This window comes from Bradyrhizobium sp. (assembly GCF_035484855.1).
In the GTDB taxonomy this organism is placed as follows: Bacteria; Pseudomonadota; Alphaproteobacteria; order Rhizobiales; family Xanthobacteraceae; genus Bradyrhizobium.
Genome location: NZ_DATHOP010000086.1, coordinates 1 through 57,393, shown reverse-complemented (window position 1 = coordinate 57,393; position 57,393 = coordinate 1). Strand labels below are relative to the sequence as shown.

The 57,393-nt window shown below is 64.0% G+C and carries 51 protein-coding genes and 1 pseudogene (1 of these 52 only partly in view); 35 read left to right on the top strand and 17 right to left on the bottom strand.

What is annotated here, in order from left to right:
- Together VK804_RS09950 and VK804_RS09945 are read right to left on the bottom strand one after the other, a co-directional pair.
- Positions 1-1,181 carry the 5' portion of a xanthine dehydrogenase family protein molybdopterin-binding subunit gene (locus tag VK804_RS09950; RefSeq protein WP_325370456.1) on the bottom strand. Its footprint begins 1,111 nt before the window's first position, so the window shows 1,181 of its 2,292 coding nt (coding positions 1-1,181); the start codon lies at positions 1,179-1,181; its stop codon lies beyond the left edge, outside the window.
- Positions 1,178-1,666, bottom strand: coding sequence for a (2Fe-2S)-binding protein (locus tag VK804_RS09945; RefSeq protein ID WP_325370515.1), 489 nt, complete (start codon positions 1,664-1,666; stop codon positions 1,178-1,180). Before VK804_RS09945 ends, VK804_RS09950 begins: the two co-directional genes overlap by 4 nt.
- 303 nt (positions 1,667-1,969) lie before the next feature.
- Between VK804_RS09945 and VK804_RS09940 the strand changes: the two genes are divergently transcribed.
- A complete protein-coding gene (locus VK804_RS09940; protein WP_325370452.1) occupies positions 1,970-2,764 on the top strand; it encodes an alpha/beta fold hydrolase in 795 nt (264 codons plus the stop codon).
- Entirely contained in the window at positions 2,761-3,108 is a 348-nt protein-coding gene (locus VK804_RS09935) for a hypothetical protein (RefSeq protein WP_325370449.1), read from the top strand. The genes VK804_RS09940 and VK804_RS09935 overlap by 4 nt, the downstream gene beginning before the upstream one ends.
- A gap of 158 nt (positions 3,109-3,266) precedes the next feature.
- Here the strand turns inward: VK804_RS09935 and VK804_RS09930 are convergent, their stop codons facing one another.
- From VK804_RS09930 to VK804_RS09920, 3 genes are all read right to left on the bottom strand, one after another.
- The gene (locus VK804_RS09930; protein WP_325370447.1) at positions 3,267-3,998 is read right to left on the bottom strand and encodes a polysaccharide biosynthesis/export family protein; all 732 of its coding nucleotides are present in this window, start codon (positions 3,996-3,998) and stop codon (positions 3,267-3,269) included.
- A 283-nt stretch (positions 3,999-4,281) separates the two neighbouring features.
- On the bottom strand, positions 4,282-4,938 hold the full coding sequence (msrA, locus tag VK804_RS09925) for a peptide-methionine (S)-S-oxide reductase MsrA (RefSeq protein ID WP_325370445.1): 657 nt from the start codon (positions 4,936-4,938) through the stop codon (positions 4,282-4,284).
- Positions 4,939-5,065: 127 nt separating this feature from the next.
- Positions 5,066-5,383 carry a hypothetical protein gene (locus VK804_RS09920; RefSeq protein ID WP_325370443.1) on the bottom strand — a complete coding sequence of 106 codons (318 nt, stop codon included), beginning with the start codon at positions 5,381-5,383 and terminating at the stop codon, positions 5,066-5,068.
- Between the two features lie 360 nt (positions 5,384-5,743).
- Here VK804_RS09920 and rpsT point away from each other — a divergent pair, with 360 nt between their 5' ends.
- The 6 genes from rpsT to gyrB all read left to right on the top strand — a co-directional run bounded on the left by rpsT (position 5,744) and on the right by gyrB (position 14,235).
- A complete protein-coding gene (rpsT, locus tag VK804_RS09915; RefSeq protein WP_325370441.1) occupies positions 5,744-6,010 on the top strand; it encodes a 30S ribosomal protein S20 in 267 nt (88 codons plus the stop codon).
- A gap of 1,230 nt (positions 6,011-7,240) precedes the next feature.
- The gene (gene dnaA, locus VK804_RS09910; RefSeq protein WP_325370439.1) at positions 7,241-8,671 is read left to right on the top strand and encodes a chromosomal replication initiator protein DnaA; all 1,431 of its coding nucleotides are present in this window, start codon (positions 7,241-7,243) and stop codon (positions 8,669-8,671) included.
- A gap of 205 nt (positions 8,672-8,876) precedes the next feature.
- On the top strand, positions 8,877-9,995 hold the full coding sequence (dnaN, locus tag VK804_RS09905) for a DNA polymerase III subunit beta (protein WP_325370437.1): 1,119 nt from the start codon (positions 8,877-8,879) through the stop codon (positions 9,993-9,995).
- A 51-nt stretch (positions 9,996-10,046) separates the two neighbouring features.
- Entirely contained in the window at positions 10,047-10,334 is a 288-nt protein-coding gene (locus tag VK804_RS09900) for a GIY-YIG nuclease family protein (RefSeq protein ID WP_325370435.1), read from the top strand.
- Positions 10,335-10,380: 46 nt separating this feature from the next.
- Positions 10,381-11,520: a DNA replication/repair protein RecF gene (gene recF, locus VK804_RS09895; protein WP_325370433.1), complete on the top strand. Its 1,140-nt coding sequence runs from the start codon at positions 10,381-10,383 to the stop codon at positions 11,518-11,520.
- A 273-nt stretch (positions 11,521-11,793) separates the two neighbouring features.
- Positions 11,794-14,235 carry a DNA topoisomerase (ATP-hydrolyzing) subunit B gene (gene gyrB, locus VK804_RS09890; RefSeq protein ID WP_325370431.1) on the top strand — a complete coding sequence of 814 codons (2,442 nt, stop codon included), beginning with the start codon at positions 11,794-11,796 and terminating at the stop codon, positions 14,233-14,235.
- Between the two features lie 136 nt (positions 14,236-14,371).
- Here the strand turns inward: gyrB and VK804_RS09885 are convergent, their stop codons facing one another.
- The 3 genes from VK804_RS09885 to VK804_RS09875 are packed head-to-tail and all read right to left on the bottom strand — an operon-like array spanning position 14,372 to position 16,652.
- Positions 14,372-15,247, bottom strand: coding sequence for an amidohydrolase family protein (locus tag VK804_RS09885; RefSeq protein ID WP_325370429.1), 876 nt, complete (start codon positions 15,245-15,247; stop codon positions 14,372-14,374).
- A 29-nt stretch (positions 15,248-15,276) separates the two neighbouring features.
- Positions 15,277-15,657: a RidA family protein gene (locus VK804_RS09880; RefSeq protein WP_325370427.1), complete on the bottom strand. Its 381-nt coding sequence runs from the start codon at positions 15,655-15,657 to the stop codon at positions 15,277-15,279.
- 17 nt (positions 15,658-15,674) lie between these two features.
- Positions 15,675-16,652, bottom strand: coding sequence for a tripartite tricarboxylate transporter substrate binding protein (locus VK804_RS09875; RefSeq protein WP_325370425.1), 978 nt, complete (start codon positions 16,650-16,652; stop codon positions 15,675-15,677).
- 189 nt (positions 16,653-16,841) lie between these two features.
- Here VK804_RS09875 and VK804_RS09870 point away from each other — a divergent pair, with 189 nt between their 5' ends.
- Together VK804_RS09870 and murA are read left to right on the top strand one after the other, a co-directional pair.
- Positions 16,842-17,663 carry an IclR family transcriptional regulator gene (locus VK804_RS09870; RefSeq protein ID WP_325370423.1) on the top strand — a complete coding sequence of 274 codons (822 nt, stop codon included), beginning with the start codon at positions 16,842-16,844 and terminating at the stop codon, positions 17,661-17,663.
- Positions 17,664-17,764: 101 nt separating this feature from the next.
- Positions 17,765-19,066, top strand: a complete 1,302-nt coding sequence (gene murA, locus VK804_RS09865; RefSeq protein ID WP_325370421.1) for a UDP-N-acetylglucosamine 1-carboxyvinyltransferase — start codon at positions 17,765-17,767, stop codon at positions 19,064-19,066.
- Between the two features lie 32 nt (positions 19,067-19,098).
- Here murA and VK804_RS09860 read toward each other — a convergent pair whose 3' ends face one another.
- Entirely contained in the window at positions 19,099-19,929 is an 831-nt protein-coding gene (locus VK804_RS09860) for a hypothetical protein (protein ID WP_325370419.1), read from the bottom strand.
- Between the two features lie 167 nt (positions 19,930-20,096).
- Here VK804_RS09860 and VK804_RS09855 point away from each other — a divergent pair, with 167 nt between their 5' ends.
- Positions 20,097-20,750 carry a 2-hydroxychromene-2-carboxylate isomerase gene (locus tag VK804_RS09855; protein WP_325370417.1) on the top strand — a complete coding sequence of 218 codons (654 nt, stop codon included), beginning with the start codon at positions 20,097-20,099 and terminating at the stop codon, positions 20,748-20,750.
- On the opposite strand, the gene VK804_RS09850 is transcribed toward VK804_RS09855, so the two are convergent.
- The gene (locus tag VK804_RS09850; protein WP_325370415.1) at positions 20,747-21,841 is read right to left on the bottom strand and encodes an FUSC family protein; all 1,095 of its coding nucleotides are present in this window, start codon (positions 21,839-21,841) and stop codon (positions 20,747-20,749) included. The genes VK804_RS09855 and VK804_RS09850 overlap by 4 nt on opposite strands.
- A 133-nt stretch (positions 21,842-21,974) precedes the next feature.
- On the opposite strand from VK804_RS09850, the gene VK804_RS09845 reads away from it, so the two are divergent.
- A complete protein-coding gene (locus tag VK804_RS09845) occupies positions 21,975-23,345 on the top strand; it encodes an MmgE/PrpD family protein (protein ID WP_325370413.1) in 1,371 nt (456 codons plus the stop codon).
- A 189-nt stretch (positions 23,346-23,534) separates the two neighbouring features.
- Here VK804_RS09845 and VK804_RS09840 read toward each other — a convergent pair whose 3' ends face one another.
- The 3 genes from VK804_RS09840 to VK804_RS09830 form a co-directional block, all read right to left on the bottom strand.
- Positions 23,535-24,974, bottom strand: coding sequence for a serine hydrolase (locus VK804_RS09840; RefSeq protein ID WP_325370411.1), 1,440 nt, complete (start codon positions 24,972-24,974; stop codon positions 23,535-23,537).
- Between the two features lie 152 nt (positions 24,975-25,126).
- Positions 25,127-26,185 (bottom strand): AraC family transcriptional regulator, encoded by a 1,059-nt coding sequence (locus VK804_RS09835; RefSeq protein ID WP_414642749.1) that lies wholly within the window; start codon positions 26,183-26,185, stop codon positions 25,127-25,129.
- Positions 26,186-26,246: 61 nt separating this feature from the next.
- Positions 26,247-26,825: a GNAT family N-acetyltransferase gene (locus tag VK804_RS09830; protein ID WP_325370409.1), complete on the bottom strand. Its 579-nt coding sequence runs from the start codon at positions 26,823-26,825 to the stop codon at positions 26,247-26,249.
- Between the two features lie 196 nt (positions 26,826-27,021).
- On the opposite strand from VK804_RS09830, the pseudogene VK804_RS09825 reads away from it, so the two are divergent.
- The 6 genes and pseudogenes from VK804_RS09825 to VK804_RS09800 all read left to right on the top strand — a co-directional run.
- Positions 27,022-27,903, top strand: a pseudogene (locus tag VK804_RS09825) (pirin family protein); the annotation flags it as partial.
- Between the two features lie 88 nt (positions 27,904-27,991).
- On the top strand, positions 27,992-28,906 hold the full coding sequence (locus VK804_RS09820; RefSeq protein ID WP_325370407.1) for a phosphoribosylaminoimidazolesuccinocarboxamide synthase: 915 nt from the start codon (positions 27,992-27,994) through the stop codon (positions 28,904-28,906).
- Between the two features lie 132 nt (positions 28,907-29,038).
- Entirely contained in the window at positions 29,039-29,554 is a 516-nt protein-coding gene (locus VK804_RS09815) for a GNAT family N-acetyltransferase (RefSeq protein WP_325370405.1), read from the top strand.
- A gap of 130 nt (positions 29,555-29,684) precedes the next feature.
- Positions 29,685-30,488, top strand: a complete 804-nt coding sequence (locus VK804_RS09810; RefSeq protein WP_325370403.1) for a crotonase/enoyl-CoA hydratase family protein — start codon at positions 29,685-29,687, stop codon at positions 30,486-30,488.
- Between the two features lie 130 nt (positions 30,489-30,618).
- Positions 30,619-32,823, top strand: a complete 2,205-nt coding sequence (locus tag VK804_RS09805) for an SLC26A/SulP transporter family protein (RefSeq protein ID WP_325370401.1) — start codon at positions 30,619-30,621, stop codon at positions 32,821-32,823.
- 30 nt (positions 32,824-32,853) lie between these two features.
- Positions 32,854-33,888, top strand: coding sequence for an alpha/beta fold hydrolase (locus VK804_RS09800; RefSeq protein WP_325370399.1), 1,035 nt, complete (start codon positions 32,854-32,856; stop codon positions 33,886-33,888).
- Here the strand turns inward: VK804_RS09800 and VK804_RS09795 are convergent.
- Positions 33,885-35,381 carry an NAD-dependent succinate-semialdehyde dehydrogenase gene (locus VK804_RS09795; protein WP_325370397.1) on the bottom strand — a complete coding sequence of 499 codons (1,497 nt, stop codon included), beginning with the start codon at positions 35,379-35,381 and terminating at the stop codon, positions 33,885-33,887. The genes VK804_RS09800 and VK804_RS09795 overlap by 4 nt on opposite strands.
- A 166-nt stretch (positions 35,382-35,547) precedes the next feature.
- The gene (locus VK804_RS09790) at positions 35,548-35,868 is read right to left on the bottom strand and encodes a hypothetical protein (RefSeq protein ID WP_325370395.1); all 321 of its coding nucleotides are present in this window, start codon (positions 35,866-35,868) and stop codon (positions 35,548-35,550) included.
- Positions 35,869-36,196: 328 nt separating this feature from the next.
- On the opposite strand from VK804_RS09790, the gene VK804_RS09785 reads away from it, so the two are divergent.
- Positions 36,197-37,390, top strand: a complete 1,194-nt coding sequence (locus tag VK804_RS09785; RefSeq protein ID WP_325370394.1) for a serine hydrolase domain-containing protein — start codon at positions 36,197-36,199, stop codon at positions 37,388-37,390.
- A gap of 177 nt (positions 37,391-37,567) precedes the next feature.
- Positions 37,568-39,262: an AMP-binding protein gene (locus VK804_RS09780; RefSeq protein ID WP_325370392.1), complete on the top strand. Its 1,695-nt coding sequence runs from the start codon at positions 37,568-37,570 to the stop codon at positions 39,260-39,262.
- Positions 39,263-39,420: 158 nt separating this feature from the next.
- Here the strand turns inward: VK804_RS09780 and VK804_RS09775 are convergent, their stop codons facing one another.
- The gene (locus VK804_RS09775; protein ID WP_325370390.1) at positions 39,421-42,117 is read right to left on the bottom strand and encodes a tetratricopeptide repeat protein; all 2,697 of its coding nucleotides are present in this window, start codon (positions 42,115-42,117) and stop codon (positions 39,421-39,423) included.
- An 834-nt stretch (positions 42,118-42,951) separates the two neighbouring features.
- Here VK804_RS09775 and VK804_RS09770 point away from each other — a divergent pair.
- Positions 42,952-43,182, top strand: coding sequence for a type II toxin-antitoxin system RelE/ParE family toxin (locus tag VK804_RS09770; protein ID WP_414642748.1), 231 nt, complete (start codon positions 42,952-42,954; stop codon positions 43,180-43,182).
- The gene (locus VK804_RS09765; protein ID WP_325370388.1) at positions 43,179-43,460 is read left to right on the top strand and encodes a helix-turn-helix domain-containing protein; all 282 of its coding nucleotides are present in this window, start codon (positions 43,179-43,181) and stop codon (positions 43,458-43,460) included. The genes VK804_RS09770 and VK804_RS09765 overlap by 4 nt, the downstream gene beginning before the upstream one ends.
- Before the next feature lie 7 nt (positions 43,461-43,467).
- Here VK804_RS09765 and VK804_RS09760 read toward each other — a convergent pair whose 3' ends face one another.
- Positions 43,468-44,469, bottom strand: coding sequence for an adenosine kinase (locus tag VK804_RS09760; protein ID WP_325370386.1), 1,002 nt, complete (start codon positions 44,467-44,469; stop codon positions 43,468-43,470).
- 307 nt (positions 44,470-44,776) lie between these two features.
- Between VK804_RS09760 and murJ the strand changes: the two genes are divergently transcribed.
- The 13 genes from murJ to VK804_RS09695 all read left to right on the top strand — a co-directional run bounded on the left by murJ (position 44,777) and on the right by VK804_RS09695 (position 57,207).
- Positions 44,777-46,333, top strand: a complete 1,557-nt coding sequence (gene murJ, locus VK804_RS09755; protein ID WP_325370384.1) for a murein biosynthesis integral membrane protein MurJ — start codon at positions 44,777-44,779, stop codon at positions 46,331-46,333.
- Positions 46,334-46,375: 42 nt separating this feature from the next.
- The gene (gene trpS, locus VK804_RS09750) at positions 46,376-47,428 is read left to right on the top strand and encodes a tryptophan--tRNA ligase (protein ID WP_325370382.1); all 1,053 of its coding nucleotides are present in this window, start codon (positions 46,376-46,378) and stop codon (positions 47,426-47,428) included.
- Positions 47,429-47,552: 124 nt separating this feature from the next.
- Positions 47,553-48,047: a universal stress protein gene (locus tag VK804_RS09745; RefSeq protein ID WP_325370380.1), complete on the top strand. Its 495-nt coding sequence runs from the start codon at positions 47,553-47,555 to the stop codon at positions 48,045-48,047.
- Between the two features lie 132 nt (positions 48,048-48,179).
- Positions 48,180-48,749, top strand: coding sequence for a NifU family protein (locus VK804_RS09740; RefSeq protein ID WP_325370378.1), 570 nt, complete (start codon positions 48,180-48,182; stop codon positions 48,747-48,749).
- Positions 48,750-48,841: 92 nt separating this feature from the next.
- Complete coding sequence (tsaB, locus tag VK804_RS09735) at positions 48,842-49,540, top strand: tRNA (adenosine(37)-N6)-threonylcarbamoyltransferase complex dimerization subunit type 1 TsaB (protein ID WP_325370376.1); 699 nt, start codon at positions 48,842-48,844, stop codon at positions 49,538-49,540.
- The gene (rimI, locus tag VK804_RS09730; RefSeq protein WP_325370374.1) at positions 49,537-50,022 is read left to right on the top strand and encodes a ribosomal protein S18-alanine N-acetyltransferase; all 486 of its coding nucleotides are present in this window, start codon (positions 49,537-49,539) and stop codon (positions 50,020-50,022) included. Before tsaB ends, rimI begins: the two co-directional genes overlap by 4 nt.
- A gap of 70 nt (positions 50,023-50,092) precedes the next feature.
- On the top strand, positions 50,093-50,542 hold the full coding sequence (locus tag VK804_RS09725) for a Fur family transcriptional regulator (RefSeq protein WP_325370372.1): 450 nt from the start codon (positions 50,093-50,095) through the stop codon (positions 50,540-50,542).
- Between the two features lie 196 nt (positions 50,543-50,738).
- Positions 50,739-52,178 (top strand): tRNA (N6-isopentenyl adenosine(37)-C2)-methylthiotransferase MiaB, encoded by a 1,440-nt coding sequence (miaB, locus tag VK804_RS09720; protein ID WP_325370370.1) that lies wholly within the window; start codon positions 50,739-50,741, stop codon positions 52,176-52,178.
- A 4-nt stretch (positions 52,179-52,182) separates the two neighbouring features.
- Entirely contained in the window at positions 52,183-53,238 is a 1,056-nt protein-coding gene (locus tag VK804_RS09715) for a PhoH family protein (protein WP_325370368.1), read from the top strand.
- Between the two features lie 86 nt (positions 53,239-53,324).
- Positions 53,325-53,813, top strand: coding sequence for an rRNA maturation RNase YbeY (ybeY, locus tag VK804_RS09710; RefSeq protein ID WP_414642747.1), 489 nt, complete (start codon positions 53,325-53,327; stop codon positions 53,811-53,813).
- Entirely contained in the window at positions 53,788-54,939 is a 1,152-nt protein-coding gene (locus VK804_RS09705; RefSeq protein ID WP_414642746.1) for a hemolysin family protein, read from the top strand. Before ybeY ends, VK804_RS09705 begins: the two co-directional genes overlap by 26 nt.
- Complete coding sequence (gene lnt / locus VK804_RS09700; RefSeq protein WP_325370360.1) at positions 54,936-56,549, top strand: apolipoprotein N-acyltransferase; 1,614 nt, start codon at positions 54,936-54,938, stop codon at positions 56,547-56,549. Before VK804_RS09705 ends, lnt begins: the two co-directional genes overlap by 4 nt.
- 241 nt (positions 56,550-56,790) lie before the next feature.
- On the top strand, positions 56,791-57,207 hold the full coding sequence (locus VK804_RS09695; RefSeq protein WP_325370357.1) for a helix-turn-helix transcriptional regulator: 417 nt from the start codon (positions 56,791-56,793) through the stop codon (positions 57,205-57,207).
- The last annotated feature ends 186 nt before the right edge of the window (positions 57,208-57,393 follow it).

Here is a 57,393-nt window from a genome sequence, read left to right as displayed (position 1 = left end):
ATCGCGCCGGAGCGCGTCGCGAACTGGTTGCCGGAATAGAGATGCCAGATATCGCCCTTCAGTTCCGCGGTGGCGTTCATCGGCTCCATCGGGCAGTGGATGTTGATGTTGGTGGTGTATTCCGCCTCCATCAGCTTCGCCGCGGTGCCAAAGGCCGCCGCGGTGTCGCCGTCCTTGACAAAGAACTCCCCGGAATCATTCAGCGCCTGCAGCCGCTTGGCTTCGTCAAGCAACGACTGGCTCGACAGTTTCGCGTTGGGTCCGCCGTCATATGCGATTTTCAGCGCATCCGCCGCCTTGCGGGCGTTGGCGTAGGTATTGGCGACCGCCACCACCCAGCCCGTCGTGGTACCGGTCTTGTCGTCGAGCGTGACGGCCTTGATGAAGCCCGGCACTTTCTTCGCCGCGCTGTCGTCGACCGATTTCACCGTGGCGCCGAAGCGCACCGGCGGGGTCACGATCTTGCCGTACACCATGCCCGGCAGCATCACGTCGATGCCGTATTTCGCCGTCCCGTTGGTCTTGGAGGGGATGTCGAGCTGCGGCACCGACACGCCGATCAGGGTGTATTGATCGGCTGTCTTCAGCTCGATCGCCTTGAGTTCGTCCGGCGTGAAGGTTTTTGTCGCCTTGCCGCCCTTGACGATCTCGGCAAACGTCATCGACTTCTTCGACTTCGGATCCGAAATCACGGAATCCCTGACGACCAGTTGACCCGCCGGCACGCCCATCGAGGCGGCGGCGGCTTCGGTCAATGCCATGCGCCCCGCGGCACCGGCGCGGCTCATCGCATCGAAGTTCATCATGGTGCTCCAGCTGCCGCCGGTAATCTGCGCGCCGAGCACAGGGTCGTTGAACTTCGGATCGTTGGAGGCGAGCTGGACCCGCATGTCCTTCCAGCTGGCGCCGAGTTCTTCGCAGATGATCTGCGCCATGGTGGAGGCGATGTGCTGGCCCATGTCGGCCTTGCCGCAGGTGACCGTGACGATCCCGTCGGGTGCGATTCCATACCAGACCGAGGGATCGAAATTGCCAGTCGCGGCGAACGCCTGGTCGGCGCCGAGCATGCCGGGCACGGTGGAGTAGCCGAGCGCGAGGCCGGCAGCAGCAGAGCCGACGAGGAACGAGCGGCGGCTGAGATCGGTGGATTCGATCTGGGGGGTTTTCACGTGCGTGTTCATGTGGGCCTCCGCTCGCTGGCGTTGGATGCCGTGCGCATGTCGGCAGCGGCGCGCATGATCGCCTTCTGGATGCGTGAATAGGTCATGCAGCGGCAGAGATTGCCGTCCATGTGCGCTACCACTTCCTCCTTGGTCGGATTCGAGTTCTTCGCAAGCAGCGAGGCCGCCTGCATGATCTGGCCGGATTGGCAGTACCCGCATTGCGGCACCTGCTCGGCGATCCAGGCCTTCTGCAAGGGATGATCGCCCTTGGCGCTGAGGCCTTCGATGGTGGTGATCTTCTTGCCGGCGACGTCGGAGAGCGCCGTCTGGCAGGAACGCACGGCTTCGCCGTTGACGTGAACCGTGCAGGCGCCGCACAGCCCGGCGCCGCAGCCGAACTTGGTGCCAGTCATTTGCAGTTGTTCGCGGATGGCCCAGAGCAGCGGCGTATCGGGTGCCGCGTCGACGGACATATTATGTCCGTTGATATTCAGATTAGGCATGGTCGCTTCCCCTTCCGGTGCATGATGCCGCTTACGGCGGCAACTCACTTTTGGGTAATGGCTGGCACCCACCGGGTCGATGCCAGCCTTGCCATGCAGAATGATCGCGTTCCTTTTCGGAGGCAACGCCATTTGGGATGGCGCGGAGAGAATAAAATTCCGAAATGCATATTTTGCATTGCGGCAATAACCATCGATGCCCACACCAGCCCTCGGCAGCGCCCATGGCTTGCAAAGTTGGGCAATTCCCCTTCGCCAAGAAATCGCGCTAGAATGATCTTCGGGCTGGCCGGGGAACTCGCAATGCCAAAACTCGATCGGGACGGTGTCAAGATTTACTATGAGGTGCATGGCAGCGGGCCCCTGCTGCTGTTGACCCACGGCTACTCATCGACCTCGGCGATGTGGCAAGGTCAGGTCGCGGCGCTGTCGAAACATCACAAGCTCGTGCTGTGGGACATGCGCGGCCATGGGCTATCAGACTATCCCGACGACCCCGCAAGCTATAGCGAAGCGCTGACGGTGGCCGACATGGCGGCGCTGCTGGATGAAGTCGGCGCGGAAAGCGCCATCGTCGGCGGGCTCTCGCTCGGCGGCTACATGTCGCTCGCCTTCCATCGCACGCATCCGGAGCGCGTGCGCGCGCTGTTGATCATCGACACCGGGCCCGGTTTCAAGAAGGACGACGCCCGCGATGCCTGGAACACGCGCGCGCATGCGACCGCCGACCGTTTTGAGCGCGAGGGGCTTACGGTCTTGCAATCGGCCAGCCGCGAACGCTCCTCGGTCAGCCATCGCGACGCTTCAGGCCTGGCGCGGGCCGCGCGCGGCATGCTGACCCAGCGCGACGCCGCGGTGATGCTGTCGCTGCCCGACATCAAGGTGCCCTCGCTGATCGTGGTCGGCGCCGACGACACGCCGTTTCTTGCAGCTTCCGACTACATGGCGGCGAAAATTCCGGGTGCTGCGAAAGTTGTGATCCCGTCCGCTGGACACGCCGTCAATATCGACCAGCCGCAGGCTTTCGTCGACGCGGTGTTGCCGTTCCTCGCCGGCCTGCCGCGCAACGCCGCGCCCGTAGGGCTGGTCGCGTCATGAGCCGTCTGACCCGCATAGCCTTGCTGCTGACGGCGGCTTCCGTCGCGCAGTCGAGCCTCGCAGTCGCGCAGCAGCCGGCTTTGGGTTCGCGCGCACCCTTCACCGCGACACTGTCGAACAACACGCCGCTGGTATTCGGGATGGATGTGTCAGGCGCCTCGCGCGCGCTGGGCGAGCCGCTGAGCTATCTCAGCGGCCCTCCGGGGGACGAGATCTATCTGGCGATCCGCAACATCGGCGGCAGCGGGTTGTTCAATCATCACGACCGGCTCTATTTGCAATTCCGCAACGGCCGGCTGGTGGCCTGGAAGGGCGATTGGGGCCACAACTGGATGTGGCAATGAGGGGCGGGGCGGCGTTTGTGCGCTGAAAAGGGCACGCCGCATCCCAAGCGAGTGCAATCCTTCGTCGTCATTCCGGGGCGATGCGAAGCATCGAACCCGGAATCTCGAGATTCCGGGTTCGTGCTGGCGCACGCCCCGGAATGACGAATTAAAAAAAATCAGAACCAGCGCTCGCCGACCTGCACGGTGTCGCCGGGGCGCACCGCGGTGCCGAGCGGCACCACGACGCGCGTCGAGCCGGAACTGTCGGTGTGGGTCAGCGTCACCCGGTCGCGCAGCGCGCGCGGCGAGAAGCCGCCCGCGATCGCAACCGCGCTTTCGACACTCATGTTGGGAACGTAAGGGTATTGGCCGGGCGCCTGAACTTCGCCGAGGATGAAGAACGGCCGATACGACTCGATCTCCACCGCCACGGAAGGATCGCGGATGAAGCCGTTGCGCAGTTTCGCGGAGATCTCGGCAGCGAGTCCTGCCGGCGTCCGCCCGCGCGCCGGCACCGCACCGATCAGCGGCAGAGTGATGGAGCCGCCGGCATCGATGGCGTAGGTATTGGTGAGACCTTCCTGGCCGTAGACCACGACGCGCAACTTGTCGCCGGCATCGAGCTTGTAGGAGGCGTCATAGGCGGCCGGCAGCGGCGCGGAAGCATAGGCAGCCATGGGTTGCGCTGCATAAGTGGGTTGAGGCGCGTAAGCACGGCGCGGCGAAGCCGCAAGCGCGTTGCGAAGCGCGCTGATGGCGCCGCCGCCGGAAGAATCGGCAACAGCGGAAGACGAAGGCGCGGTCGCGTAGGGTTGGCCATAGGCCATGTAATCGAGATCGCTTTGCGGCTGCGCCATCGCGACCGGACCGGTCGTGCTCACGCAACCCGACAAAGCGAGCGCGGTCATGGCGACAATAACTGGTAATCGAAACGCGCGCGCGACCCGCACTTTGGCCATCCCTCATAGCGAGACAGCTCAATTCTTGCACCGGTTATGGTTAACAAATCGTTGTTACGCGCGGGCCGCGAGGAGAGAAAAACTCGCCTCTTCTCCCTCGCCCCGCTCTTGCGGGGAGAGGGACTGTCTCAGCGAGCGCGACTCGTTGAGAGTCCCCCTCACCCGCCCGACTTCGCTGCGCTTCGCCGGGCGACCTCTCCCCGCAAGCGGGGCGAGGTAAGAAGAACAGCAATCAGGCGCTGACGGTGGCGCCGATTGGGCACGACACGCCGGTGCCGCCAAGCCCGCAATAGCCGGCCGGATTCTTGGCCAGATATTGCTGATGATAGTCCTCGGCGAAATAAAACTCGCCGGCCGGAGCGATTTCGGTGGTGATGGCGCCGAGCCCCTTCTTGGCCAGCGCCTTCTGATAGGCCGCTTTCGATGCCTCGGCGGCCTGGCGCTGGATCTCATTGAAGGTGTAGATCGCGGAGCGATATTGGGTGCCGACGTCGTTGCCTTGGCGCATGCCCTGGGTCGGGTTGTGGCTTTCCCAGAATGTCTTCAACAGCCGATCGTAGGATAATTTGTCCGCGTCGTACGCCACCAGCACCACCTCGGTATGACCGGTCCGGCCCGAGCAGACCTCCTCGTAAGTAGGGTTTCGGGTATGGCCGCCGGCGTAACCCACGGCGGTGGTGAAGACGCCGTCGCCGAGTTGCCAGAACTTGCGCTCCGCGCCCCAGAAGCATCCGAGCCCGAACACCGCCTGTGCCACGCCTTGCGGAAAAGGTGGCTGGAGCCGACGGCCGTTGACGAAATGGCTGTTGGCGGTGGGGATCGGGTTCGCACGGCCCGGCAGCGCCTCGGCCGCGCTCGGCAATGCGGTGGTCTTGCGCATGAACAGCATGGATTGGTTCCCGGCTGGATATCAGGCGAATGAATGACGACGAAATGTGACTTTAATATAAGTGGCGACGCAGCCCGGGCCAGCCCCGTTATTGTCGGCGATCCGACTCGAAGGCCGCGAGCCGCGATCAGTTCCGTGAATAGCCGATCAGCGGCTTGCGCGGCCGGAACAGCAGCATCAGCAAGATGCCGAGCACCCCCATGACGGCGAAAACCGGCTGGTCCAGGATCACCTTGACGACGCTGTTCCAGAGCCAGGGCGCATGTCCCTCCACCCAGGCGCGGAACGCCTGCTGGCTCGATTGATGAATATCGTTCCAGAATTGGCCGAACCGGGTGAACCGCAGGGTCTGATCGGCGACCCAGCGCGCCCCGTCATAGACCATGAAGATGAATCCGCCGGCCAGCAGCAATAGCCCCACAAGTCGGAAAAAACCGCGGATCATACGTCACCTTCTGTCGTCTGCGCCCCCGACACGCCGTCAGCCATTACCGGGGCAACGGGGGAAATTCAACCTCATCAGCACCTTATCGGCCTTTGCGACGGGCCTCGAAACCCTCCTGCCAGGGCTTAAGGCGTTGACGCTGCAGGACGTCGCCTCTATAAGGGCGCCAATGGCGGCGGGCGCAATCCCGCCGCCGCAGTTCTTTGAGCGGCGCCGTCTTGCAAGCGTATCTGCTGGCAGAGAATGGCATTGTCAGAGACGTCAGTACAACAACATCGCGTCGATTACGCGGCTGGGCGGCCGGTGCGAAGAACCCCGAGCCCATGAGCGATCGATCGCCGCCGAAGGATTTTTTGAAAGATGGCCAACACGACTTCCGCCAAGAAGGCGACCCGCAAGATTGCCCGCCGCACCATCATCAACAAGTCGCGCCGGACCCAGATGCGCGGCGCGGTCCGATCCGTCGAAGAGGCGATCAAGAGCGGCGACCGCGCTGCAGCGCTGAAGGCGATGGCGCGCGCGGAACCGGAACTGATGCAGGCAGCGCAGCGCAATATCATTCACAAGAATAATGCGAGCCGAAAAGTCTCGCGTCTCGCGCATCAGATCGCCAAGCTCGCGAAATGAACTGATCGAAACAGAAATTCGTCAGAAAGCCCGGCGCCGCCGGGCTTTTTCTTTTTGCCGGCAGGTTGCGTCGCCGATTACAGCGTGCGACGTTTTCTCTGGCCAGTATTTTTACGGGCGGTGCAGCGCTGTGCAACAAGCCGGGCTTATGCCTCGCGCGATGGCTGCGACATTATTGACGCGGGCGATTGAATCGCATTCGCCGTTGAGACCAAAACCACGCTGCACGAGCGAATTGAAAACCGCTGTGGGTTACCCTGTTTCAACGCGCAAAAAAAAGTGCGCTTATTTAGTTACTTATCAGCATAGCGCAGACCAGCACTTCGAAAAGTGGGTGCCAACACACGCGATGATTAAGGAAATGTGACTTTATTTTTTTTGTTCGACGAAAATGTCACAGTTGTTCCTCGCATCGAATCTCCAATCAGATTCAAAACGTTGGCGCTGCGGCGATGTGGCATCGCCTGATCTTGCGACGGCAAAGTTGCTGCAGTGGGTGTGCGCATCGAATCATTTCCGTTGCGGGATGCAGGGCTTGCTGTACATCTAAGAGCGTTCGCGGCGCCCACGGCTCTTCAGACCAGCGCGGTTTAAGGAGCGGGGCGGACGTGCAAATCGGCGGCGGTGTGCGCGTTGGCGACGCTTTCCAAGCGATTGTCGGGTACGACCTCATAGCAATATGGGGAATGTGGTTTTGTGTCGAAATTTCTCAAAGGTGGGGCATCGGTGCCTCGCTCGCGTCGAACAAGAGAGATACGCACCGGCCGGCCGACGACGCTACCAGGGAGCGAAACCAGCGGACGGGTTAAGACTGACGGGTGAGTGAGGCGGCGTGGCAACTGAACGATTTTGATGTTCGGGCGCGGTCGGCTGAATATGGAATACACGTGAGATGACAACTTGCCGCGGGTAACGCGGCGAGATGGGGAGGTTGCATGCTTTACGGAATCAGCGCGGTACTCGATCGAGTTTCATTTTCAAATGATGCGGTAGTGGACGTCCTGGACGCCCCCAGCACACGGCCCCCTGCGCGAACTCCGGACAGACCGTCGAGTACGCGCTGACCTCGCGAAAGCTTCTCTTCCAATCGCTGAGCCGACCGACGGCGTTTTCGCCGAACGGCTGGTCTGTGGCTGAAGACGAAGCCTCGGCTTGAGGTCGCGTCGTGGCAGGAAACCTGCACGGCGTTTCGCCAATGCAACCTTACTCCTTCTGAAAAGTTCTCAGGCAATGACAAATATGGAACAGGATCGCTGGTCTCGCGTGAAAGGACGGCTGCGCACAAGCGTAGGGGAAGACGTCTATACCAGCTGGTTTGCGCGCATGGACCTGGAAAGCGTCGAGCAGGAAAGCGTCCGCCTTTCGGTTCCGACGCGCTTTCTCAAGAGCTGGATCCAGGCCCATTATGCCGAGCGCGTTCTGACCTGCTGGCAGGCCGAGATGCCGCAAGTGCACCGGATCGATCTGACCGTGCGCACCGCAATGCGATGCGCGCCGCCGGTCAAGGAGGCGCAAGCCCCGCTCGATGCGCGCCGCGCCGAGCGCGCCGATGGCCGTCCCGTGCCCGAGCTGCGCGCGGTCGCGACCGCGCCGGTGTCGGCGAGCCATGACGCGCTCGGCGGCTCGCCGCTCGATCCGCGCCTGACGTTTGGCAGTTTTGTGATCGGCCGTTCCAACACGCTGGCGCATGCCGCGGCCCGACAGGTAGCGGAAGGACGGCGCGGCGATGCCGTGATGTTCAATCCGCTCTACATCCATGCCGGCGTCGGGCTCGGCAAGACCCATCTGTTGCAGGCGGTGACCTGGGCCGGCAACTCGGGAAGCGAGCGCAAGGTGCTCTACCTCACCGCGGAAAAATTCATGTACGGTTTTGTCGCGGCGCTGAAGACGCAGACCGCGCTCGCCTTCAAGGAAGCGTTGCGCGGCATCGACGTGCTTGTGATCGATGACCTGCAGTTCCTGCAGGGCAAGTCGACCCAGGCCGAGTTCTGCCACACCCTGAACGCGCTGATCGATGCGGGACGGCAGGTGGTGATTGCCGCCGACCGACCGCCCTCGGACCTCGAAAGCCTCGACGACCGCGTACGTTCGCGTCTGGCCGGCGGGCTCGTGGTCGAAATGGGATCGCTCGGCGAGGAATTGCGGCTTGGCATCCTCAAGTCGCGGGTTGCCGCGGCCCGCGCGCATCATGCGAGTTTCGACGTGCCGGAACCGGTGCTGGATTATCTCGCCCGCGCCATCACCCACAACGGCCGGGATCTCGAAGGCGCCATCAACCGCCTGCTGGCGCACTCCAAGCTCAACGCTCAGCCGGTGACCTTGGAAATGGCCGAGCGCGAGGTGCGCGACCTGATCCGGCCGCAGGAACCCAAGCGCATCAAGATCGAGGACATCCAGCGGGTGGTGGCCCGGCAGTATAATGTCAGCCGCTCCGACCTGCTGTCATCGCGCCGAACCGCCAACGTGGTCCGCCCGCGCCAGGTCGCGATGTACCTGGCGAAAACGCTGACGCTCCGGTCGCTGCCGGAAATCGGCCGCCGGTTTGGCGGGCGCGACCACACCACGGTGTTGCATGCGGTTCGCAAGATCGAGGCGCTGGTGGCCAAGGATACCGCGTTGTCGGAAGAGGTCGAATCGCTGAAGCGCCAGCTGCAGGAGTAGCTCCGGCAACCCGGCGATATCAGCCCGAAAACCTGGGGGACGGCGCGCCGTTTCCCTTGCGCTTGCGCTCCATCCGCGCCACCTTGCGGTCCCCCCAAGGGTTTGGTCAAATCCACACCGGATCGGGCTTTTCGGGTTTTAAATGCCGCGGCGCGCCTTTCGGGCCGCCCGGCTTTTCCATCTCCGGGATCAGGCGGGTATTGCTATGAAGGTCACCGTCGAACGCGCGCAACTCCTGAAATCGCTCGGCCATGTGCATCGCGTGGTCGAACGCCGCAACACCATCCCGATCCTCGGCAACGTGCTGGTGCGCGCCGAAGGTTCCCGGCTGTCGCTGAAGGCGACCGACCTCGACCTCGAGGTGACGGAGACGCTGGCCGCGGAAACCGCGACCGGCGGCTCGACCACGGTGCCGGCGCATATGTTCTACGACATCGTGCGCAAATTGCCCGACGGCGCGCAGATCGTGCTGGAGGGCGACGGCGACCGCTCGGTGCTGGCGATCCGCGCCGGGCGCTCGCGCTTCACTCTGCAGACGCTGCCGGAGAACGATTTCCCGGATCTTGCCGCCGGCGACATGACGCATTCCTTCACGCTGGCCGCCTCCGACATGAAGCGGCTGATCGACCGCACCCAATTTGCGATCTCCACTGAAGAGACCCGTTACTATCTCAACGGCATCTATCTGCACACCGCGGGCAGCGCCAAGGCGCCGAGCTTGCGCGCGGTCGCAACCGACGGCCACCGGCTGGCGCAGATTGATCTCGCGCTGCCCAAGGGGGCTGACGGCATGCCCGGCGTCATCGTGCCGCGCAAGACCGTCGGCGAAGTGCAGCGCCTGATCGAGGACAACGAGGCCGAGGTCAAAATCGAACTGTCGCAGGGCAAGATCCGCTTCACCATCGGCGACGTGGTGCTGACCTCGAAACTGATCGACGGCACCTTTCCGGATTACGGCCGCGTCATTCCGCAGAACAACGACAAGGAACTGATCGTCGACAAGAAGGATTTCGAGGCCGCCGTCGACCGCGTCTCGACGATTTCGAGCGAGCGCGGCCGCGCGGTGAAACTCGCTCTGTCCGCGGGCAAGCTGATCCTGTCGGTGACCAACCCGGATTCCGGCAGCGCCACCGAGGAACTCGAAGTCGAATACGCTTCCGACCCGCTCGATATCGGCTTCAACTCGCGCTATTTGCTCGACATCGCCGCCCAGATCGAGGGCGAGGTCGCGATCCTGAAACTCGCCGACCCCGGCTCGCCGACGCTGGTGCAGGACAAGGATTCCAAGGGCGCGCTCTACGTGCTGATGCCGATGCGGGTGTAGGAACCACTAATCGTCATTGCCGGGCTTGACCCGGCAATCCATCAAACCAAAATGAGCTATTGGGTATACATCCTCGCCAGTAAACCCGGTGGAACGCTTTATATCGGCGTTACAAACAATCTGGTGCGACGCATCTACGAGCATCGCGAGGGCTTGGCTGAAAGCTTTACCAAGCGGCATGGAATCAAAACGCTGGTCTATTTCGAAGCGCACGATTCAATCGCCGCAGCGCTTCAACGCGAGAAGAATATCAAGCATTGGTCGCGCGAGTGGAAAAACGATCTGATCGTTGCGGGCAATCCCGGTTGGCGGGACTTGTACGAGGATATTGTCCGCTGACGCGGACGATGGATTGCCGGGTCAAGCCCGGCAATGACAACCGGGTATGACCCCCTCCCGCATCCATCGCCTGACGCTGACGCATTTCCGCAACTATCGCGCGGCCAGCCTTCAGGCGCGCGCCGACATGGTCGTGCTGGTCGGGCCGAACGGCGCCGGCAAGACCAATTGCCTGGAGGCGATCTCGTTTCTCTCGCCGGGACGCGGTCTGCGCCGCGCGACGCTGGAGGATGTCGCCGACAATCAGGGTGACGGTTCCTGGGCGGTGTCGGCCGAAGTCGAAGGCGCGCTGGGGCTCGCCACCCTCGGCACCGGCATCGATGCACCGGGCAGCGAGGGGGCTGCAACCAGCCGCCGCTGCCGGATCGATCGCGAGCCGGTCGCTTCGGCGACCGCCTTCGGCGATCATCTGCGCATGGTGTGGCTGACGCCCGCCATGGACGGGCTGTTCCTGGGCGCGGCCTCGGAGCGGCGGCGGTTCTTCGACCGGCTGGTGCTGGCCATCGACAGCGAGCATTCGAGCCGGGTCTCCGCGCTCGACCGCAGCCTCCGTTCGCGCAACCGGCTCTTGGAGGTGCGCAATTACGACGACCACTGGTGTGATGCGATCGAGCGCGAAACCGCCGAGCTCGCGGTTGCGGTCGCCGCAACAAGGAGCCAGACCGCCACCAGACTGGCGGCGATGCTGCGCGAACGCGGCGACGCCTCAGCCTTTCCCTCGGCCCGCATCATGCTCGACGGCTGGATGGAGAACGCGCTCGTCGCCGAGCCCGCAACTTCGGTCGAAGACCGTTACCGGCGGATCCTGCGCGACAGCCGCGCGCGCGACGCCGCAGCCGGGCGCACGCTCGACGGTCCGCATCTCACCGACCTGCAGGTGATCTACGCGCCGAAGGGCATGGCGTCACGCGAGGCCTCCACCGGCGAGCAGAAGGCGCTTCTGATCGGGCTGGTGCTGGCGCATGCCAATCTTGTCGCCGAGATGACCGGCATCACGCCGCTACTCTTGCTCGACGAAGTCGTGGCGCATCTCGACCCCGACCGGCGCCGTGCATTGTTCGATGAGCTGGCGAAACTCGGCGCCCAGGTCTGGATGACCGGCGCCGATCCCGCCGCCTTCACCGAGATCGGTACATCGGGCGAGATTTTCGACGTCGATTCCGGCCGCATCGTCAGCCGCTCGTGAAGCGCGGGGTCAGCCCTTTTCGGCTGGCCCCGCACCTCGTCCGGCCAGCCCCGAAAGCCGGATTACGGGAATCGAAAAAGCTTGCCGAATCGTGCTTTTGCCGGGCCTTGGAATCGGCTTGCCGCCGCCTTGAAAAACACGAGAAAATCCCCATTTATTCAACAGCTTGCCGATGGAGACTTTGCGCTAGGCGGAGTCCCTCTTTCATGGCACAAATAGATGGTTCAGCGCCCTTTTGCGCCGCTGATTCGACGACGTTCTCGAAGGCCACACATGACAGAACCCGCGCGGCAAACGATTGCCGACACCGAGCATTCCATTCCTATCGAATACGGCGCTGAATCGATCCGGGTCTTGAAGGGCCTCGATGCGGTGCGCAAGCGGCCGGGCATGTATATCGGCGACACCGATGACGGAAGTGGCCTGCACCACATGGTCTACGAGGTCGTCGACAACGCCATCGACGAGGCGCTGGCTGGCCATGCCACCGCGGTCGAGGTCGTGCTGAACGCCGACGGCTCGGTAACCGTGCGCGATGACGGCCGCGGCATTCCGGTCGACATCCACAAGGGCGAGGGCATTTCCGCGGCCGAAGTGATCATGACCCAGCTGCATGCCGGCGGAAAATTCGACCAGAATTCCTACAAGGTATCGGGCGGCCTGCATGGCGTCGGCGTCTCCGTCGTCAACGCGCTGTCGGAGAAGCTCAAGCTGCGGGTCTGGCGCGACGGCAAGGAGCACTACATCGAATTCGCCCATGGCGATGCGGTGGCGCCGCTCAACGAGGTTGGCCCTGCCAATGGCAAGCGCGGCACCGAGGTGACGTTCCTGGCCTCGAAGGGGACCTTCACCAATGTCGAATATGATTTCGCCACGCTGGAACATCGCCTGCGCGAACTGGCGTTCCTGAATTCGGGCGTCAACATCGTGCTCTCCGACATGCGCCACGCGGTCGAGAAGCGCGAGGAAATGCATTACGAGGGCGGCGTCGAGGAATTCGTCAAATATCTCGACCGCAACAAGAAGCCGATGGTGCCCTCCCCGATCATGATCAATACCGAGATGAACGGCATCGGGGTCGAGGCGGCGCTGTGGTGGAACGACAGCTACCATGAAAACGTGCTGTGCTTCACCAACAACATCCCGCAGCGCGACGGCGGCACTCACTTAGCGGGTTTTCGCGGCGCGCTGACGCGCCAGGTCAACGGCTATGCCGACGCCATCGCCAAGCGCGAAAAGATCGCGCTGACCGGCGACGACTGCCGCGAGGGCCTGACCGCGGTATTGTCGGTGAAGGTGCCCGATCCGAAATTCTCATCGCAGACCAAGGACAAGCTGGTGTCCTCGGAAGTCCGCCCCGTGGTCGAGAACGTCATCAACGAGGCCCTGGCGGCGTGGTTCGAGGAACACCCGTCCGAGGCCAAGATCATCGTCGGCAAGGTGGTGGAAGCAGCAGCCGCCCGCGAAGCCGCGCGAAAGGCGCGCGAACTGACGCGGCGCAAGGGCGCGCTCGATATTGCATCGCTGCCCGGCAAGCTCGCCGACTGCCAGGAGAAGGACCCCGCCAAATCCGAACTGTTCATCGTCGAGGGCGACTCCGCCGGCGGCAGCGCCAAGATGGGCCGCAACCGTGAATTCCAGGCCGTGCTGCCGCTGCGCGGCAAGATCCTCAATGTCGAGCGCGCCCGCTTCGACAAGATGCTGGGCTCCGAGCAGATCGGCACGCTGATCACCGCGCTCGGCACCGGCATCGGCCGCGACGATTTCGACCTCTCGAAGCTGCGCTACCACAAGATCATCCTGATGACCGACGCCGACGTTGACGGCGCGCATATTCGCACGCTGTTATTGACGTTCTTCTTCCGCCAGATGCCGGCGCTGATCGAGGGCGGCTTTCTCTATATCGCGCAGCCGCCGCTCTACAAGGTGAACCGCGGAAAATCCGAGCAATACCTGAAGGACGAGCGCGCGCTGGAGGATTACCTGATCGGGACCGGGCTCGACGACTGCGTGTTCAAGCTGGCGTCGGGCGAGGATCGCAAGGGCCGCGACCTGCAGGCGCTGGTCGAGGATGCGAGGGTTATCCGCGGCACACTGCACAATCTGCACAGCCGCTATAACCGCAAGGTGATCGAGCAGGCCGCGATCGCCGGCGTGCTCAACCCGAAAATCACCGGCGATGTCGCCACCGCCAACGCCGCCGCGAGCTATATCGCACGCAGGCTCGATGCGCTGGCCGACGAAGTCGAGCGCGGCTGGACCGGGCGCTTCACCGAAGGCCAGGGTTTTGTCTTTGAGCGCACCGTGCGCGGCGTCAAGGATGTCGCCATTATCGACGACGCGCTGCTCGGCTCGGCCGACGCACGCAAGCTCGACGATTATGCCGCCCAGCTGCAGGAAGCCTATCCGAAGCCGGGCCTGCTGCGCCGCAAGGATACCGAGACCGTCATTCATGGCCCCGTCGGCCTGTTCGAGGCGGTGACCGACGCCGGCCGCGAGGGCGTCAAGCTGCAGCGTTACAAAGGCCTCGGCGAAATGAATCCAAGCCAGCTCTGGGAAACCACGCTCGACACCAACGAGCGCTCGCTGTTGCAGGTCAAGGTCAAGGAAGTCGACGAGGCCGACGACATCTTCACCAAGCTGATGGGCGACGTGGTCGAGCCGCGCCGCGAATTCATCCAGGACAATTCGCTCAGCGCCAACGTCGACGTGTGATGTCGCCGCGCTCTTGGCGCGGCGGGTGAAGCAGGACTCGGCGAGCTACGCTTGTTCCGCTGACAGCGAGTTTGCCGGCGTAACTGCCGGAGAGTCCGCAGCAAGCCAAGCGATCTGACACAGTCAGTCCCCGACTCTAAACTCCAAACCCGAACAGCTTTGCCGGGTTGCTCACCAGAATCTTCTGCAGCTCCGCCTCATCCGCCACATAGCGATACAACAGCTCCAGCAGGTCGGCATCGTTGGGCGGCTGCACCACGGAGACCGGATGCGGCCAGTCGCTGGCCCACACGCAACGGTCGGGGGCGGCTTCGATATACGCGCGCCCGATCGGGATGACGTCGTCCCAGGGCGGGCCGGCCTTCGAAGTCTTCTCGCCGAGCGATAGCATGACCCAGAAATTGCCCCTGGAGAGCAGCCCCAGCATCTTGCGCAAATTCGGATCCTGCTGGCCGCGCGCGGGCTCGGGCCGCGCCATGTGATCGATCAGGACGGGGACGTCGAGCTTTTCATATTTGGCGGCGCTGCTGACGATGCCGTCCTTCTCCGGCTGGATTTTGGCGTACCAGCCGAGCTCTCGGATTTGGGCGATGGCGCGGGCGAATTCCGCATCCGACAGCACGGCGCCCAACTCCTGGCGGAAACTGAAGCGCGCGCCGCGCACGCCGGCGTCGTGCAGTTTGGCGAGATAGCCGTCCTTGGCTTCGGCAAACACCAGCGCGTTGGCGCAGCCGCGGTAGTTCGGGCCCATGGCCGCCAGCGCATCGAGCACGACCGCATGGTCGGCGCCGTAGGTTGTGGTCTGCACGATGATGCCGCGCTCGATGCCGAGCGCCTTGTGGACGCGCAGCGCCGCTTCCCAGGTCGCCGTCGGCATCTGGTAGGCAGCGCCAGGGCGGATCGGATATTTTTCCAGCGGCCCCAGCACATGAAACTGGCTGTCGCAACTCTTCGCCGGCGGCAATTTTGTTGGACGGCGGGGATTTGAGTCGAACGGAAGATAGGTCGGCATGCCCGCGGTTCCTGTCAATTATCCCTGGGTCAATCGATCACGGCGGTGAAGTCGCATTGCACGAGCGCACCGCCATCCATGTCCATCTGCAGCGTGTGGCGAGCCGGACGCGAATCTTCGTCGGGAAACATCTTCAGCCACTCGGCGTTGACCGGGCCACGTTGCGTTTTATCCTGCAACCAGACCGTCATCTTGAGGATGTCGGCGGTGGTGCCGCCGCCGGCTTCCACGATGGCCTTCATATGACCGAACATGTTCGCGCATTGGTCCTCCAACAGCTGCGGCATGGCGCCATTGGTGTCGCGGCCCAGAATGACGCCGGATATCAGGAGATTGCCGATGCGGCTGGCGTTGGGAATCGGATTGACGTGCTTGAATTCGCCGATGTGAATGCTCTTGCGTCGTGCCATCTGACTTTCCTCTCGCCTCATTCCGCCTTGATGTTGGCGTTGCGGACCACCGGGATCCATTTGCTGTCCTCGGCTTCGAGGTAGCTCCTGAATTCGGCCGGGGTCATCGCCACCGCGACCGCGCCCAGCACGTTGAATTTCGCGACGATGTCGGGATCCTTCAGGATCGTCGCCATAGTATCGTGGATCTTGGCCACGATTTCGGCCGGCGTGGTCGCGGGCGCGAACAAACCTGTAAAAGTCTCGCCGTCGAACTCCTTGTATCCGAGTTCGGTAAAGGTCGGCACGTCGGGAATCCAGGGCGCGCGATGGGTGCCGGTGACCGCCAGCGCGCGGACCATGCCGTTCTTGATGAAGGGCAGCCCGACCGAAATTTGATCGAACGCGAACTGCACCTGGCCGCCGATCAGGTCGTTGGCGGCGGGCGCATTGCCGCGGTAGTGCACGGTGAGCCACTTGAGGCCGAGCGTCGACTGCACCAGTTCGCTCAGCAGGTGATTGGTGGTGCCGGCGCCTGGCGAGGCCATCGTCAGCTTGCCGGGTTCGCTGCGGACGAGGTCGAAAAACTCCTCTAGCGTTTTCGCCGGCACCGAAGGATGCACTTCCAGCACCAGCGGCGTCATCGAGATCGAGGTGATGGGCAGGAAATCGCGCTTCCAGCTATAGGCGTCGCGCTTGGCGATCTCGGGCGCGAACAGCACCGGCCCGTTGGCGCCGACAAACAGCGTGTATCCATCGGGTGCGGATTTGGCGAAAGCTTCGCCCGCGATCAGGCCGCCGGCGCCGGCCTTGTTTTCCACGACGAAGGATTGGCCGAGAACTTGCTGCAGCTTGATCGCGATGATCCGCGCCGCGCCGTCCACATTGCCACCGGCCGGATAGGGCACGACGAGGCGAACCGCGCGCGAGGGCCATTGCTCGGCCGCGACCGGGCCGATCGTCGCCGTCGTCAATAACGCCGCGACCGCAACCCGCAGGATCGCTGGAAACCTCATATGACCCTCCCAAAAGTCGCGCTTCATGAATGGCTATCGTCCGCAGCCTCCCGATGAGGACCAGGTGCGGCTTCCGGCGTCGATGTTGTCCCGTCCTCTTCCGGTGTCGATGGAATTGTGCTGTTTTTGTCCACGATGTGGACAAAGGCGACCTTCAGGGCCGCATCCGGGGCAAGAGGATTGGCAGGAATGAGCGCCGACAGATCACCGCGACCGGACAACCGGCGAGCGCCACGGCAAGGCGCCCAGGCGATCCGCCGGGCCCTGTCGGTGTTGCGTATTCTCGCAGCGGGCCGCGAAGAAGGCGTGCACCTGGCGGAAGTGGTGCGGGCCACCGCCCTCACCCGACCGACCGTGCATCGCATCCTGTCTGCGCTGATCGAGGAAAGCATCGTCGAGCGCCGCGACAGAAGCAGGCGCTACGCCATCGGCCGGCAGGTCCCCGAACTGGCACTGGCGCGGCAATCGCGCTCGCCGCTGTTGATCGCCGCCGAGCCGTCGCTCGCGAAAGTGTCGGCCGAGCTCGGCGACACGCTGTTCCTGACGGTTCGCACCGGCTTCGACACGTTGTGCGTCGCGCGCCGGATCGGTCCCTATCCGATCCAGGTGCTGTCGATCGACGTCGGCGCGCGCCGTCCGCTCGGCGTCAGCAGCGCCGGCATTGCCATGCTGGCATCGATGCCGGCGCAGGAGGCGCGCCGGATCGTCACCGCGAACGAGGTGAGGTTTGAAAGCTATCGCATCGATGTGCCGGCCGTGCTCGCGCAGATTCGGGCGGCGCGGGCCCGTGGCTACAATTTGCGCGACGTCGGACTTGTTCCCGGAACGAAGTCGCTGTCGGCTTCGATCAAGAGCCCGGATGGGCAGTCGATCGCAGCGTTGACCCTGTCGGCCGTACGACGCCGCCTCAACCCGCGCCGCGAGGCGGGGGTTGCCGAAGTTCTGCTGGCCGCGGTCCGCGAGGTCGAGGCGGCGATCTCGGCAGACCGACAGCGCGAACAATCGGTATGAAGGAGACTGCCGCATGTGATACGCTGCCTTGATAATCCTCCGTTTCCCAGGGACTTCACGTGAGCGCTGAGCAAAGTCGTGCGTCATCCGGTAACCAGGCCGTGCCACCTATCCAATATATGGTCGAAGGGGGACGCAAGCTTTCGGGCACCATCGAGCCTGCCGGCAACAAGAACGCCGCGCTGCCGATCATCGCCGCCGCGCTGTTGACCGAGCATCCGGTGACGCTCGAAAACGTCCCGCGCATCCGCGACACCGAAACCCTGGTGGAACTGGTCCGCTCGGTCGGCGCCTCCGCCGAGTGGCGGGGCCGCAACACGCTCGATATCCACGCCAAGACCATCCGCGCCGCCGATCTCGATCCCGCGCTGTGCGCGCGGATTCGCGCCTCGATCCTCTTGGCCGGGCCGCTGCTGGCCCGCTGCGGCGAGGTGATGCTGCCGCCGCCGGGCGGCGACGTGATCGGAAGGCGGCGTCTCGACACCCATCTTCTGGCCTTCGAGCAGCTCGGCGCCACCGTCACCGCCTCCGACCGGCTGGAATTCCGCAGCACCCGCCTCAAGGGCGCCGATGTTTTCCTCGACGAGCCGAGCGTCACGGCGACCGAGAATGCGCTGATGGCGGCGGTGGCGGCGCACGGCACGACGCATCTGCGCAACGCCGCCTCCGAGCCGCATGTGCAGGATCTCGCGCATTTCCTGACTGCGCTGGGGGCCCGCATCGAGGGCATCGGCACCAACACCATGGTGGTGCATGGACCCGCCACGCTCGGCGCCGTGACCTATTCGATCCAGCCGGACCATATCGAGGTCGGCTCGCTGATCGGGCTTGCCGCGGTGACGCGCTCGCCGCTGCGCATCGCGCGCGCCGGCCTCACACATTTGCGCTCGATCCGGATGGGATTCGAGCGGCTCGGCATTGTCTGCGAAGTCGAGGGCGACGATCTCGTCGTGCCGTCAGGCCAGACGTTGAAGATCCAGGACGATTTCGGCGGCCATGTGCCGAAACTCGAAGACCAGCCGTGGCCGGCCTTTCCCGCCGACCTGATGTCGATCGCGATCGTCACCGCGACCCAATGCGACGGTGTCATCCTGATGTTCGAAAAGATGTTCGAGTCGCGGATGTTCTTCGTCGACAAGCTGATCGCGATGGGCGGGCGCATCGTGCTGTGCGACCCGCACCGCGCCATCGTCGCCGGGCCGAGCCGGCTGCGCGGCGCGCTGATGACATCCCCCGACATCCGCGCCGGCATGGCGATGCTGCTGGCCGCGGTCTGCGCCGAGGGCACCTCCACCATCAACAATGCCGACCAGATCGAACGCGGCTATGAACGCATCGACGAGCGCCTCAACGCGCTCGGCGCGAAGATCACCCGCGTCCCGGCGCGAGTGCGCGGGGCGTGATCTCCCTCGCCTGCCCCTCGAAGACCGTCACCCTATTTGACGCAGCGCCCGGTATCGCCCGAGGATGCCGGGCTTTCGAAATTGCCGGGATTGACCGGCTGGCCGTCGAAGAAGATCGAGAGCTGGTTGGGGATGCCGAACGCTTCCACCCCGCGGCGGCGCTCGTTCAACAGTCGCGCGATGTTCCATTCGTCGTGCGAACCGAGGCTGAAGGCGACGGAGGCGCGCAGCCCGTAATAGATGCGAAAGCCCGGCTTCGTGATCTGCTTGGCTTCGACGGCCTTGCGGAAGGCGTCGTCGCTCGCCACCCGCTTGTCGAAGAAGTCGTCGAGCTTGCCGAAATAATCGTCGACCTGGTTGCGATCCTTTGACTTCAGAAAATACCGAGAGAAATCCGTCGGCCCGGCGAAATAGAAGAAATCGAAATCCTCGCCGTTGCCGCCTCCTTCGAGAATCTGGGTCCACATGTACATGAAATCGGCGCCGCTGCCGCCGTTCATGCCATCGCCCGCCTCGGCGCCCGGATTGAGGAGGTAGACCGACAGGCCGAACCGCTTCATCACATCGCCCGCGATCTGTGCGGCGGCTTCCGAATTGATCTCAAACGAGCCGCCGCCGGCGGGCGAGAGCGGAACGCTGAGATAGCCGACGGCCTTGCCCGCGGCCTTGTTGTCCCGGATGATCTTGCGCACCCGCGTGACGTTGGCGTCGATCGCGGCGAGATATTTGGTGTTGACGCAGTAGCAGATGTCGAGCGCGGTGCACTTCGTCACCGGCGCATCGTCCGCGCGCGCCGATGCGGCCATCGCCAGACCAGCCGCGACCGCAGCGACCGCTCCAAGTTTCCACCTCGACCTGCCCATGTTCGCCTCCCGCGTCCGGTCCGCTTTAAGTCTATAGTTGTATCCTGAAAAAGCGACAACTTTTGTGACGTTCGCCGGACCGGCCGCCGCAGCCGAGGCATCGGCCGCGCATGGACGCATCGGCCCGCGCGTGCTTTGGTCGGCCCAGTCAACATGCCGGGGTTCGCATGACCTTGTCCGTCGATCTCTTCTTTTCGTTCCGCAGTCCCTACAGCTATCTGGCGTTGCCGAAGACGCTGAAACTCGTCGCCGATTACGAGGTGACCGTGAACCTGCGCCCGGTCTATCCGATCGCGGTGCGCATCCCCGGCTTCTTCAAGCGCGCCGATCCGCGTTTTGCGCGCTACATCGTGCTCGATGCCAGCCGCGTCGCCAAACACGACAACATCCCGTTCCGCTTTCCCCGGCCCGATCCGATTCTGCAGGACATGGCGACGCTCGACGTCGCCGAGCAGCAGCCCCACATTCACCGCCTGACGCGATTGGGGGCCGCAGCCCAACTCGAGGGCCGCGCGCTCGGCTTTGCCGACGCGATCTGCCGGGTGATGTGGAACGGCACGGTCAAGGGGTGGAACGAGGGCGATCATCTGGCGCGCGCCGCCGATGCCGCCGGCTTCGACCTGCCCGCGATGGATGCCGCCATCACCGCCGATCCCGATCGCTTCGAGGCCGTCATCGTCGAGAACGAAAAGGCCCACGCCGCATCGGGCCATTGGGGCGTGCCGACCTTCGTGTTCGAGAACGAGCCGTTCTTCGGCCAGGATCGGATCGATCTCCTGATCTGGCGCATGCAGAGCAAGGGACTGGCCCGCCGCAGCTAGGGCGGCACGTCAGACCACTCCGTGACGGTGCGCTCCAGATCCCTGAGGTTCTGCCGCATCTGCTCCAGCACAAATCCCAGCGCGAAGAAGTGCTCGATGACGTCGCCGGGCAGGCCGCGCGTCAGTCCTTCGCTGCGCATCGCCGCGACCTCAGTGGCATAGCGATATAACGCGGCGTCGACCGGTGCGGCCACCGGCGCCGTGGCACGGGTTCGCAATGCGGCGGCGCTGGAACGGAGATAGGCAACGAAGGTATCGCTGACGTCGGCCAGCGGCCTTGCGAGCCGGGTTTGCAGATCGGCCGGCAGCGGCGCGGTGCATCCGCGACCGATCATCACGACGTCGTGGCGTAGCCGCAACGTGGTCCGCAGCAGCGGGCCGGTGTCCGGCCCTCTCGACAAGCGCGCCGCGCGCTCGCGTTCCGCTTCGGCACCCAGCGCATTCAATTCGACCAGCGCCTTGCCGATGCCATCCTGGATCTGATGCAGCGCGTCGTTGTCGAGCCCACGCGTCAGGCCGGCCAGCAACTCCCTGAACGCGGCGGCGATCAGTTCCAGCGTCCGCGCTGCGCTGATGCGGATCTGGTTGTGCGCTCGTGACGGCAGCACGAAGAACGACACCAGCAGTCCGGTGAATGCCCCGACCGCCACCTCCATGACGCGATCGACCGCGGAAGCGAACGGATCGACATGGCTCAAGGTCGGAACCAGCAGCACGATCACGGCGGTAACGGTGGCGGCGTTCCGGCTGGGATTGATGGCGGCGATGAATGCCAGCGGCGCGACCGCCAGGACCAGCAAGCCGAGCAGCTCGAGTTCGCCGGAATACGGAATCAGGACTGCAATCGCGCCGCCATAGATCGCGCCGCCCACCGTGCTGAACATGTAGTCCCGGGTCGCCTTCAGCGATCGGCCGACGCTCATCTGGGTCACGATCAGCGAGGTCAGCACCGCCCACAGCGGCAGCCTCAGATGCAGCGCAGCGGCGATCGCGTAGGCACCCGCGGCGCCCACGGTGACCCGGAATGCCAGGGCGAGCTGCGCCTTCCGGGTCTGGATCAGGGTGGTGAGAAGATTCAGCAATGCGGTCATTCGCTCGATTTCGGCATCCGGCAGACAAAACTCTTATAAACGACATTGGGCATGGCTGCTGCCCATCTCGTGGCGGGTGCTTGAAACGCGAAATCAGCCCGCTTACCCTCTGCGACAACAGCGAGGAAACACCATGGCCAACGAGACCGCAACGCTCGCCGCCTATGTCGCGGATTTGAAATTCGAGGATATCCCGCACCAAGTCAAAGAACGCGCCAAGGCGCTGACGCTGGATTTTCTCGGCAGCGCCATCCGCGCGCGGCGCGACGCGGAATCCACGCCCTCGCTGCTGAAAATGCTGGAGGCGCTCGCGCTCGACGGCAAGGGCGAGTCCACCGTGTTCGGCGATGCCAGGACCTGGACGCCGGCGGTTGCAGCCCTGCTCAACGGCGCGCTCGGCCATTCCCTTGATTTCGACGACACCCACGCGGATTCCTCGCTGCATGCGAGCGCGCCGGTGGTGCCGGCCGCGTTTGCGGTCGGCGAACTGGTGGGCGCCTCGGGCCGCGACGTGCTGACCGCGATCGTCGCGGGCTATGAAGTATGCTGCCGGCTCGGCAACGCGCTCGACCCCACCTCGCATTATGCGCGCGGCTTTCATCCGACTGCTACCGCCGGCACCTATGGCGCGGCGGCCGCGGCATCGAAACTGTTCGGACTTTCCAAGGGGCAAATCATCGCCGCCTTCGGCGTCTCCGGCAGCCAGGCCGCAGGCTCGCTTCAGTTTTTGGTCAACGGCGCCTGGAACAAGCGTTATCAGGTGGGCGCCGCGGCGATGAACGGCGTGATCGCGGCGACCCTGGCGCGCAACGACTTCGTCGGCGCTACCGAATCGATCGAGGGCAAGCATGGGCTTCTGGTCGGCTACAGCGACAACGCCCATCCCGACAAGGCGACAGCCGGCCTCGGCCAGATCTACGAGACCATGAAAATCGGCGTGAAGCCTTATCCGAGCTGCCGCTACACCCATGCGGCACTCGACGCGCTGATCGCGATGCGGCGGGAGCACAATCTGACGCCGGACCAGATCAGGCGCGTCGAGATCGGGCTGCATCGTAACGGCATCACGCTGACGGGCGACGCCGCCACCAAGCGGCATCCGACCTCGATCGTCGGCGGCCAGTTCTCGATGTTCTTCACCGGCGCCGTGGCGCTCGACCAGGGCCGTTTCGGCTGGGACGATTACGACCGGCTCGGCGATGCCGCGGTCGATGCGCTCGCCGACAAGTTCGATGTGGTGCAGGACGACCGCCTCGAGATCGGCCGGACCCATCCCTTCGGCGCGCGCGTCAGCATCACCACCGACGACGGCATCCATGAGCGGCTCTATCCCGATCCCTCCGGCGAACCCAACTCGTTTCCCGACGCGCAGGCCATGGCGCAGAAATTCCTGACGCTGGCCCGGCCCGTGCTGAACGGCCGCGCCGATCAGCTGGCCGACGCGATCCTGTCGCTGGAGCGCTTCGATCGCGTCGCGCAAGCGACGCAGTTGGGACGACAGTAAGTAGAATCGGGACAAGGTCCATTCACCTCGCCCCGCTTGCGGGGAGAGGTCGGAATTCGCGTAGCGAATTTCGGGTGAGGGGGACTCTCAACGAGTCGCGCTCGTTGAGAAAGCCCCTCACCCCGACCCTCTCCCCGCGAAGGAGCGGGGAGAGGGAGCGCACTGCCCTCGCCGAAACACCGAACCCGGTCAATTCTGATTCCCGGCGGCAACGCGTCCATTGCGCGTCGCGGCAACCACGTCGCTGACAAGCGCAAACGCGCCGTCGGCTTCCGGCGGCCAGTTGGGCGAGGTGCCCATCCGCACGATCACGAGATGCCCGGACGGAATCACGATGACGTATTTGCCGATCGTTCCCTTGGCCATGAACGCATCGCGCGGCCAGCCGTGCTCGATCCGGTAGCTGGCGCCAAAGCTGTCGCCGAGATTGGTCCAGAATCCCGCGCCATAGCCGACCCAGCCGTTCGGCGTCGGCGCCGCCGAATAGTCGACCCAGCCCTCGGGCAGGATTCGTTTTCCGCCGGCGACACCGTCGTCGAGATAGAGCTGGCCGAACCGCGCCCAGTCGCGTGCGGAGGCCAGCATCTGGCCCGACCCCTCCGGCGTCCCGGTCGCATCGAACTCCAGCGTGACGCCGTGCATGCCCAGGGGATCGAACAATTCGCGCCGCGCGAAGCGCAGCACGTCGGCGGCATGACCCCCGACCGCGTCGCGGATCAGGCGTGACAGGATGAGGTAATTGCCGTCGTGGTAATTCCAGGCGCTGCCCGGCGGCGTCTCGAGCGTGGAACGTTCGGCAAAGGCGGCCATGTCGCGTTCGACATATTTCATCCGGTTGACCGGTTCGAGTACGCTGCCGAGCGAGGCCTGCAGCGAACTGCCCATCGCCAGTCCGGCGGTGTGACGCAGCAATTGGTCGACGGTGATCGCATGCCGCGGATCGTCCGCTCTCTGCCACGCCGCGACCGGGGCCGGCGCATCGAGGCTGAGCTTGCCCTGGCGAACCAGGATTCCGACCAGCGCCGAGATCACCGATTTGGTGGCGGAGTAGCCGAGGATCGGCGTGTCGATGCCATATCCCGGCGCATAGCGCTCGGCGACGACGTGGCCGTCCTTGAGCACGACAATCGCCTTGGTGTGGCGGAACGGCGGGCTGTCGGGCTCCGCGAAGGCGCGATCCAGCGCCGCGCCGAGCTGCGGCGTGGCCGGCGTCACAACCGATGGCCCCGCGATTTCCGGCAGCGACGCCCGCGCCACCTCGGCTGTCTCTGCCGGCAGCGAGGCCTCGTCGACCTCATCGCCGCCATGCGAGAGATAGCACCCAAAACCCTGCCTGTAGACCGCGCGGCTTTGGCCGCCGCCAAGCAAGGTCGTCGTGACCTGCCTGCGATCGCGATCGATGCGGTAGGCGAACGCCCAGGAAATCAGCCCGACGCCGGGCATCGCCTCCAGGGTCTCCGTATAGACCTGATCCGGATCGAGGCCGGACACGAAGGCAGCCGAACACAGGGTGTGCGCGACGAATCCGGTCGCGATGCGCGGCGCGTCGTGGGCGCGCACCGCCGTCAGCGCCAGCGCGCCGCCCAATACGGTCGTCACAAGCAGGATGATTTTGTTTCTTCGGGTCACGGCGTTCTCCGGTAGTCTCGTGCCATCATGGCGTGCCGGACATCACCTCAACGGCGCCGCAAGCGCTCGCCGGATTTGCAAATCGCGCTGGTGGAAAACTCAGCCCACCTCGCCGATTTTGAAATAATCTTGTTTTTCCAGCAGGTTATCGATCAGGCGCGGGCTTCGTTGAGACGGCGATATTCGCTCGGCGTCACGCCGGTGGTCGCCTTGAAGGCGCGATTGAAGGGCCCGAGCGACTGAAAACCTGCGTCCATGGCAATGGTGATCACGGGCACTTCGGCTTGCGACGGATCGGCGAGCGCGGCCTTGACCTCCTCGATCCGGTGATCGTTGAGGAAGACATTGAAATTACGGTAGCCGAGCTGCTGGTTGATCAGCCGGCGCAATCGGTATTCGGGCACGGCGAGTTTGGTGGCCAGCGTGCCGATAGTGATGCCCTCGTGGCGATAGATCCGCTCGTACGACATCAACCGTATCAGGGCATCGACCAGCTTCCGATCCGCGACGCTCGATTCACCAACAGCGACCGCCTGGGCGACCGGCCTCTCGCCAATCGCGAAGATCGTCTCCCCCCTGACGTACGTCAGTGAAAAAACGATGGCGGCCACGACGATGGCGAGAATCGCGACATTCAAAATGCCTGCAACGCTGTGCGGGCCAGGGTCGGGCAGGAATATCTGCGCAACCGCATTAAACCCGGCATAGACCGCGGTCGCAGCCACCACGAACACGCGCAGCCGCCGGCGTTCCTCGATGAGATCGGCGGACCACGACGAAACGGTCTGGCCGACCGTGAGCACCACGAAGCCCAGCGAAATCACGTTGAGGACGATCGGAAAAATGCGCGGGTCCCACGGCCGTGCGGGCGCCACCACCAGGCAATTGAGCAGACTCAGCGCCACCATCGCGGCCCAAGGCAGCGCATGCCAGCGCCGTACCGTGAATTCATCGTCGAACAGCGACCGCGCGAAAAGCCAGAACACCACGATATCGCCGCTGGAAAGCGCGATCAGGGCCGCGTGCCACAGCGCCACCGGCGGCGCAAAGCCGAGACCGAGTGTCAGCGCGTGGGCCACCGAGCCCAGCGCAAAGGCGATCGCCAGCCGGCCCGCGGCGACGCCCCTGAAATCACGAAACAACAGCGCCGCGAGCAAGAGCAACAGCGTTGCCGTGCCGGTGCAAAGCGCAAGATCGATCTGCGGCATCATCGGATCATAATTCTTCGGCTGACCATGCTGTTGTCGAATCTAATGCAATCAATCGACCGTTTCAATTTGCCGGCCGCGCCTGCCATTTGTCACGCCGCGTCACCCAGATATCCGCGACGTGGCCGAACAGATCGTGTTCGCGCCCCTTTTCCGCGCCAAGCCGCCGCGCCACGGCCTGCGACGCCGTGTTTTCGCGGTCGATGGTGTGGATGATTTCATCGAGATCGAAGGTCGCAAACGACCAGTTGAGCGCCGCCCGCGCCGCCTCCAGCGCATAGCCCTTGCCGCGAAACTCGCTGGCAATGCCCCAGCCGACTTCAAAAGCCGGCCAACCCGGCGGGAACCATGGTCCGACCCGGCCGACGAATGTGCCGGTTGATTTTTCCTCAACCACGAACATGCCGACGCCATGCAGCACCCAATGCCCGGACATGATCGCCGCATTGCGCCAGCCGACGAAGGCATCGGCAATGGGCTTGCCGTCGGCGGTGATGAAACGCCCGGAGAGCGGATCGGCCAGCATCGCCGTGTTCGGCTCGATGTCGGTGCCGCGCCAGGGCCGCAAGATCAAACGCTCCGTCTCGATGACCGGGCCTTCAGGTCGGGGAAGTGTCACGCCGGGCTTGAGCGGGGGAATCATGCGAACGTTATCCAAGGTACGAGCGACCGAGCCTCGAAGGATGACAGAACACGGCGTCCGTTGCCATGCTCCAGGACGCGCAAGAGGGGCTTCGGCCGCCCGGCGATGACAAGGTGAGTTAGGCCTCGCTGGCTTGTCCCGGACGAACTCCCGCCAATATGCTAATCATCACCTGCAAAAACCCATGGAGCCCCCCATGAGCTGGCTTCCCTCCAATGATCCCGTGCTCGGCGATCCCAAATCCTGCGACGCGCTGGAACTCGTCATCGTGCCGCGCACCCGCGATCTCGGCGATGGATTCGAGGTGCGCCGGGCGCTGCCGCACGGCAAGCGGCAGATGGTCGGCCCTTTCATCTTTTTCGATCATTTCGGGCCGGTGCAGTTCATGTCCGGCAAGGGCATGGACGTGCGCCCGCATCCGCATATCGGGCTTGCCACCGTCACCTATCTGTTCGACGGCTCGATCATGCACCGTGACAGCGAGGGCAATATCCAGGAGATCCAGCCGGGCGCGATGAACCTGATGACCGCGGGCCGCGGCATCGCCCATTCCGAGCGCACGCCGGACCTGCAGCGCCGGGAGGGCCAGAATATGCTGGGCCTGCAGAGCTGGATCGCGTTGCCGAAGGCTTCGGAGGAAATCGCGCCGTCGTTCCAGCATTATGCGGCGGCCGACCTGCCGATGGTCGTGGAGCGCGGTTTCACCGCGCGCGTGATCGCCGGCCACGCCTTCGGCATATCCTCGCCGGTGACGATGGTGTCGCCGTGGTTCTATACCGAAGTCACCGCCGAACAGGGCGTCAGCGTCCCGCTCGATCCCGATCACGAGGAGCGCGCCATCTATCTGGTCGACGGCGAGGTCGAAATCGCCGGCGACCGCTACGAGGGGCCGCGACTGCTGATCTTCCGCCCCGGCGATCGCATCACGGTGAAGACGACAAGGCCGGTGCGCATGATGTTCCTCGGCGGCGACGCACTGGAAGGCCCGCGCCACATCTGGTGGAATTTCGTCTCATCCAGTAAAGAGCGGATCGAACAGGCGAAAGCGGACTGGAAGAGCGGCCGCTTCGCACCCGTTTCCGCTGCCGGAGTGAATTTTTCGCGCCTCTTTTTCCTACCGTCCACGCGCCCGCGCGGGCTCAACCCGCTTTCGAAAGTTTTGACCGATGAACACCATGCTCGCCAGCGACCTGCCCTTGCCCCGGATCGGGCGCGGCAAGGTCCGGGATATATACGCGGTTGGCGACGACCGCCTGCTGCTCGTGACCACCGATCGCATCTCGGCATTCGACGTGGTGATGGCCGAGACCATCCCGATGAAGGGCGCGGTGCTGACCCAGATCAGCGCCTGGTGGTTTGGTCAACTCGAGGGCGTGGTGCATCATCACATGATCAGCGCCGACGCAGGCGAAATCGTCGGCGAAGTGCGGGCGCTAAAGGGACATCGCACAGCCCTCGCCGGACGCGCGATGCTGTGCAAGCGCACGATGGTGTTTCCGATCGAATGCGTGATCCGCGGCTATCTCTCCGGCTCGGCGTGGAAGGAATATGCGGGACACGGCACGCTTGCCGGCGAAAGCCTTCCGCCGGGCCTGCTCGAAAGCGCAAAGCTCGAGCCTGCGATCTTCAGCCCGGCGACCAAGGCCGAAACCGGCCATGACGAGAACATCACGATCGCGCGGATGCGCGAAATCCTCGGCAGTGAGGTGACCTATACGCTGGAGAGCATGACGCGCGCGATCTATACGCTCGGCGAACAGATCAGCCGCAACCAGGGCATCATCGTCGCCGACACCAAATTCGAGTTCGGCCGCGACAAGGATGGGCACATCATCCTGATCGACGAGGTGATGACGCCCGACAGCTCCCGTTTCTGGGCCGCGGATGCCTACACGCCGGGCCGGCCGCAGCCGAGCTTCGACAAGCAGCCGCTGCGCGATTATCTCGACGCCGAGCGCCGCGCCGGCCGCTGGAACGGCGATGCACCGGCGCCGCCATTGCCGGCCGAGGTCGTGGACGCCACCAGCAAGCGTTATCTGGAGGCCTATCGGCGGGTTACGGGGAATGAGCTCAAGGTCTGACGCCGTCATTCCGGGGCGATGCGAAGCATCGAACCCGGAATCTCGAGATTCCGGGTTCGCATCTTCGATGCGCCCCGGAATGACAAGCAAGAACACAGAGAACGCGACCATGTCCGAAGCCGGAGCCGATCGATGACGCTGACGGTCAGGGAGATGACGACTTCCGAATTCGAAATCGTCATCGACTACTTCCTCGCGGCCACCCCGGAATTCCTGGAGATGCTCGGCGTCGATCCCAGCCGGCTGCCGCCTGCGGAAGGCTGGCGCGAGCGCTTCCGGCGCGAGGATGGCAAGACGATCGAGCAGCGAGCCTGGATGGTCCTGATCTGGCTGTTGGACGATCGGCCGGTCGGCTTTTCGAGTTCCGACAAGATCACCTATGGCGAACAGGCCAACATGCATCTCCATGTCATCAACCCCGAGCACCGCCATCGCGGGATCGGCGCCGAATGCGTGCGGCGCAGCGCCGACATCTATTTCGAACGGCTGAAGCTGAAGCGGCTGTTCTGTGAACCCAATGCCTTCAACGTCGCGCCCAATCGCGCGCTGCAGAAGGCCGGCTTCAAATATCTGAAGACCCATATGACCGTGCCCGGCGCGCTCAACTATCGTCAGGCCGTGACGCGCTGGGTGATGGAGCGGATTTAATGCCGTCATTCCGGGGCGATGCGCAGCATCGAACTACGATGTGCAATTGCACATCTGAGAATCTCGAGATTCGGGGTCTGGTGCTTCGCACCATCCCGGAATGACGAGGAAGAAGAGGGAGAGCCTAATCATGTCCGAACCCGATGCCGTGCTGGTCGAACGCGATGGGCCCGTCACCATCGTCTCCATCAACCGTCCACATTGCCGCAACGCCGTCGACGGCGCCACCGCGCGCAAGCTTTACGACGCATTCCTCGCGTTCGACGCCGACAAAGACGCCTCCGTCGCGGTGTTCACCGGCACCGGCGGTTTCTTCTGCGCCGGCGCCGACCTCAAGGCGGTGGCGGCGGGCGATCCCAACAAGAAGCGCGAGATCGGCGGCCACGATTCGATCGCGCCGATGGGACCAAGCCGGCTGCGGCTGTCAAAACCCGTGATCGCGGCGGTGGAAGGCTTTGCGGTCGCCGGCGGCATGGAGCTGGCGCTGTGGGCCGATATGCGGGTGGTCGCCGAGGACGCCACCTTCGGCGTGTTCTGCCGCCGTTTTGGCGTGCCGCTGATTGATCTGGGCACCATAAGACTGCCGCGATTGATCGGGCATTCGCAGGCCATCGATCTCATTCTCACCGGGCGTCCGGTCGGTGGCCCCGAAGCGCAGCGCATGGGCCTTGCCAACCGGCTGGTGCCGAAGGGAGAGGCCCGCGCGCATGCGATCGCGCTGGCAAAGGATATCGCGCGCTTCCCGCAGACCTGTTTGTGCGCCGACCGGCTGTCGGCGCTGCGGCAATGGGACTTATCAGAGGAAGAGGCGATCGCCAACGAAATGCGCGGCGGGCTCGAGGTGATCGCTTCCGGCGAGACGCTGTCGGGCGCGACACGCTTTGCGTCGGGCGTGGGACGTCACGGCGCGTTTGGCGGGAGCAGCGCGGACTGATCAATCCAGGATTTCATTCCGCGGCCGATGCCGCAAGACCGTGCGTGAATTCCGCCGTGTTCCCGGCAAAAAAGCTGTTGTCCCCTTGCGCCGCTGTCGTCTACCACGGACAGTGGTGATGGGGACAAGCTTGAGCGTCATCAGTCAATCCGTCAGTTTCAGCCCAAAACTGCGCCGGGCGATCAACGACGTTCTCGGCGGCAGCGCCGCCAGCGTCCTGACGGTGACGTTCGGACTGTCCTATTCGCTCTTGATCTTCGGCGGCCCGCTGGCGCCGTATCTGTCCTACGGCGTCGCCGCCACCTTCATTTCATCGGCCATCCTCGCCGCCGTCGTCGCGCTCGGAAGCTCGTTGCCGTTCGCAATCGGCGGGCCGGAAAGCTCCACCGCCGCGATGACGGGGATATTGGCGTCGTCGATGGTCGAGCGGATGACACTGGCAGATACCAGCGCACCCTTGCTGGCGCCGGTCATCATCACCCTTGCCCTGGCCAGCATCGCGACCGGCCTCGTGCTCTGCGGCTTCGGGTTGACGCGGATGGGCCGCGCCATCCGCTATGTGCCTTATCCCGTGGTCGGCGGATTTCTTGGCGCCACCGGCTGCCTGATCCTGTTGGGCGCGATCCGGGTCATCACCGGTCACCGCCTGCAATTCGCAACCGTCGGCCAGTTCGCCAACCAGCTGACCCTGTCCGAACTGGCGGCGGCCTGCCTTATGGCCATCGTGCTGTACCTGACCTGGCACCGCTCGCGCAGTTCCTTCGGGCTGCCGGCCATCCTCGTCGGCGGCGTCATCGCCGCTCATCTCGCGTTCTGGCTGATCGGCATCTCGTCGTCCGACGCGCAGGCCGCGGGCTGGACTTTCCAGCCGCCGTCCAGCATCAACTTCATGCTGCCATGGAGCGCGGCAGAGCTCAGCCGCTACCCCTGGTCTCAGTTGCCGGAACTGTCAGGCAATCTGATCGCCGTCGTCTTCGTGACGGCGTCCTGCACCCTGTTCAACACCACCGGCATCGAGGTCGCCACGCAACGCGAGGCTAATCTCGAGCGCGAGCTGAGCGTCACGGGGCTTGCCAACCTGCTGTCGGGCGCGCTCGGCGGCTATACCGGTTGCATCTCGGTCAGCCGTTCCGTGCTCAACTTCAACAGCGGCGGCAGCGGCCGGCTCTCCGGCCTGACGGTCGCGGCGATTTCGGCGCTGATGCTGGCTTTTGCGCCGACGCTGCTCGGCTACATGCCGAAATTCGTGCTCGGCGGCCTCCTGATCTATCTCGGCGCGGATGGGCTGCACAAATGGATCGTGCAGTCGCGGCGGCGGCTTTCATTCATCGAATATCTGTCGCTGCTAGCGATCATCGTCATCATCGTGCAATGGGGCTTCATCGCCGGCATCCTGATAGGCACCGTGATCGGCTGCGCGACGTTCGCGCTCAGCGCCTCGCGGGTCAACTCCATCAAATTCAGCTTCGACGGCTCGGAATATCGCAGTTCGCTCGACCGCTCGCGCGACGACCAGGCGGTGCTGTCGGCGCATGGCGGCAAGATCCAGGGACTGAACCTGCAGAGCTACCTGTTCTTCGGCTCGGCCAATCGGCTGTACCAGCACGTCAAGGCATTGCTGGGGCGGCATCCCGAATGCCGCTTTCTGGTGTTCGACTTCAAGCTGGTCACCGGCATCGATTCGTCTGCGGCCTACAGTTTCGACCAGATCAAGCGCACCGCGCATGACCGCGGCATCAGGCTGGTGCTGGTGCATCTTCCGGCCACGGCCGAGAAGGCACTGCGCTCGAGCGGGTTCGTCTCGCAGGAAGTCTCGATCGTTCCGGAACTCGATCACGCGCTGGAATGGTGCGAGAACGAGATCATTTCGCTGCATCGGGGCCGCGAGGCCGAAGAAGCCTCCTTGCGCGACTGGTTCACCCAGATTCTCGGGACCGAGCCCGACGCCCTGGAGCTGATGGGACGCTGCGAGCGCCTCGAGGTCGACGCCGGCGACATCATCGTCAACTCCGGCGACGCCGCCGATTCCATGCACTTCATTCTCGACGGCCGCGTCGGCATCATGATTCCGACAGGCGATGGTCGCACCTCACGAGTGCGCAGCCTCGGCCGCTACACCACGATCGGTGAGATGGGCCTCGTCTCGCACGCCCCGCGCAGCGCCACCATCCAGGCCGAGGTCGCGAGCATTCTCTATGTGTTGAGCACGCATCAATTCGAAGCGCTCAAGAGCGAAAATCCGATCCTCGGGCAGAAGCTCCTGACCTATTTCGTCTCGGTGATGGCCGAGCGGCTGACCTTCGCCAACCGGATGATCGCGGTGCTGCGGCGGTAGTTCCACCATTCCTTGTGAAAGGTTCGAAACATGAATGCGCCCCTTGACACAAAGGCCTTCGTCACCAAAAATTTTCGCCTGCAGAGCGGGATCGTCTTGCCGGAGGTGACCATCGCCTATCGGACGCTGGGAACACTTGCGCCCGGTCGCGACAATGTGGTGCTGGTCACCCATGGCAACACCAGCGGCCCACAGATGATCGATCCCGGTGGATCGACCGGGGAAGGAAGCTGGAACGGGATCGTCGGTCCCGGCAAGGCGGTCGATACCAACCGCTTCTTTGTCATTTGCCCGAACATGCTGGGCTCGTCCTACGGATCAACCAACGCAACCGACATCGATCCCGTCACCGGCACGCGTTACGGCCCGCGGTTTCCCGATATCACCGTCAGCGATATCGTCGCCACCCAGCGCGCGCTGCTCGCACATCTCGGCATCGAAAAACTGGTTGCGATCGTCGGTCCGTCCTATGGCGGAATCCAGGCCTTTCAATGGGCGGTCGACTACCCCGGCATGATGAAGGGGATCGCCGCCGTCGTCACCGCGCCGCTAGTGCTGCGCGAGCGCGCCGACGGAAATGTGGAACGCCTGCTCGGAACCTTGTCGAAGGATCCGAACTGGAACGGCGGCGACTACTACGATAGCGGCGGCGTGCTCGAGAGCGTGATCGCAATCCGCAGCGCCACGCTCAAGACCTATGGCATCGAGACCCGCCTGCGCGACACGATCTCGGACCCCGCAAAAATCGAGGCCGCGATCCGCGAAGAGGCGGCGCGATGGGCGAGAGGATTCGACGCGAATTCGCTGATCATTCTGGCGAAGGCGCTGCGCGGCTTCGACGTGACGGCGCAGTTCAGCAAGATCAAGTCGAAAGTGCTTTATGTATTGTCCCGGACCGACAAACTGTTTCCACCTGAACTCGAAGCCTTCGTCATGCCGGGGCTCAAAGCCGCTGGTGTCGACGCCGACTATTTCCTGCTCGACAGCGACTACGGCCACTCGGCAACCGGCCGCGACGCCGACAAATGGGCGCCGCGGCTGCGCCAGTTCATGGATGGGCTCTAAATCCCCGCCATCATCACGTATTTGATCTCGACATATTCTTCCATGCCGTGATGCGAGCCTTCACGCCCCAGACCGCTCTCCTTGACGCCGCCGAACGGCGCCACTTCGGTGGTGATCAGGCCGGTGTTGACGCCGACCATGCCGGATTCCAGCGCTTCCGCCACGCGCCAGACCCGGCCGAGATCGCGCGAATAGAAATAGGAGGCGAGCCCAAACGGCGAATTGTTGCACATCGCGATGACGTCAGCCTCGTCCTTGAAACGGAACACCGGCGCCAGCGGCCCGAAGGTCTCTTCGTGCGCGACCAGCGCATCCGGCCTTACATTGGCGAGCACCGTCGGTTCGAAAAAGCTGCCGCCGAGCGCATGGCGCTTGCCGCCGGTGACGATTTTCGCGCCGCCCTTGACCGCGTCCGCGATATGCTTTTCGACTTTGTCGATCGCCTCCATGTTGATCAGCGGCCCCTGCGTCACGCCAGCTTCGGTGCCGTCGCCGATTTTCATCGCCGCGACTTTCTTCGAAAGCTTTTCGACGAACTGATCGTAGATCTTGTCCTGGGCGTAGATGCGGTTGGCGCAGACGCAGGTCTGGCCCATGTTGCGATACTTCGAGACCATGGCGCCGTCGACCGCCGCGTCGATATCGGCGTCATCGAACACCACGAACGGCGCGTTGCCGCCGAGTTCGAGCCCGAGCTTCTTCACTCCGACCGCGGCCTGCTGGTAGAGAATCTTCCCGACTTCGGTCGATCCGGTAAAGCCGACGAAGCGCACGGCCGGATGCTCGCACAACACCTTGCCGATCGCAGACGAATTGCCGGTGAGAATGTTGAACACGCCCTTGGGCACGCCGGCTTTCTCGGCGAGCGCCACCAGCGCCAGCGCCGTGAGCGGCGTTTCATTGGCGGGCTTCAGCACCACGGTGCAGCCGGCTGCCAGCGCCGGCGAAACCTTGCGGGTGATCATCGAAGCCGGGAAATTCCACGGCGTGATGGCGCCGCAGACGCCGATCGGCTGGCGGATCACGAGCAGCCGCGCATCCGCCCGCTGGGTCGGAATGGTTTCGCCATAGACGCGGCGGGCCTCCTCGGCGAAGAACTCGACATAGGCGCCGCCGATATCGACCTCGCCGAGCGCTTCCGCGAGCGGCTTGCCCTGCTCGGAGGTGAGGATCAGCGCCAGATCCTCGCGGTTGGCGATGATCAGGTCGAACCATTTACGCAGGATGTTGGAGCGCTGCTTGGCGGTGAGTTTGGCCCATGCCGGAAATGCGCGCTCGGCGGCTTCGACGGCTTGGATCGCCTCGGCCGTGCTCATGACGGGCACCTTCGCCAGTTCGACGCCGTTGACCGGATTGGTGACCGGACGGGACGGCGTACCGACCCAGGCGCCGTCGATATAGCAGCGGTCGCGCAGCAGCGAGGCATCCTTCAGGCGGTCGTGCAGCGAGGGGGCGGAAGGTTTCGATGCGCGTGCGGCAGCGGTCGGGGTCATGGCGGTACTCCCTGGATTTTGTGGGCCTTGAATCCGAATATAGGCCGAAACCGACCGCAATGCACCGGCCGCAAAAGCACGGCTGCTTCAAGCTATTTTGAGGGCTGGGAGCAATATCGTCATTCCGGGTTCGATGCTACGCATCGCCCCGGAACGACGGCTTTCATCAGGCCGCGCCGCTCATATAGGTCTCGCGGCGGCCGATCATGCGCTCCGCTGCCGCCTTGGCATCGGCCTTGGTCGATGTTGCGCAGGTACGATATTCCAGATCGGGATTATCGATGCGTTCGCGGCGCGCGAACCATGATTTGGAACCTCTCGGCAACAGTGCCAGCGCCTGGGCGACATTATCGACCGCGTCGAACGAGTGCAGCGCACCCGTCCCGGCATAGCGGACCTCGAAAATTCCAGGCGAGATCGGGGCTTCGATATTTTCGCCGCGCCCGGCCCGGGGATATCGCTTCCATTCGCTCCAGGTCGAAATCATCACTGTCTCCCCGCGGCAACAAAGGCTGCCATCAATTGCATGAAATCATTCCGCCGAAAGCACCGTTTGTGCTGCAATGTGAATATCTTATTGCCAAAACAGTTCCACATTTACGCTGCAAAGATATCGCCGATGTGGCGGCAGGTCACCGACAATGCAGATCAATCCACCGCAAATTATGGCGAGTGTTGCAGTTCGGTCGCTCTACCGCCCCACCTGTGATCACGAGATCGCGACCGCTACATCCGGGCGAGACGCCCGCGCTTGCGGGAAGCGGCGGGCGGGAGGAAGATCGCCGCACTTCAAAAAATGACCGGGAGGAGACCCCATGCAAAGCAAGGCTCAGATCGATCAGGTACTGCGGCAGAAAAGCGACGCCAAGGAAATCCCCGGCGTGGTCGCCATCGCCGCCAGCAGCAAGGAAGTGATCTACCAGGGCGCGTTCGGCAAACGCGACCTGTCCAAAGACGACGCCATGACACTGGACAGCGTGTTCTGGATCGCCTCGATGACCAAGGCGATCACCACCGCGGCCGCCATGCAACTGGTCGAGCAAGGCAAGCTCTCGCTCGACGCCCCGATCGGCAAGGTGCTGCCCGATCTCGCTTCGCCACAGGTGCTCGAAGGTTTTGATGCGTCCGGCGAGCCAAAACTGCGGCCGGCGAAGAAGGAAATCACGCTGCGCCATCTGATGACCCATACCGCCGGCTTCTGCTACGACATGTGGAACGGCGACATGGTGAAATATCTGGAGAAGACCGGAACGCCGGGGATCACCACCTGCAAGAACGCGGCGCTGAAAACCCCGATCGTGACCGACCCCGGCACGCGCTGGGAATACGGCACCAACATCGATTTCGTCGGCAAGGCGGTCGAGGCGGTCAGCGGCAAGCGGCTCGACGCTTACTTGCGCGATCACCTGTTCACGCCGCTCGGGATGAGCGACACTGGCTTCAAGCTCGGCGAAGCGCAGCGCAAGCGCCTCGTCGCCATGCATGCGCGCGGGCCGGATGGATCGCTGGCGCCGATCCCGTTCGAGCTCGAGCAGGATCCGGAATTCCACATGGGTGGCGGCGGCCTCTACGGCACCGCGGGCGACTATATCAAGTTCACCCAGATGATCCTGAACAAGGGCAAGGGCAACGGCAACCAGTTGCTCAAACCCGAGACCGTCGCGATGATGGGCCAGAATCACATCGGCGATCTGGTCATGACCAAGATGACCTCGTACGTCGCCTTCGCCACCAACGATGTCGATCTCTATCCGGACATGGCCAAAAAATGGGGACTGTCCTTCCTGATCACGACCGCCAAGACGCCGGAGGGGCGCAGTCCGGGCAGCCTCGCCTGGGCGGGCCTCGCCAACACCTATTTCTGGATCGATCCCGCGCGCGACGTCAGCGGCGTCATCCTGATGCAGGTGCTGCCGTTCGCCGACGGCAAATGCCTGGAGGCCTTTGCGGGCTTCGAGCGCGGCGTCTATGCCGGGCTCGACGCCGGCAGCGGCCAGAAGGCGGCGTGACTTCTGATGAAGCAATGCGCGCACCCTAGAGAGCGTCATGGCCGGGCTTGTCCCGGCCATCGACGTCTTCAGTCGGTGCACGGCAGAAAACGTGGATGCCCGGGCATAGGCGAGCGGAAGCGACGCCGTCCTTCGAACGGCTACGCCCGGGCATGACGAGATGAAGGAGAACCCGACTTGACTGAAATTGCGGACAGCTATGTTTGCGGCATTTCCGATGCGCCGCTGCTCGGCGAAACCATCGGCGACAGCCTCGACAAGGCGGTCCAGCGCTGGGGCGATCGCGAGGCGCTGGTTTCGCCGAGCCATGGCGTCCGCTGGACCTGGACGGAGTTGGCCGGGCGGGTCGACGCCTTGGCCGCGGGCCTTCTCGCGCTCGGGCTGGAACGCGGCGCGCGGATCGGGGTCTGGTCGCTGAACCGGCCGGAATGGACGCTGACGCAGTTTGCCGCCGCCAAGGCCGGGCTCATTCTCGTCACCATCAATCCCGCCTATCGGCTGAGCGAACTCGAATTCGCGCTCGCCAAGGTCGGCTGCGCCGCGATCGTCACGGCGACCGCGTTCAAGACCTCCAACTACATAGAGATGCTGAACACGCTGCTGCCCGAGTTGGCCAGGGCGGAGCCGGGCGACCTGCATGCGGCGCGGTTGCCGCAATTGCGCGCGGTGATCCAGGTCGGCGGCCCGCGGGCGCCCGGCACGATTGCGTTCGAGGACGTCGCCGGCATGGGCGGCGCACGCCATCGCGACGCGCTGGCGACATTGGCAAAGACTCTCCAATTCGACGATGCGGTCAACATCCAGTTCACCAGCGGCACAACGGGATCGCCGAAAGGCGTGACGCTGACGCATCACAATATCCTCAACAACGGCTATTTCACCGGCCGCGCCATGCGGCTGACCGAGCGGGACCGCATCTGCATTCCGGTGCCGCTCTATCACTGTTTCGGCATGGTGATGGGCAACCTCGCCGCCGTCACGCTCGGCTGTGCCATGGTCTATCCGGGCGAAGGTTTTGATCCGCTGGCGACGCTGAAGACCATCGAGCAGGAAAAATGCACGACGCTCTACGGCGTGCCGACCATGTTCATCGCCGAACTCGATCATCCGGAATTCGCAAAATTCGACCTGTCGTCGCTGCGCACCGGCATCATGGCGGGCGCACCCTGCCCGATCGAGGTGATGAAGCGCGTCAACAGCGAGATGAACATGCGCGAGGTGACGATCGCCTATGGTATGACGGAGACGAGCCCGGTCTCTTTCCAGAGCGCGGTCGACGACCCCCTGGAACGCAGGGTGTCCACCGTCGGCCGCATTCATCCGCATGTCGAGGTGAAGGTCGTCGACCTCGAAGGCAAGATCGTGCCGCGCGGCGAACGCGGCGAACTCTGCACCCGCGGCTACAGCGTCATGCTGGGCTATTGGGACGAGCGCGAGAAGACCGCCGACGTGCTCGATGCCAGCGGCTGGATGCATACCGGCGACATCGCCGTGATCGACCAAGAGGGATATTGCAACATCGTCGGTCGCATCAAGGACATGGTGATTCGTGGCGGCGAGAACCTCTATCCCCGCGAGATCGAGGAATTCCTCTATCGCCACCCAAAAATCCAGGACGTGCAGATTTTCGGCGTCGCCGACGACCGCTATGGCGAGGAGCTCTGCGCCTGGGTGAGGACGCGATCGGGCGAGACGCTGACGGCCGAGGAGATCCGCGCGTTTTGCCAGGGCCAGATCGCCCACAACAAGATCCCGCGCTACGTCGAATTCGTCGACGAGTTTCCGATGACCGTCACCGGCAAGATCCAGAAATTCATGATGCGCGAGACGGTCGAGTCGCGACTTGGACTGAAGGCCGCGAAGACGGCGTGAAACGGCCTGACCAGCGGCCGTCATTGCGAGCGCAAGCGAAGCAATCCATTTCGCCGCCGCAAGGAAAAATGGATTGCTTCGTCGCAAGCGCTCCTCGCAATGACGTTTGATGGACAGGAGTCTAATTTCCCGCGCCGGTGTCCGTCCGCACAACGCAATCACAGGCAGGTAGCGTCACTCTTGCTGCCGCAAGGCAGCCGCTTGGAGAGCTGCTGGACCTTTTGTTTGGCGTTGGTTTGCGCCAGCACGTCGAACACGTTCTTCGGCGTGAGTTCGGTCGCCCGCTTGAAATCGGCCGAGGCCTTGCCGATCTTGTTTTGCGCCTCGTAGACGCCGGCCCGCGCGACGTATTCCTCGACAGTCTCCTGCTTCTCGATCGCCTGATTGAGATCCTCGAGCGCCTTGGGGTATTCCTTCATGGCCGACCAGGCGCTGCCGCGCATGGTCAATGCCTGGACGTCCGCGGGTCGAACCGCGAGCACCGTATTGAGATCCGGCATCGCGCCGGCGGCATCTCCTTTCGCAAGGAACGCGCGCGCCCGAATCAGGCGCGCGGGCGTATCATCCGTCCCCTTGCCGACGACCTGATTGAGCGCGACGATCGCGCGATCGAACTGGCCCGATGTGATCATCGCGATCCCGCGCCCGAGAAGAGCCACCTGGTTGGTCGGATTCCGCTCGAGCACGTTATTGAGATCCGGCAATCCCTCGGCCGTGTTTCCCTTGAGCAGCAGCGCCAAGCCTCGGGTCGCCCTCGCATTGTCGTTGTTTCGATCCAACGCCAGCGCCTGGTCGAGGTCGGGCAGCGCCTTGTCGATCTGGTTCATCGCGATGTAGGTCGCGCCGCGCTCGGCGAATACATTGCTTTGCGCCGGAACGATCGCGATCGAGCGATCGAAGTCGGCGACGGCGTCCGCCGGCTTTCCGAGCATCCGCTTGATCAGGCCGCGGCTGAAATAGGCAAAAGCGCTGTTCGGATCGAGGGCGAGCGCGCGCTCGACCTCGGCCATGCCCTGATCGGTCTGTTTCAGGGCCGCGATTGTCAGCGCATGGGACGCGAGCAATTGCACGTCGGCCGGCTTGAGCTTGAGCAACTCATCGAGATCGGTGCGGGTCTCGGCCAGCTGGTTCAGCTTGCCATGCGCCAGCAGGCGGAGCCGCAGCGAAAGCTCGTCGCGCGGATCGATCGCCAGCGCCTGATCCAGCAGCACGACGGCATCGTGATATTTCGCCTGAACGATGAACATCTTGGCCCGCTCGACCAGCGCCTTTGTTCCGGACGTGCCGGAGAGTGCCGCTTGCTGCGAGGACTGTCCGGGCACCACAGGCGCCGCCGGGGCTGGCCCGCCGACCGCTGGCGCAGGTAGCGCCGGCTTGTCCCGCGCTCCCGCAACTTCGGTCTGCATCGCGAGTGTCGACTGGCGCAATTGCTTGGCAGGCGCATTGTCCGGCGCGACGGCGAGAACCGCGTCAAGGTCGGCTAGTGCGCGCGCATAGTCGCCCTTGGAACTGTAGATCTGGGCGCGCGCGAAATGGGGAGCGACATCATTCCTGGGTGCCTGCGCGACGGCACGGGAGAAATCTTCCAGCGCGTGATCCATATCGCCCTTGCGGCGATAGGCCTGACCTCGCCAGAAAAACGCGGCCGGCACATTGACGTTGATGGCAATGGCCCGATCCAGATCCTTGATCGCGTCGTCCGGTTGGCCCATTTCGACCGCGGCACGCGCGCGCCCGACATAGGCTACCGCGAAATCCTCCCGTAGCGAGATCGCCGCGCTGTAGTCGGCGATCGCATCCGTCCAGTTCCGCTGCAGCGAACGCAGATTGCCGCGCGTGACGAACGCGATGGCATTTTTCGGCTCGATCTCCAGGGCGGAATCGAAATCGGCCCGCGCCAAATCCAGCCTGTTCGTCCGCTCATAGGCATAACCTCGCGCCAGCAGCGCCGGAACCGACTTCGCATCGAGCTGCAGCGCTGCCTCGGCGTCGGCCAGCCCAAGGTCGAACTTCGAACCATTCAGATAGCTTCGAGACCGGCTCACATAGGCCTTCACCCGATCGCCCGGGGGGCGCGCGGCATCGCCGATGATAGCGGAGCAGGCAGCCTCCACCTTCTCGGGCGCCGGACCGTTACAATCGGTCCAGTCGTCGGCGCGGGCTGGGCTAAGCGGCTGGCACAGGCTGAAGGCGGTCAGTGCCGCCAATAGCCAAAGGCCGGGAACGGCTTGCGTTGTTCTCCGTGGAGACACAGCCGACCTCCCATTCCGCAAAATGATGGCGTGTTTGGACAAAAATATCCGGCCATGGCGGCAAAAGCAATCCAGCGTTGCCCGCATGCTGCTGCGTATGTCAGGCGCGTGACACGCCGAGGGTTGGCCCACACCGGCAACCCGTTCTGCTTTGCGAGTTCCCTCACCGATACTGCCTGCAATGACGGCTAGATCAACGATTTCAAAGTTCGAATCATATCGGCAGCGTCTCCGAACCTCATCCTGAGGAGCAAGCCTTCGCCCTGAGGGCGATGGCTTGCGTCTCGAAGGATGGCGGCTTGCACGACCGTCACCTGCGGCCATCCTTCGAGAAGCATCGCTCACGCGATGCTCCTCAGGATGAGGTCCGAGAGCCTGGAAACGACAGGTTTCTTGGGATTGGTCGTCTAATTCAGACATGGAAATTCGTTCCCGCGACGCCATGCGCCCGGGGTATGCGAGGGAAGTTTCACGCCCCTCGAAATCAAAGGGCGCGGGGAATGCCGGATGCACGCTGCATCCGCGGTCCCGTGTGCAAATGGGTAAAGAAAGCGCACACGAGCATACAGGTTCAGCGGAGGCAATCCGACATTCCCTGCGCAATGGTTTTACGGCTTACTTCGTGATCTCCCCGGAGAATCGGGCTTGTTTGCCTCCGTCGCCTGCGAATATGGCTGTCAGAGCCCGGTTGGGATGACAGGCCTCCGCAGACTTGACGCCAACCTCTGAGGCGTCAGGACCACACGACTTCACCGTACGCAGCAACCGTCTACGCCAAAGGCTTCGCCGGGTTTTTCAAGTCCCATTCCGCCGAAGCTCTAGCGAAGGCGAAAGCGCCGTTCGTCAGCCCGCCGTATCATCGCTCACGGGAAACCCGCCCTGCAATCACTGGCGCGCCTGACGCTGCCGCGTCCACCGCACCCCGCCCCGCGTCTCTGACGATCCGGATACGCCCCTTTGGTGGGACGGGATGGGGAGGAATATAGGGGTGATTTTTGTTTCCGAAAAGCAGAATTTAATGAAAAGGGGTGCGGCAAAATAACCCGACGGGCAAAATGGTGGGCCTCACGCCACCGCGCTGTCGTTGATAGCTTGAATTTTTGTAAACAGCCGCGTGACCTTCTCCTCGTCGAACAGCTTCTCCGGCCCGGTCGAGGCAACATCGGTGAAGGGCGCCTCGTAAAGCAGCGCGTAGCGCGCAGGATGGATTAAGGCCGACGGCGTAATCCGCCGTTAGACCTGAAGAGATGGCGGGTTACGGCTTCGCCTTCAACCCGCCCTACGAGCTACGAGCTACTTGATGTTTATATCAGTTATGATATAATCTATCAATGCTGCTCAAGCCGATGACGTTCCACGGGGATTCCGCTTGACCGTTTGCGTGATTTTCCGACGGCCGCGCGCCAGCAGGCCGGCTAGGAGCTGTATCGGGTGCAAATGGGGCGCGATCCGATCGACTGGAAACCAATGCAGACGATTGGATCGGGCGTTCGGGAAATCAGGCTCCGTGATGCGAGCGGAGCTTTCCGGATGATCTACGTTGCGACATTTGCCGACGCTGTCCATGTCCTGCATGTCTTCCAGAAGAAATCGCAGAAGACAGCTCGGCGCGATCTGGACCTTGCTGCTGCGCGGTTGCGAGACCTCAAACGAGAGTTGAGATCATGAAGACCAGGACGTTCGCGAATGTATGGGACGCGCTGTCGGACAGCCCCGAAGAAGCGGCCACCATGAAAATTCGCTCCGATGTGATGATCGCGATCCATGACACCATTGCCGCCTGGGACACCACGCAGGCGAAGGCCGCGAGCCGCCTCGGTGTTACCCAGCCGCGCCTCAACGACCTCCTGCAGGGCAAGATCAACAAGTTCTCGCTGGATACGCTGCTGACGCTGGCGGGACGCGCCGGTCTCAAGGTGAAGATCAACATCAAAAATGCGGCGTGACGCGCCCCTACACCGGCAGCCCGTTCGCCTTCGCCAATTCCTTCAGCGAGGTCTGCGGCCGCGCACCGATGTGCTGAATCACCTCGGCTGCGGCGAGCGCACCCAGCCGTCCGGCGGCCTCGTAGCCGGCGCCGCGCACCAGGCCGAACAGGAATCCGGCGGCGAACAGATCGCCGGCGCCGGTGGTGTCGACGATCGCGCGAACCGGAAATGCCGGCACCGCTGACACGCCGTCCTTCGACGCCACGACGCAACCCTTTTCGCTGCGGGTGACGACGCCGAGGCCGACATCGCTGCGCAGTTGCCTCAGCGCGGCGTCGAAATCCGAGGTCTCGTACAGCGAATGCAGTTCGGCCTCGTTGGCGAACACCAGATCGACCGTGGCTTGCCGCATCAGCTCGAGGAATTCGCCGCGATAACGATCGACGCAAAACGAATCCGACAGCGTCAGCGCGACCTGGCGGCCCGCCTGATGCGCGATCGCAGCCGCCTTGACGAAGGCGTCCTTGGCATCCTTCGGGTCCCAGAGATAGCCTTCGAGATAGACGATGCTCGAGGCCGCGACCTCCGCGGCGTCGATGTCGCCTGATGTCAATTGCTGCGCCGCGCCGAGATAGGTGTTCATGGTGCGCTCGCCGTCCGGCGTCACCAGGATGTAGGAGCAGCCGGTGGCGGGACCATCCGCAGCGGCGGCGGTCCCGAACGCCACGCCGGCGGCGCGGATGTCATGGGCGTAGAGCCGCCCGATCTGGTCGTCCTTGATCTTGCCGATATAGGCGGTCCGCGCGCCGAGGCTGGCGAGGCCGACAATGGTGTTGGCCGCCGAGCCGCCGGACATCTCCACGGCCGGGCCCATGTCGCGGTAGATCTCGGCGGCGCGGGCCTCGTCGATCAGCGACATGCCGCCTTTGGTCATGCCATGGGCGGCGAGAAAGCCCTCATCGGTCTGCACCAGCACGTCGAAAATTGCATTGCCGATGCCGAGAACGTCGTACTTTGCTGAGGTCATTGATCCGTCCTGTTACCGGCGATTTCGATGAGGCTGCGACTATCACGACCAGGCTGGCGCCAGCAAGCAGGGCGGCTGCGACGCCGGAGTTTCTAACCGTCATCCTGAGGTGCTCGCCGTCTTCGACGAGCCTCGAAGGATGGAAGCAGCCGGGCCGCTCATCCTTCGAGGCTCGCCTGGCGGTGCGGTGCACCGCCAAACTCGCACCTCCAGCGACAACGGCGAAGCCGTTGCGCAGTGATGACGGAAGTAACAGGCAAGTCCGGGCACTACTGCCAGCAAGCCAAGCCGCTGCTATAGAGTCTTCATGATCCGCTCCTTCCTCACGGTATCGACGGGAACGCTGGCGTCGCGGCTGCTCGGCTTTGTGCGCGACGCCATGATCGCGGCGCTGCTCGGCGCGGGTCCGGTCGCGGATGCGTTCCTGGTGGCGTTTCAGCTGGTCAACGTGGTGCGGCGGTTGTTGACCGAGGGCGCGCTGAACGCGGCATTGGTGCCGGCCTGGTTGCGGGTGCGCGAGGCCGAGGGCGCGGTCGCGGCCTCCGCTTTCGCCGGGCGCGTGCTCGGCACCGTCAGCGCGGCGCTGGTGGCGGCGACAGCACTGATCGGCCTGTTGATGCCTCTCTTCGTTGCCGTGCTGGCACCGGGATTCGCCGGCACACCGGCCCTGCAGCTTGCCGTCGACGACGCGTGGCTGATGCTGCCCTATCTCGCCTTCGCGGGTCCCGTCACGGTGATGATGGCGCTGATGAACGCGCAAGCCAGATTTGCGCTGACGGCGTTTTCGCCGCTGCTGTTCAATATCGCGCTGATAAGTGTGATGGCTGCGCTGCTCGGCTGGCGCGAGGGGGCCGCGGCGGCGGCGCTGGTGATCGCAGCTACCGTCGGCGTTGCCGGGCTGCTGCAACTCTCGATCCTGCTGTTGCGCCGTGGCGGCCGCCTGGCTGTGCCGCTGCGCGTCTCGTTCGATGCGGAGATGCGCGGCTTTCTCAGGCACGCGATTCCCGGCATGATCGCCAATGCCTCGCCGCAATTGCTGATGATCGGCGGCGCGATCATCGCATCGTCGCAACCCTCGGCCGTGTCGTGGCTTTATTTCGCCAACCGCCTGATCGAGCTGCCGCTCGGCATTGTCGGCGTCGCCATGGGCACCGTGCTGGTGCCCGAACTGGCGCGGAGCTTGCGCGGCGACGACGCAAGCGCGGTCGCGCATGCGCAATCGCGCGGCCTCGAACTGGCGGTTGGCCTCGCGATGCCGGCGACGCTGGGATTGATCGTGCTGAACGAACCCGTGGTGCGGATGCTGTTGGAGCACGGCGCCTTCACCGCCGCTGACACCGCCGCCACCGCGAGTGCGTTGATCTGGCTGGCGCTCGGCCTGCCCGCGCACGTGCTGGTGAAAGCGTTGTCGCCGGCGTTCTTCGCCCGCCACGATACGCTGACGCCGCTTTGGGCGACGCTGAAGGGATTTGCGGTCTCGATTGCGCTGGCGCTGGTGCTCGGCCACATCTTCGGCGCCAGCGGCATCGCCGCCGGCATCGCGATGGGGGCCTGGAGCAGCGCGCTCTCGCTGATCCGCAAGGGCGCCGCGACCTTCGGATTCTCGATCGATGCGGAGGCGCGCCGCCGGCTGCCGCGCATCGTGGCGGCGGCGCTCGCGATGGGCGCGGCGCTGTGGCTGGCGGAACGGTTGCTGCCACTGGCGACAGTCGCGCACGGCTTCGCGCAGGCGCTGTTTGTGCTGCCGCTGATCGCGGGGGCGATTGCGGTTTACGCCCTGCTTCTTTCGGCGTTCGGCGCGATCGGCTGGCTGGAGGTGGTCAACGCGGTCAGGCAAAAGGCGCCTGCCGACTTGCGCGGCTGATATCCTCGTGGCAATGGACGGCGCGACAAAGGGAAGCTTAAAATGGCATTCGTTGAGCGGGTTTTTTCAGGCGTTCAGCCGACCGGCAATCTGCACCTCGGCAATTACCTCGGCGCGATCGTCAACTTCGTCAAGCTGCAGGAGACCTACAACTGTCTCTATTGCGTCGTCGACATGCATGCGCTGGCCCAGCCGGTGGAGGTCTGGGGGGGACCCGCGGAGCTGGCGCGCAACACCCGCGAGGTGACCGCGGCCTTCATCGCCAGCGGCATCGACCCGAACAAGCATATCGTGTTCAACCAGAGCCAGGTCCACGAACACGCGGAACTGACCTGGATCTTCAATTGCGTGGCGAGGGTCGGTTGGCTCAACCGCATGACGCAGTTCAAGGACAAGGCCGGCAAGGACCGCGAGGCCGCCTCCGTCGGCCTCTACGACTATCCGGTGCTGATGGCGGCCGATATCCTGGTCTATCGCGCCACCCATGTGCCGGTCGGCGAGGATCAGAAGCAGCACCTCGAACTGTCACGCGACATCGCGCAGAAGTTCAACAACGACTTTGGCGACTCGATCAGCCGTCACGGTTTCAACGATGGCATGTTCTTTCCGTTGCCCGAGCCCTTGATCACGGGGCCGGCGACGCGGGTGATGTCATTGCGCGACGGCACCAAGAAAATGTCGAAATCGGACGCCTCCGACAATTCGCGGATCAATCTCACCGACGACGCCGACACCATCGCGCAAAAAATCCGCAAGGCGAAGACCGATCCGGAGCCATTGCCGTCGGAGGAGAAGGGGCTGGAGATGCGCCCCGAAGCCGACAATCTGGTCGGCATCTACGCCGCGCTGGCTGAGAGGACCAAGGCCGAGGTGCTGCGGGAATTCGGCGGCGGGCAGTTCTCCAGTTTCAAGAACGCGCTGGTCGAACTCTGCGTGGCAAGATTGTCGCCGATCGCCTCCGAGATGAAGCGGCTGGTCGCCGACCCCGGTCATGTCGATGCGATCCTGATCGACGGCGCCGACCGCGCCCGCGCCATCGCCGCCGAGACCATGAAGGCGACCAAGGACATCGTCGGTTTCGTCCGCAAGCGGTGACGGTATTCACCCTCCCCTGGAGGGGGAGAATTCCCATCGCCGCGAAATCAAGAACAGCGCACAGCCGCTTGTCTGACATGGCTGCGCCGTGGCAGCATGCAAGCTGGCGCAGCACGGGACATGCATGAGCACCCAGCGACGAAGCTACCAGGCCGGTCACAAGCCGAAATGCCTGGTCATCGTTGACGACACCGCGGAATGGGATCGCGCGGTCTACTACGCCAGCCGCTGGGCGATCCGCGCCGGCGGCGGCGTGGTGATGCTGCGCATCATCGAGACCGAGGACCAAAACCAGCAATGGCTCGGGGTCGCCGAGGTGATGCGCGCCGAGGCGCATGACGAAGCCAATGCCGCGCTCGATCGCGCCGCCGGCCGCGCCAACGGCATCGCCGCGATCACGCCGGAGCGCGTGATCCGCGAGGGCGACGCGATCGAGCAGATGCTCGACGTCATCGACAAGGATGCCGATATCGCCAAGCTGGTGCTGGCCGCCAATCCCGGGCCGGAAGGCCCGGGACCGCTGATCACCATCATGGCCAATACCGTCGGCTCGTTCCCGATTCCCGTCACCATCGTGCCCGGCGACCTCAGCGACGCCGATATCGACGCCCTGTCCTAGGCCGAGGCGGGCGCAGGCCCTTGATACCGCTGCGAAACCCTGCTCCGAGCCCCTTGACCGTGCATCCGCAGTCGCCATCTGCTATGGCATCACCCACGCGCCGGCCTTGAACCGGCGACGCCGGAGAAAGCCATGTTCATCCAGACCGAAGCCACCCCCAATCCCGCCACCCTGAAATTCATTCCCGGCCGCATCGTGCTCGACGGCGGCACCATGGAATTCGCCAACCGCGAGGCCGCGAGTCGTTCGCCGCTCGCCGAAAAACTGTTCGCGGTGCAAGGCGTCACCAGCGTGTTCTACGGCTCCGATTTCGTCACCGTGACCAAGGACGAGAGCGACTGGCAGCATTTGAAGCCCGCCATCCTCGGCGCCATCATGGAACATTACATGTCGGGCGCGCCGCTGTTGGCCGACGGAACCGTCGGAAGCGACGAGGACGCCGACGAGCGCGACGAATTCTTCAGCGAGGCCGACGCCGAGACGGTCGAGATGATCAAGGACCTGATCGAGACGCGGGTGCGCCCGGCGGTCGCCAATGACGGCGGCGACATCACCTTCCGCGGCTTCAAGGATGGTATCGTCTATCTCAACATGAAGGGTTCGTGCGCGGGCTGCCCCTCGTCGACCGCGACGCTGCAGCACGGCATCCAGAACCTGCTGCGGCATTTCGTGCCCGACGTGGTCGAAGTCCGGCCGATTTGAGGGGAGCGGCGAGTGGCGAATAGCGAATGGCGAATGGAAGTTGATCCCAGCCTTCTATTCGCCACTCGCCCCTCGCCATTCGCCCGCCCCCCATGCTGATCCTCGCCATCGACACCGCGCTGGATGCCTGCGCCGCCGGCGTGCTCGATACCGACGCCGGCAAGCTGATCGCGCAGCAATCGGAAGCCATGAAGCGCGGCCACGCCGAAGCGCTGATGCCGCTGATCGCCCGCGTCATCAAGCAGGCCGGCATCGGCTTCGCCGCGCTCGACCGCATCGCGGTGACCACCGGTCCCGGCAGCTTCACGGGCTTGCGGGTCGGACTTTCCGCCGCGCGCGGCATTGCGCTCGCCGCGGGCAAGCCGGTGGTCGGCGTCACCACGCTGACGGCCTATGCCGCGCCCATCGTCAGCGAGAGCGGCAAGCATCCGGTGATCTCGGCCATCGATGCCCGGCATGACCAGGTCTATTTCCAGGCGGTGAGCGGCGACGGCAGTTCGCTGATCCGGCCGCGCGTCGGCCCGATCGAAGAGGCGCTCGGTGCGGCGCGGTTCGGCGCAGCATATCTGGTCGGCAACGCCGCAGCTTTGCTCGGCCAGCGCTGGCCGGCGGATGCACTGCCCCCCTTCAAGGTCGACGCGCAAGCCGCGCCCGATATCGCCTGGGTGGCGTGGCTCGGAGCCGCGGTCAGCCCGAATACCGCGCCGGCGCGGCCATTCTATCTGCGCGCGCCCGATGCCAAGCCATCAAAGGATCCGCTGCAGAAAGCCGCGCAGCCTTCCCCGTCATGATCGCGTGGCTGTCCGGACTGTGGAGCGGCGGCACCGCGGCGGTCGAGCCGGCGACGCTCCGCGACGCAGCGTCCCTCGCGCAGCTGCATGGCGCTTCGTTTCACCGCGGCTGGGGCGAGGGCGAATTCGAGACCATGCTGACCGAGCGCAACACGCTGGTGCATCGGCTGCGGCTGGGACGCAAGACCATCGGCTTCGCGGTGTCGCGGATGGCGGCGGACGAAGCCGAGATTCTTTCGATCGCGGTGGCGGCCAGCCAGCGCGGACGCGGCCTGTCCCGCAACCTCTTGCTGACGCATCTCGGCCACCTCGCCGGCCGCGGCGTGCGCACCGTGTTTCTGGAGGTCGAGGAAAATAATCGGCCGGCGCGGCGGCTTTACGACCGGGCCGGATTTACCGTCGCCGGCCGCCGCGAGCGCTATTACCGGCAGGCCGATGGAGAACAATTGAACGCGCTTCTGATGCGCCGCGACTTGTCCTAGCCGCCGCGCGGTGGCACAACAGGACGCGCAAGAAGCTGGCGGATTTGCGCTGTTACCCAAGGCAAGACCGATGACCGCACTGAAATCCACGCCCGCGCTGAAAGCCTCCGGCATCGAAGCCCGCTGCGCCGCCACCGGCATGCGCATGACCGAACAGCGCCGTGTCATCGCCCGCGTGCTGGCGGAGGCCGCCGACCATCCCGACGTCGAGGAACTGTATCGCCGCTGCGTCGCAGTCGACGACAAGATCTCGATCTCGACGGTTTATCGCACGGTCAAACTGTTTGAGGATGCCGGCATCATCGAACGTCACGATTTTCGCGAAGGCCGCGCGCGCTACGAGCAGATGCGCGACAGCCATCACGACCACCTGATCAATTTGCGCGACGGCAAGGTGATCGAATTCACCAATGAAGAGATCGAAAAGCTGCAGGCCGAAATCGCCCGCAAGCTCGGCTACAGACTGGTCGATCACCGGCTGGAGCTCTACTGCGTTCCCCTGGAAGACGATAAATCCTGATCCTGACCGTCATTCCGGGGCGCGCGAAGCGCGAACCTCAGATGTGCAATTGCACATCGGGGAATCTCGAGATTCCGGGTTCGATGCTGACGCATCGCCCCGGAATGACGCCACCGGACGCTGGATTTTCGCCCCTTTAGCCTATATTTGAGCCGGACGCCGCAATCGCGCCACCTCCGCACAGCATTCAGGTTCCATGAAACCGCCGCGCAAGCTGCATATCAAGTCCTATGGCTGCCAGATGAACGTCTACGATGCGCAGCGCATGGTGGACACGCTGGCGGGTGAAGGCTTTGTCGAGACCGCAGAGGTCAACGACGCGGATCTGGTGATCCTCAATACCTGTCACATCCGCGAAAAGGCCTCCGAGAAGGTCTATTCGGAGCTGGGGCGGCTGCGCGCGATCAAGGACGAAGCCGCGAGAGGTGGCCGGACCATGAATATCGCGGTGGCCGGCTGCGTCGCGCAGGCGGAAGGCGCGGAAATCATCCGCCGCGCCCCTGTGGTCGATGTCGTGGTCGGTCCGCAAAGCTATCACCATTTGCCGCAATTGCTGGCGGATGCGAAGCGCCACGGCCGCGCGCTGGAGACCGAATTCCCGATCAAGGACAAATTCGGATTCTTGCCCGCGCCGAGGCCGGAGGCGATCCGCGCGCGCGGCATTTCCGCCTTCGTCACCGTGCAGGAGGGCTGCGACAAGTTCTGCACCTTCTGCGTGGTGCCGTACACGCGCGGTGCCGAAGTGTCGCGACCCGTGGCCCGGATCGTCGACGACGTGCGGCGGCTCGCCGAGCACGGCGTGCGCGAAATCACGCTGATTGGACAGAACGTCAACGCCTATCACGGCGAAGGCCCCGACGGCCTGATCTGGACGCTCGGCGCCCTGCTGCATCGCCTTGCCGAAATTCCCGGCATCCTCCGCCTGCGCTATTCGACCAGCCATCCCCGCGACGTCGACGACAGCCTGATCGCGGCGCATCGCGATTTGCCGGCGCTGATGCCGTTCGTGCATTTGCCGGTGCAATCCGGTTCCGACCGGATTCTCGCGGCCATGAACCGCAGGCATACCACGGACGATTACCGGGCCGTCATCGACCGATTTCGCGCCGTGCGCCAAGATATTGCATTTTCATCGGATTTTATCGTCGGCTTCCCCGGCGAGAGCCGGGAAGATTTTCAGGCCACCCTCGCGCTTGTCATGCAAATCGGATACGCTGGCGCCTATTCGTTCAAATATTCGCCGCGGCCGGGAACGCCGGCGGCGGACATGCGGGAGATGGTTTCAGCTGAGGAAATGGACGAGCGATTGGTGCGGCTCCAGGAATTGATCGACAGCCAGCAATCGGCCTTCAATCGGGCGGCGATTGGCAACACTGTCGACGTGCTGTTCGAGCGTCCGGCCCGCAAGCCCGGCCAGATCGTCGGCCGCACCGCCTATCTGCAGCCCGCGCATGTGATGGCCACGCCCGATATCATCGGCCGGGTCTTGCCGGTTCAAATCGAAAGCCTCGAGCGCTACAGCCTGCTTGGCCGGCTCGCGCCCTCTGCTTCGCAGATGGCTTCTGCCGCGATCACATCGGCTCCAACGACATTTCCTCAAGCCAGCGATTCTTCTCAAACAAGAATGGGAACCTGAACCCTTGCCAAAAAGCGCATCGGATTCGCCTTCGCTCGCTCCCAGCCGCAAAGTCGACCGTGAGATGCAAATTCCGCCGGAAACGCAGGTCGTCATCGACTTCGATGACAACAGGGGGGCCTCGGCGCTGGTCGGACCCTATGGGCAGAACCTGGCGCTGATCGAACGCCGGCTTGGCGTCGTGGTCGATTCCCGCGGCAATCACATTTCGATCGCCGGATCGCGCGACGGCTGTGATGCCGCCCGCCGCGTGCTGGAGACGCTCTACGCGCAAGCCATCAAGGGGCAGGATTTGGCGCAGGGCGACGTCGAGGGCGCGATCCGCGCCGTGATCGCACAGGGCTCGCTGTTCGAATTCGACTCCAAGACCGCGAAATCGGCGTTCGAGACCATCAATTTGCGCAAGCGCCCGGTGCGGGCGCGCACCGCCGCGCAGGATTCCTATATTCGCGCGCTGAAGCGCCACGAGATGGTGTTCGGCATCGGTCCGGCCGGCACCGGCAAGACCTGGCTCGCAGTGGCGCACGCCGCGCAATTGTTCGAGCGCAAGGAAGTCGACCGCATCATCCTGTCGCGGCCCGCGGTCGAAGCCGGCGAGCGGCTGGGCTTTTTGCCCGGCGATTTGCGCGAGAAGGTCGATCCCTACCTGCGGCCGATCTATGACGCGCTGTACGATTTGATGGATTCCCGGATCGTCGAACGCGCGCTGCAGGCCGGCGAAATCGAGATCGCGCCGCTCGCCTTCATGCGCGGCCGGACGCTCACCAACGCCGTCATCATCCTGGACGAGGCGCAGAACACCACTTCGATGCAGATGAAGATGTTTTTGACCCGGCTCGGCGAGAACAGCCGCATGATCATCACCGGCGATCCCTCGCAGGTCGATCTGCCGAACGGCCAGACCTCCGGCCTTGCGGAGGCAGCCAAACTGCTCGACGGCGTCGAGGGCATCGCGCAGGTGAAATTCACGGCCGAAGACGTGATCCGCCATGAACTGGTGGCGCGGATCGTCGCGGCCTATGAAGGATTGCCGCAGCGGCCGGCAACTCGCAAGCCTTGATGCCGAAATCCGCCGCGAGAGGCGCACCGGAAGCGATTTCGGGGCGCAACAGAAATTCCGGAACCATGGCGCGATTTGCCCTTCCCATGACCGAGGTTCTCGTCGTCGCCGACGGCTGGCAGTCCGAGCCCGACGCCGAGGCCGTGATCCAGCGCGCGATCGCGGCCGCCGCCGAGATGGTCGACGCCGATACCGGCGAGGCCGAACTCGCGGTCATGCTGACCGACGACACCGGGATCCGGACGCTGAACCTGAACTGGCGCGGTATCGACAAGCCGACCAACGTGCTGTCGTTCCCGGCCCTGCCGCCGACCGGCCCCACTGGTCCCGGCGACCCGCCGCGCATGCTCGGCGACATCGCGATTGCCTATGAGACGATCCGCAAGGAAGCCGACGAGGAGCAAAAGCCGTTCGATCATCATCTCAGCCATCTGGCGGTGCATGGTTTCCTGCATCTGATCGGCTACGATCATGAAAACGACGCCGACGCCGAGGCCATGGAAGCACTCGAAGCCGATATCCTGGCCGAACTCGGCATTCCCGACCCCTATGGCAATCGGGAGCGGACGGACTGAGATGGCGGATTCCGAACCGACCCACGACAATCCGCGCAATGTGCGCAACCTGCCGGCCGTCGTGCAGCCGAACGAGGTCATGCGTCCGGTCGCGGAAAACTGGCTGACGCGGGCGATCCGCACGCTGTTCGGATGGAAACCGGGATCGGTGCGCGACGATCTGCAGGTCGTGCTCGATGCCTCGACGCCGGACGAAGTCGGCTTTTCGGCGACCGAGCGCACCATGCTGCGCAATATCCTTTCCCTGCACGAGCGCCGCATCGCCGACGTCATGATCCACCGCGCCGACATCATCGCGGTCAAGCGCGACATTCCGCTCGGCGAATTGATGAGCCTGTTCGAGAGCGCGGCGCATTCGCGGCTCGTGGTCTACAACGAAACCCTCGACGATCCCGAGGGTATCGTTCACATCCGCGATCTGCTGGCCTTCATGACCGCACGGGCGCACGTTTCCGAGACCGGCAAGAGCAAGAGCAAACGCAAGAGAAACTTCCCCGCCGGCCTCGATCTGCGCGCGGTCGACCTGGCGCTGCCGCTGTCGGAGGCCAACATCATTCGAAAACTGCTGTTCGTGCCGCCCTCGATGCGGGCGATCGACCTGTTGGCGCAGATGCAGGCCTCGCGCATCCACTTGGCGCTGGTGGTGGACGAATATGGCGGCACCGACGGGCTGGTGTCGATCGAGGACATCGTCGAACAGATCGTCGGCGAGATCGACGACGAGCATGACAGCGACGAGCCGCCGGCGATCGTGCGGCAGGCGGATGGTTCCTTCATCGCCGATGCGCGCGCCAGCCTCGACGACGTCCGCTCGGTGATCGGCGAGGATTTCGTCACCGGCGAGGCCGGTGAGGAAGTCGAGACGCTGGGCGGCTATCTGGTCACCCATGTCGGCCGGCTGCCGGTGCGCGGCGAAGTGATTTCCGGCCCCGGCAACTACGAAATCGAAGTACTCGACGCCGACCCGCGGCGCGTCAAGCGGCTGCGCATCGCCACCCGCAAGGAGCGTCCGCCCGCCCGCGGCCCGCGCGAAAGCCGGCGCCGCGAGGCAACTCCCGAGACCGGCCCCGCGCAAGCCAACGACAATGCGAGCCCGCCGTCCGGCGACGGAGCCGGCTCGACGTGATCCCGGCAGCCAAACTCCGCGCGCTCGCGCTTGCGATCATCCTGGCCTGGGGATGGAAGCGCGCCGCCATCGCGCTGGTCGCCGGAGCGCTGTCGGCGCTGGCGATGGCGCCGTTCAATGCCTGGCCGGTGCTGTTCGCAACATTTCCGGTGATGGTCTGGCTGATCGACGGCGCCGGCGCCGGCCGGCTGCGCGGTGTCCCGGCGGCGGCGATGGCCGGCTGGTGGTTCGGGCTCGGCTATTTCGTGCCGGGGCTGTACTGGATCGGCTACGCTTTTTTCGTCGATGCATCGACCTTCGCCTGGTTGACGCCGTTCGCGGTGCTCGGCCTGCCCGCTTATCTCGCGCTGTTCACCGCGTTCGGCTTCGCGCTGGCGCGCCTGATCTGGCCGAGGGACGCCTCGAGGGTGATCGCACTGGCCGCAAGCCTGACGATCGGCGAATGGCTGCGCGGTCATGTGCTGACCGGCTTTCCCTGGAATGCGTTCGGCTACGCGCTGAGCGAGCCGCTGGCGCTGGCGCAGACGGCCTCGCTGATCGGCCTGTGGGGCCTGACATTCCTGAGCGTCGCCATCTTCGCAAGCCCGGCGGTGCTGATCGATGGCACCTCGCGCGGACGCAAGCCCTGGATCGTGCCGGTTTCGGCAATGGCGATGCTGGTGGCGATGGGTATTTTCGGCGGCGTCCGCCTCGCTCTGCAGCCGACCTCTGTTGTCGCCAAGGTCAGGCTGCGGATCATGCAGCCCGACCTGCAGCAGGATGCGCGCTTCAACTACTCCGCCAAGGCGGAGGTGATGCAAAAATATCTCACGCTGTCCGATCGCGCTTCCGGGCCGGAGTCGACCGGCGTGCGCGACGCCAGCATCCTGATTTGGCCGGAATCGGCGTTCCCGTTTTTCCTGACGCGCGAACCGGATGCGATGGCGCAGATCGCCGAGCTGTTGCCCAAGGGCACCGTCCTGATCACCGGCTCGGTGCGCGCGCCGGATTTGCCGCCCGGAGCAAGGATCACGCGCGCCTATAATTCAATCTACGTCATCGATCATGACGGCAGCGTGCTGTCGGTCTACGACAAGTTGCATCTGGTGCCGTTCGGCGAGTATCTGCCGTTCCAGGACTGGATGGAAAAGCTGGGCTTCGAACAACTCACCAAGGTTCAGGGTGGATTCATTCCAGGCACGCGGCGCCACACGCTGGCGATGCCAAATGCACCGCGCGTGCTACCCTTGATTTGCTACGAAGCGATTTTTCCCGGCGACGTTGCGGCGAGCGACGATCGTCCGGGCTGGATCGTCAACCTGACCAATGACGGCTGGTTTGGAATCTCGACCGGTCCCTACCAGCATCTGCAGCAGGCACGCCTGCTCGCGATCGAGGAAGGCTTGCCGCTGGTTCGTGCAGCAAACACCGGCATTTCAGCGGTTATCGATCCGATGGGACGAATTGTCGCGCGGCTCGGCCTCGGTGTCGAGGGCGTGCTGGATTCCGGCCTGCCAGCGGCGATCGCGCCGACCATTTACGCGCGCAGCGGCGACATTCCTGCCGCGATCATGATCGCCGCGGGTCTGCTTTTCACGCTTCGACGCAGAGTCACGAAGCGGGTCGGCTGAAACTTCTTTCATAATTGGTTTCGGATAACCGCCGGAAATATCGGCGGCCGGAAATCCAGAGTTGACAGACCGACCGCGGAGTTAGCATTCTGTCCCGCAAGTCGAGACAAGGTCCAGTCAGTTCGTTGCTCAAATTGTCTGCATTCCTCCCCGACGCTTCCGAGCAGGATTTGACGGTATAGGCGCCTGAGGCATAATTCGCTTTGCCTCATCCGAAAGAGCTTCCCGAGGAGTGTTGGAGATGTCGACCAAAGCGCCCAACCCTGTTGACAAATATGTCGGCAGTCGTGTGCGCATGCGCCGCATCATGCTGGGGATGAGTCAGGAGAAGCTCGGTGAAGCGCTGGGCCTTACCTTCCAGCAGGTACAGAAATACGAAAAGGGCACCAACCGGGTCGGCGCCAGCCGCATCCAGCAGATCTCCGAAATTCTCCAGGTCCCGGTCTCGTTCCTGTTCGAGGGAGGTCCGAGCGGCACCGCCAGCGCCGAAGGCTTTAGCGAGGGCACTTCACCGGCCTATGTCTCCGATTTCCTGGCGACCTCCGAGGGCCTGGCGCTGACCCGCGCTTTCACCCGCATCAACGACGCCAAGCTCCGGCGCAGCATCGTCGAACTGGTCGAACAGATCGCCGTACGCGAAGGGCCCGACAAGCGCTGATCATCCAGCTGTCATTCCAGCGCTCGTGAAACGGGCGAACTCAGATGTGCCATTGCACATCTGAGGTTCGCGCTAGATGTGGTCTTTCAGGAGGTTGTCCATCTGGTCTGAACCGAGGAAACTGAGGTTGCGAAGCTTCAATGTTCCAGGGAGAGACCAGATGAACGTCCACAAGAATGCGCCTTT

Excerpts from the sequence above, each read along its gene's own strand:
- VK804_RS09945 (WP_325370515.1), bottom strand. The coding sequence starts at position 1,666 with ATGCCTAATCTGAATATCAACGGACATAATATGTCCGTCGACGCGGCA.
- VK804_RS09940 (WP_325370452.1), top strand. The coding sequence starts at position 1,970 with ATGCCAAAACTCGATCGGGACGGTGTCAAGATTTACTATGAGGTGCAT.
- VK804_RS09935 (WP_325370449.1), top strand. The coding sequence starts at position 2,761 with ATGAGCCGTCTGACCCGCATAGCCTTGCTGCTGACGGCGGCTTCCGTC.
- VK804_RS09930 (WP_325370447.1), bottom strand. The coding sequence starts at position 3,998 with ATGACCGCGCTCGCTTTGTCGGGTTGCGTGAGCACGACCGGTCCGGTC.
- msrA (WP_325370445.1), bottom strand. The coding sequence starts at position 4,938 with ATGCTGTTCATGCGCAAGACCACCGCATTGCCGAGCGCGGCCGAGGCG.
- VK804_RS09920 (WP_325370443.1), bottom strand. The coding sequence starts at position 5,383 with ATGATCCGCGGTTTTTTCCGACTTGTGGGGCTATTGCTGCTGGCCGGC.
- rpsT (WP_325370441.1), top strand. The coding sequence starts at position 5,744 with ATGGCCAACACGACTTCCGCCAAGAAGGCGACCCGCAAGATTGCCCGC.
- dnaA (WP_325370439.1), top strand. The coding sequence starts at position 7,241 with ATGACAAATATGGAACAGGATCGCTGGTCTCGCGTGAAAGGACGGCTG.
- dnaN (WP_325370437.1), top strand. The coding sequence starts at position 8,877 with ATGAAGGTCACCGTCGAACGCGCGCAACTCCTGAAATCGCTCGGCCAT.
- VK804_RS09900 (WP_325370435.1), top strand. The coding sequence starts at position 10,047 with ATGAGCTATTGGGTATACATCCTCGCCAGTAAACCCGGTGGAACGCTT.
- recF (WP_325370433.1), top strand. The coding sequence starts at position 10,381 with ATGACCCCCTCCCGCATCCATCGCCTGACGCTGACGCATTTCCGCAAC.
- gyrB (WP_325370431.1), top strand. The coding sequence starts at position 11,794 with ATGACAGAACCCGCGCGGCAAACGATTGCCGACACCGAGCATTCCATT.
- VK804_RS09885 (WP_325370429.1), bottom strand. The coding sequence starts at position 15,247 with ATGCCGACCTATCTTCCGTTCGACTCAAATCCCCGCCGTCCAACAAAA.
- VK804_RS09880 (WP_325370427.1), bottom strand. The coding sequence starts at position 15,657 with ATGGCACGACGCAAGAGCATTCACATCGGCGAATTCAAGCACGTCAAT.
- VK804_RS09875 (WP_325370425.1), bottom strand. The coding sequence starts at position 16,652 with ATGAGGTTTCCAGCGATCCTGCGGGTTGCGGTCGCGGCGTTATTGACG.
- VK804_RS09870 (WP_325370423.1), top strand. The coding sequence starts at position 16,842 with ATGAGCGCCGACAGATCACCGCGACCGGACAACCGGCGAGCGCCACGG.
- VK804_RS09860 (WP_325370419.1), bottom strand. The coding sequence starts at position 19,929 with ATGGGCAGGTCGAGGTGGAAACTTGGAGCGGTCGCTGCGGTCGCGGCT.
- VK804_RS09855 (WP_325370417.1), top strand. The coding sequence starts at position 20,097 with ATGACCTTGTCCGTCGATCTCTTCTTTTCGTTCCGCAGTCCCTACAGC.
- VK804_RS09850 (WP_325370415.1), bottom strand. The coding sequence starts at position 21,841 with ATGACCGCATTGCTGAATCTTCTCACCACCCTGATCCAGACCCGGAAG.
- VK804_RS09845 (WP_325370413.1), top strand. The coding sequence starts at position 21,975 with ATGGCCAACGAGACCGCAACGCTCGCCGCCTATGTCGCGGATTTGAAA.
- VK804_RS09835 (WP_414642749.1), bottom strand. The coding sequence starts at position 26,185 with ATGATGCCGCAGATCGATCTTGCGCTTTGCACCGGCACGGCAACGCTG.
- VK804_RS09830 (WP_325370409.1), bottom strand. The coding sequence starts at position 26,825 with ATGATTCCCCCGCTCAAGCCCGGCGTGACACTTCCCCGACCTGAAGGC.
- VK804_RS09820 (WP_325370407.1), top strand. The coding sequence starts at position 27,992 with ATGAACACCATGCTCGCCAGCGACCTGCCCTTGCCCCGGATCGGGCGC.
- VK804_RS09815 (WP_325370405.1), top strand. The coding sequence starts at position 29,039 with ATGACGCTGACGGTCAGGGAGATGACGACTTCCGAATTCGAAATCGTC.
- VK804_RS09810 (WP_325370403.1), top strand. The coding sequence starts at position 29,685 with ATGTCCGAACCCGATGCCGTGCTGGTCGAACGCGATGGGCCCGTCACC.
- VK804_RS09800 (WP_325370399.1), top strand. The coding sequence starts at position 32,854 with ATGAATGCGCCCCTTGACACAAAGGCCTTCGTCACCAAAAATTTTCGC.
- VK804_RS09795 (WP_325370397.1), bottom strand. The coding sequence starts at position 35,381 with ATGACCCCGACCGCTGCCGCACGCGCATCGAAACCTTCCGCCCCCTCG.
- VK804_RS09790 (WP_325370395.1), bottom strand. The coding sequence starts at position 35,868 with ATGATTTCGACCTGGAGCGAATGGAAGCGATATCCCCGGGCCGGGCGC.
- VK804_RS09785 (WP_325370394.1), top strand. The coding sequence starts at position 36,197 with ATGCAAAGCAAGGCTCAGATCGATCAGGTACTGCGGCAGAAAAGCGAC.
- VK804_RS09770 (WP_414642748.1), top strand. The coding sequence starts at position 42,952 with ATGGGGCGCGATCCGATCGACTGGAAACCAATGCAGACGATTGGATCG.
- VK804_RS09765 (WP_325370388.1), top strand. The coding sequence starts at position 43,179 with ATGAAGACCAGGACGTTCGCGAATGTATGGGACGCGCTGTCGGACAGC.
- VK804_RS09760 (WP_325370386.1), bottom strand. The coding sequence starts at position 44,469 with ATGACCTCAGCAAAGTACGACGTTCTCGGCATCGGCAATGCAATTTTC.
- murJ (WP_325370384.1), top strand. The coding sequence starts at position 44,777 with ATGATCCGCTCCTTCCTCACGGTATCGACGGGAACGCTGGCGTCGCGG.
- trpS (WP_325370382.1), top strand. The coding sequence starts at position 46,376 with ATGGCATTCGTTGAGCGGGTTTTTTCAGGCGTTCAGCCGACCGGCAAT.
- VK804_RS09745 (WP_325370380.1), top strand. The coding sequence starts at position 47,553 with ATGAGCACCCAGCGACGAAGCTACCAGGCCGGTCACAAGCCGAAATGC.
- VK804_RS09740 (WP_325370378.1), top strand. The coding sequence starts at position 48,180 with ATGTTCATCCAGACCGAAGCCACCCCCAATCCCGCCACCCTGAAATTC.
- tsaB (WP_325370376.1), top strand. The coding sequence starts at position 48,842 with ATGCTGATCCTCGCCATCGACACCGCGCTGGATGCCTGCGCCGCCGGC.
- rimI (WP_325370374.1), top strand. The coding sequence starts at position 49,537 with ATGATCGCGTGGCTGTCCGGACTGTGGAGCGGCGGCACCGCGGCGGTC.
- VK804_RS09725 (WP_325370372.1), top strand. The coding sequence starts at position 50,093 with ATGACCGCACTGAAATCCACGCCCGCGCTGAAAGCCTCCGGCATCGAA.
- miaB (WP_325370370.1), top strand. The coding sequence starts at position 50,739 with ATGAAACCGCCGCGCAAGCTGCATATCAAGTCCTATGGCTGCCAGATG.
- ybeY (WP_414642747.1), top strand. The coding sequence starts at position 53,325 with ATGACCGAGGTTCTCGTCGTCGCCGACGGCTGGCAGTCCGAGCCCGAC.
- VK804_RS09705 (WP_414642746.1), top strand. The coding sequence starts at position 53,788 with ATGGCAATCGGGAGCGGACGGACTGAGATGGCGGATTCCGAACCGACC.
- VK804_RS09695 (WP_325370357.1), top strand. The coding sequence starts at position 56,791 with ATGTCGACCAAAGCGCCCAACCCTGTTGACAAATATGTCGGCAGTCGT.